Raw genomic sequence first — 57,671 nt, 5'->3', positions numbered from 1 at the left:
CACTACAACCGCATTGCGGTAGTGGATGGACAGGGCGATGCAACCTGGCAGGAGCACCTCTGGTCACCTATTGCCAAGTCCCAAGGCTATCTGCAAAAAACCAATGCCTCCAGTGAAGGCCTGGTTAAGGCCGGTGACAGCTTTTGGGTGGCTATGGAGCGCGAACCTCGTGGCCTGCTAAAGCTCAGCCCCAATGGAGAGGTTAAGGTGTTTGCCTTACCTAAGGTGGCTGGCCTGGATTTTGCCGGTCGCTCCGAGGATTTGACCGGTTTGGACTACTACGATGGCGCTCTGTTTACTCTGGAGCGTAATGCGCATGCGGTATGTCGCCGGATCTTGCCAAGCCTGGAAGCGGAATGGTGCCTCGATTACCGTGCGCTTGAGGAATCCCCTGAGCGGGTTTATGAAGAGACCCGTTATGGGAAAGGGGAAGGGTTGGCTGTCAACGAGCGAGGGATTTTTGTCGTGCTCGACAATAATAATGTCGGCCGTTCCATGGCCCCTGATGATAGGCGTGCGCTCCTACTGCATTTGGCTTTCCCTGATGACTCTCAATAAGGGCTCAATAAACTAAAAAAGGGGATTAAAATGCTGTTGAGGGCACTAAGTACCCCCTTCCAGTCCGGTGCGCAGCAAATCCGCGTATATTTGATCTTGAGGCTGAACCTTAATCAATAAGGTCTACCCTGCGAACTCTCATACTATCAATACTCTCCAAAATACATTTCTCGGTGATTATCTTTCTATTTGCCGAGTTATTTTGCAGGCAACTCCCGCTCTTTGCTGCTCCCTGTGATTTAGATCCTTAAGGAATAGGGTCGATATAATATCTACAGTAATAATATGAGAAATCAAAGTATAAATAACCGACAAATTGTCGATGAGTGCCGGGGCAACTATGCTGAGTAATAGCTAGTCTTGGTACATCACCTATTCAAAATCGATAGGTGGATATTGGCTGTATTCTGAGAATACCATGCGTTTCCAGGATTTTTTTTCGAGAAGGCATCATCCAATCACTGGGAACATTTCAGGCATTTAAAATTACAATAGCCGGGTTGGCCTCTATGCTCAATGATCTCCACAGTAAGCTGGATTTGTCGTGACTAAGCGCTTTTTTTTAGGTGTCATATGGGTTCTGTTGTCACCCATGGGGCTGGCGACTGAAATCATTCCCGCCAAAAAAATTACCCACTATTGGGTGGATAATAGTGCCGGATTGAGTACTTCCGGTTTAAGCCTCTGTAATGATCTTCTGGTTACAGTTTCTGATAAATATTCAAGAGAAATTTACCAGATTAAATTGGAAGATGGGCGTGCAAAACTGGAGACTTTCTTAACTCTTTCAGGGTTGAAGGTGCCTAAGAAAGATAAACCTACAAATCTTTGGCATTTTATTTTGGAGTTAACCCGGCCGGCAGCTGCTATGGATTTTGAGGGGATCAGCTGTGTAGATAATACAATTTATATATTGAGTGAGCGTTATAACCGCATTGCTGAAGTAGATATGGAAGGCAGGGGGCACTGGCTGGAGAATATGTGGTCCTCTATGGCAAAGGCCCAGGGATACATGCAGGGGTACAACCTCTCCGGCGTAGGTTTAGTCAAAGTAAATGATGATTTTTGGGTGGCTATGGAGCGTGATCCACGTGGTTTGGTTAAGCTGGGCCCCAAAGGGAGTGTTCAAATATTTACACCGCCACCGGTTGCAGGCTTGGACTTTCGCGGGGAATCAGAAAACCTGGCGGGGTTGGATTATCATGATGGGGCCCTGTTTACCCTGGAGCCCAATGCCTATGCAGTGTGCCGAAGGGCCCTGCCAAGTTTGAAGGCCGAGTGGTGCCTGGACTACCGGGAGATTGAAGAGTCACCTGAACTAAAATATGAGGCTGCCCGAACTGGGGGTAAAGGCGATGGGCTGGCTGTTGGGGAAGATGGCATTTTTATAGTGTTTGATAATGATAACATCAGCCGCAGCGCGGACCCTCAGGATCGCCGTGCACTCTTTCTACAGCTGGGTTTTCCCGGTAGTGCTGAATAGTTATCAGGGAGCTGCGACCTTTCTTCCCTTGATCAGGTTTCGAATTAACTGTCAGATTTTGGGATAAAGTTTTAGAGGTGGGGTAGATCTGTATTGCTAAACAACTTTGCAGTAAATTGGATCTCACATGATAAAGCACTATTTCTATTTAATTGCCGGTGTATTGCTGTCACCTGCAGGTTTTACAACGGAAGTCACCCCTGCCAAAAAAATAACTCATTACTGGCTGGACGGCAGTGCCGGAGAGGGTACATCCGGATTGAGCTTTTGTGATGGTGAACTACTTACCGTTTCCGATAAAAATTCAGAAGAAATTTTTAAAATTAAGCTGGAAGGTAGGCGCGCTAAGCTGGAATCCTATTTAAAGCTATCGAGTCTGCTGGTCCCAAAGAAAGATAAGCCCCGAAATTTCTGGCACTTTATTCTGGATTTCACCCGGCCGCCCGGTGCAATGGACTTTGAGGGGATTACCTGCTCTGATAATCTCATTTATCTAGTGAGCGAACGCTATAACCGTATTGCTGAGATTGACAGGCAGGGCAATGCCCGGTGGTTGGATACCATGTGGTCGTCAGAGGCAAAAGCCCGAGGGTATATGCAGGGATTCAATCTCGCAAGTGAGGGGTTGGTAAAGGTCGGTGATGATTTTTGGGTGGCAATGGAGAGCGAGCCCCGCGGCTTGGTGAAGCTCAGCCCCAATGGCGATGTCCAGCTTTTTACCCTGCCGCCGGTTGCTGGTTTGAACTTTCGTGGGGAAGTCGAGGACCTGGGAGCTCTTGATTATTATAATGGAGCCCTGTTTACATTGGAGGGAAATGCTCATGCTGTGTGTCGAAGAACCTTGCCAAGTCTGAAAGCAGATTGGTGCTTGGATTATCGAATGCACGAGAGATCTTCTGAACTGCAATATGAAGCAACTCGCAAAGGTGCAAAGGGTGATGGGCTGGCTGTTGGTAAGGAGGGTATCTTTATAGTGTTCGATAACAGTGATGTCAGTCGTAGTGCAGCCCCCAAGGATCGGCGTGCACTCCTGTTGCAATTGGCATTCCCGGACATTGATTAATAGATGTTAGAGGGAAAGTAGTTGATGTTGTACTTGGCTATTTATTTGGGATCTGCCTTGAACCAAATAGTTAGGTTTGTAGTGGAAGGTATTCATTGCGATATAGGCTCAAGCAGCTCGACGGCTATTGCGATTAATTGGAATTAACGTGATTAAGTGTTTTTTCTTTGTGCCTGTTTTTATGCTCATGTTATCAAAAGCAATGAGTGCCGAAATTATTCCCGCCAAAATGCTGGCAAGCTACTGGGTAGATAACAGTGCAGGTGTAAGCCTCTCTGGATTAAGCTTTTGTGATCAACTTGTCACAATTTCTGCTAAAAACCCTAAAGAAATTTATACGCTTAAAGTTAATGGTGAGCGAGCTGAGCTAGTGCCTCATATCACCCTATTTGGGTTGAGGGCGCCAAAGGGAGAAAAGCCTACTAACATCTGGCACTTTATTCTGGATTTATTCCGGCCGGCATCTGCAATGCGCTTTCACGGGGTTTGTTGTAGAGCTGATGGCACATTTGTCGTGAGTGAACGCTATAACCGGGTTGCGGAAATAGGCAGGGATGGCAGGGCGAATTGGCAAGAACATGTGTGGTCACCAGCGATAAAACATCGAGGATATCTGCTCAGGTACAACAATGGCGGCGAGGGCCTTGTGCAGGTTGATGATAACTTGTGGGTGGCAATAGAGCGGGAGCCCAGGGGGCTGCTTAAACTGGAACCCAATGGAACGTTTCAGGTTCTCTCACTGCCGCCCGTCGATGGATTGGATTTCCGTGGTCGGCCGGAAAACCTGAGAGGCCTTGATTACTACGATGATGCCCTATTTACGCTGGAAAGCAATGCGCATGCGGTCTGTCGTAGGTCCCTACCCGGCTTGAGTGCGGAGTGGTGCCTGGTTTATCGTCATCATGAGGAATCGCCTGAGCATGCATATCAAGTGTCCCGTTTTGGTGGTAATGGTGCCGGGCTGGCTGTGAATGATCAGGGCATCTTTGTGGTTTTCAATAACAACAATATCAGTCGTGCCCAGGTTCCCCATGACCGCCGTGGGCTGATGTTGCATCTGGCCTTACCAGAGGGCTTTTGATAGGTGGTGGCTAAGAAGTTGCCGGCACTGCTGGAGGAAATACGTGCTTGTCGCCTATGTGAGGAGCACCTGCCCCTGGGGCCCAATCCGGTCCTTCACGCGTCGGAGTCCGCGCGTCTACTAATTGTCGGCCAAGCACCGGGTACTAAAGTCCATGCAACCAGTATCCCTTGGAATGATCCTTCTGGAGATCGGCTTCGCGACTGGCTGTCTGTTGAAAGGGAAACTTTCTACAATCAATCCCTGATCGCTATTATCCCTATGGGTTTCTGTTATCCAGGCCGTGGAAAGGGGGGTGACCTGCCGCCGCGCCCTGAATGTGCTGCCACCTGGCACAAAAGCCTGTTGGAGCAGCTTCCCAACTTGCAACTTACCCTGTTAGTGGGACAATACGCCCAGCGCCACTACCTGCCGCATTGGTATGGCAGTATTACAGAGAATGTGCGCCACTACCGTGATGCCCTGCCGGCCCGCTACTTCCCTCTGCCACACCCCAGCCCACGCAACACTTTATGGTTGCGCCGTAGGCCCTGGTTTGAGGAAGAGGTGGTGCCGGAACTGCGAAGACAAGTACAGAAAATACTCAAGGTTTAACGATGCCGGTTCCGGACAATATCAAGATTCATCCCTCCTGGTTCGATGTAATGGGGGGGGAGTTCAAAGAGCCCTATATGGCTCAATTGCGCCAGTTCCTGCGAGGAGAAAAAGAGGCAGGCAAGCGGATTTACCCACCTGGCGGACAGATTTTCAATGCTTTTAACTCCACGCCCTTTGATCAGGTAAAGGTGGTGATTCTGGGGCAGGATCCCTACCACGGCCCCGGCCAGGCCCATGGCTTGTGCTTTTCTGTGATGCCTGGCGTACGTATCCCACCTTCACTGCAGAATATCTATAAAGAGCTGTACTCAGATCTTGGTATTTCTCCTGCCCATCATGGCTGTCTTCAGCCTTGGGCGGAGCAGGGTGTATTATTGCTAAATGCCACTCTCACGGTTGAAGATAGCAAGGCCGGAGCTCATCAGGGGCGTGGTTGGGAGCAGTTCACCGACGCCGCTATTCACAAACTGGCAGAACAACGCGAAGGGCTGGTTTTTGTGCTGTGGGGTAGCTATGCGCAGAAAAAGGGGAGCTTTATTGATCGTAATAAGCACCTGGTACTGCGTGCGCCACACCCGTCCCCTCTTTCAGCTCATCGAGGTTTCTTTGGTACCCGGCCTTTTTCTCAGGCTAATCACTGGTTACAGCAGCGTGGTGAAAAGCCGATTGAGTGGGCATTGCCGGAGGCTAACCAGTTGCACAGGGTTGCTATAGAGGTTTAGGCGCCCGCTGATTGATAATTAATTTTAAATGAATGGACTGGTATTTTTTGACTAGTCCAATTAGATTTTTGGTTAATGCCCAGTAATTTTATTTATAGAAACCAAACTGAAGTGCCCTCTTGTACTTATGGGGCTTCCCTTTTGCTAAGTTCGGTATATTTTAGTTAGGATATTTTATCGCCTCTCCTCAAATGAAAACTATTATCAGTATTCTATTGGGGGGCTATATAGTGTATTGGATGTTGTTATTGGGTGTTTTTTAAGGTTGACTGCATTAGCGGGATGGAAAGTTCGTCGTGTATTTAATCGAATTAGCCCCCCAGATATATCTATCGCTCAACAATATCCAATAGTTTGCTCGGTCTTGTCTAAAGGTAGCTAATTTTTTCTATCTGGATCTATTTTGGTGCAACTCCCGTTGCAAAAATTACCTGCAGGATCCCTGTATATTTTTCGGCAAGCAAAAGTTCATTACCTTATACTGGGATTTTAGATTTTTAATTTATTAAACTCCAGGTTTGTCAAATTTTTTCGGGTGGGGAGTGTGCTGTGGAATTTCTATTTCTAGATACTGTTCTTGATTGGCTATCTATCCCTTTTATAGAGGCGGGTTTTACTACATTGTTCATCGGCACGGCAGCTTTCTGTAAGAAGAAGTTTGACGCAAAGCCTTATAGAGCTCTTTTGGATAGATTTCTTGGTGATTCCAGTTCAGACATTCATGTCGTTCTTCCATTGATTAAGCAAGAATCCCTTTTTTCAGAAATAACAAAGACACAAAGTCCTATCCCGGATAATGTATTGTTTATGCCTTATGATGAATCTCTTGCGACACAGATGTTGAAGGATAGAATAAGTGAAATATACCCTAAAAGAAGGGTGGTTTTTCATGACTCCCATAATTTTGTGCATGATCAAAAAACATTTATATGCATTGGTGGCCCGGCTATCAATGTAGTGAGTCGCGATTTATTGTTAACCAGAATGATCGATTCTAAATTTAAGATGGACTTTTTAGGACGCTTTGCTTGTGATGAAACAGATGGTCGGGTTTTCATGTCGAACACTTCTGGGGGTTCTATCACTGAAGATTATGGTTTTATATTTATAACAGAGAATCCCTATCAGAGAGACTGTTGTGTATGTCTGGTATTTGGGATCTGGTCTCATGGAACCAATTCAGCGATTCAAGCCCTCTGCAGTAAAGGTGCCCATCTTTCTGAGCTTGTAAATGAGTTAAAAACAAATAAGTCCATTTTTGCAGTTACAAAGTCTACTGTAAGGGGGATGGTGACGGGATTCCCTTCAATGGAGAGGGTGAGGGGTATAGATTCACCGATTTCAACAAGTCCAAGTTAGCTTTTTGGTTCTGCTAATATTTATTTGGATTGTTTTAGGCCAAATATGACATGTTCGTTTGAAGGGTAGAGGTTTTTCAGTTTAGATGGAAGTGTCTATCTCTATAAGTAAAGCCAAGGCCGGATTATTAAACCTAGCAGGGTGGCTTGGTGACCTTTTCAAAGGTTGCAATATTTTTTATTAAAAGGTAAAGCCGGTGCTTTATTTCTAGTCGTTGTAGACGTTTTCCCTGTGAGTGAGGTGAGCTCTTCATTGGCCACTTATGAATATTCATTTTCTGGATAATATTCGGCTTCCTGAAATTAGAAGCTAAAGCGCAACTTATGTGGTTGCTCGAGTTGAGAAACGATTCAATTGATGGTTGAATCGTGAATAAATCATGCTAATTGCTAATTGCTAATTGCTAATTGCTAATTGCTAATTGCTAATTGCTAATTGCTATTCTATTTGCTTGCACTTTTAGGTGTCTGGTTTATTTGTGGAATGGTTAGTAATAAGAGAGTTAAGTAGGGAGGGTAATAAATCTTATACGATTTTTTTGAGTGTTGATGGGGGCAGGTTGAAGTGAATGGAAAGGACGGCTATAAGCCGCCCTGGAAGTATTTGCGGTTACTCTAATTAGGCCAACGGATCATCATCTGCATCGTAGGGGAGCTCCTGAATGTCCAGGATGCGGCCGTCTTTCAAATGAAGTTGTTCACCAGCAGCGACTTTGGCAATGGTGAGTACCGCGAGCAGCTCAATGCCATCTTTGCTGTGGCAGGCCTCAACCAAGTTGCCAATGCTTTGCTTTCCATCCCCGAAGATTTCCAGGCCGCTGGCGGGGAGGTCGCCCCCTTCACATTTTGCGCGATATAAACGGCGTTTTGCGGCGCCGCGGAATTGCATTCGGGCGACTACTTCCTGGCCGGTATAGCAGCCTTTCTTAAAACTCACGCCGCCGAGCAAGTGCAAATTGGTCATCTGCGGGATAAATATTTCGGAGGTGGCGGCATCAACTTGGGGAATGCCTGCTTCTATCTGCTTTTTTTGCCAGATATCGTAGCCCGTAGCCTCGCATTCGCTGGAGAGCTTTTGCCAGAGTTGCTGTGTCTTGGAGACCGGAATTAATAGGGCCAGCTGGGATTCATTGACTATCTGGACGGTGCAGCGCTCGCCATCAAAATCAAAATTAATAACTTCGCCGGGGGAGGGCGCTTTGAAGCCCAGTAGCTGCGCGGCCTGTTGCGCTACCTGCGGGCCTTGTAAGCCGAGCCAATGGTGCTCTTCGCTAATATCTGTGAGCTTCGCCTTAAAAAATACTGCGTATTTGGCCAGTGCCTGCTGGGCAATCGGTGCCAGGTCGCGGGGGAGGCGGAATATAAATTCACTCTGGGATAGCTTCAGGGCACTGAACGTGCTGATCATGCGTCCCTTGGGGTTACAGTGGGAGCCCAGTGTGCTGTGCCCATCCGGCAGATTCACCAGATCGCAGGTGAGCTGGCCTTGCAAGAATTTCTGGCTGTCGGGACCTGTAATGGAAACGGCGCCTAGAGGGCCGAGATCAATCAGGTGAAGCCCCTGTGGGTCATCAGTACTGGTAAGGGGGAAGTGGGCTCTGCCGCCTTCCCAAATGGCGCCTTCGCTGCTGAGAAAATCCTGCCACTGTTGCTGATCCATAGTGCTGCCACCTCAGGTTGTCTTGGTGGCATTACTTGGGGGTTGTAACGCCCCTTTTCAAGTTTGCACGGGCAGCGGGTATACTGCGCTCTTTAACCTGGTTGGAAAAGAAGTATGGATCGCAACCGCCTGTTTTGGGCCAGTCGCCGCGGCATGTTGGAGCTGGACCTGGTACTGCTGCCATTTCTGGATAATGTCTACGAAACTCTGGAGCCTGAGGATCAGCAGCTTTATATCCGGCTGTTGGATGAGCAGGATCAGGATCTGTTTGCCTGGTTCCTGCGCCGCGAGGATCCGGCTGATCCGGACCTTCAGCGCATAGTGCAGATTATTCGTGACAATACCGGCCTGCAGGAGTAGCACCTCTATCCATTTTGAGCGCAGCGCCCGCCTGAGCTGTGTCGTTGCGCCGTCCCCTCTCCTGTTTCTCCTTTTGGTAATGGCTACGCTACAAGCCGCAATTCTTTTATGGCTTTGCAGGCTACCGTCCTGGTTATTCTGGTCTTTGCTGTTTCTTATTTTGGCGGTTGCGTATTGGGAAGTGCGGCGCCTGACGCTGATGGTGGGAACATTGTCCACTCGTGAGCGACGCTGGTTCTGGCGAGTGGTTGAAGGTGATGAGCGTGAGTTTGAGTTTTGTCGCGAGCTGGTATTGTGGCGTTGGCTATTGGTGATTAATGGGCGGGACTTACAGGGCCGGCGCCTGTATCTGGTACTGGCAAAGGACGCCCTTAATGCAAGTGATTGGCGCCGATTACAGGCGGCGCTGCGATTCTCCCGTTAGGTTGAACTGCAGCCCGAGCTATTTCTGTGTGATTAGATGAATTGCCGCTGGTTGGCGAAATTCTCTGGTACCAGCACGGTATCCATTGCCAGTTCCCGCAGGCCTGGATAGTCCAGGGAATAGTGCAGGCCCCGGCTCTCGCGGCGATCTAGGGCGGAGCGGATAATTAATTCGGAAACCAATGCCAGGTTGCGTAGCTCCACCAAATCGTTGCTGATGCGGTAGTTGGCATAGAACTCTCGAATCTCCCGTTGCAGCAACTTTACCCGGTGCTGGGCGCGCAACAGTCGTTTGCGTGTACGCACAATTCCCACGTAGTCCCACATAAAGCGACGCAGTTCGTCCCAGTTGTGGGAGATTACAACATCTTCATCAGAGTCTGTCACTCGTGAGGCATCCCAGTCAGGTGCTCGGCGCGGTGCCTGTACTGAATCCAGATGTTCCTCGATGTGTAGGGCGGCAGAGCGTGCGTATACCAGGCACTCGAGTAGTGAGTTGCTGGCCAGCCGGTTGGCGCCATGCAGGCCGGTGAAGGTGGTTTCGCCAATGGCGTACAGCTGATCCAGGTCGGTGCGACCGTGCTGGTCCACCATTATTCCACCGCAGGTGTAGTGGGCCGCGGGAACCACGGGGATCGGTTCGCGGGTAATATCAATACCGTACTTAAGGCAGTTGCTATATACCGTGGGAAAGTGCTCGCGCACAAAGTCAGGATCTTTGTGAGAGATATCCAGGTACAGGCAATCTGCGCCGAGGCGTTTCATTTCATGGTCAATTGCACGGGCGACGATATCCCTGGGCGCGAGCTCGCCGCGCTTATCGAAGCGTCCCATAAAGCGACTGCCGTCGGGCAGCTTCAGTTGTGCACCCTCTCCACGCAGGGCTTCTGTAATAAGGAAGGCTTTGGCTTTGGGGTGATACAGGCATGTGGGGTGGAATTGATTGAACTCCATATTCGCTACCCGGCAGCCGGCACGCCAGGCCATGGCGATACCATCACCGCTGGCACCGTCGGGGTTGCTGGTATACAGATAAGCCTTACTGGCCCCGCCGGTAGCGAGTATGACCGCCTTTGCCTGGAACAGCTCCACTTCATCGGTGTTCTTGTTCAGTACATAGGCGCCGGCGCAGCGGAAACGCCCTTTTTCAGGGGCGGGTTGGCGGATCAGGTCGATGGCCACGTGATGCTCGAAGCAATCGATATTAGGGTTGTTTAGTACCTTCACCAGTAGGGTGCTGTGCACGGCTTTGCCGGTAGCGTCGGCACTGTGAATGATACGCCGGTGGCTGTGCCCACCTTCCTTGGTCAGGTGGTAGTCGTCCCCTTCGCGGGTAAAGTCGACCCCCTGATTGATCAGCCAGTGAATGGCTGCGTTGCTCTCCTCCACCGTGAAGCGAGCAGACGTTGGGTGGCAGAGTCCGGCACCCGCGTCTAATGTGTCTGCAATATGCGACTCCACCGAATCCATCTCATCCAGCACCGCGGCGATCCCCCCTTGGGCGAACCAGGTGGAGCCGTCCTGCAACCGCTGCTTGGAGAGCAGGGCCACGCGATACTTGGCTGCAAGGTGCATGGCCAGAGTGAGGCCTGCGGCACCGCTGCCAATTACGAGAATGTCGTAGTTTGCCTGGGCATTCATAGATTTCATTTATCTTTTAGGGTCGCGTAGTATAGCGCCTCCTGATTATTCGTCGATTTGACGTGGAACTTATGTCCTATTGTCAGTGTCATCAACAGAGTAAAAGAAACGCCTGCGCAGGCAGTCTCTTAATAAGTAGAAGTGGCGCCCGCAGAGTGGCTGGATATGGGAGTTGGGGATGACAGCGCATCAGGCGTCAACGAGTGACCGTGAGCTGGTAGAGCGGGTTCAAAAGGGAGATAAGCGCGCCTTTGATCTTTTAGTACTCAAGTATCAGCACAAAATTGTTGCTGTAGTCAGTAGGTTCATCAAGGACCACAGTGAGGTACAGGATGTAACTCAGGAGGCCTTTATCAAGGCCTACAGGGCACTGGCCAATTTCCGCGGTGACAGTGCCTTCTACACATGGATGTACCGTATCGCGATTAATACCGCTAAGAACCATTTGGTTTCCCGCAGCCGTCGCCCCCCGTCCTCCGATGTGGATCTGGAGGATGCCGAGTTCTACTCGGGTGCTGATTTATTGCGGGACAACGAGACACCTGAGAACCAGCTGTTTCGCGACCAGCTGGAGACCGCGGTGCATCGCGCTATTCGCGCACTGCCAGAGGATCTGCGTTCAGCAGTTACGCTGAGGGAGCTGGAGGGACTGAGCTACGAAGAGATCGCCGAGGTGATGGGGTGTCCGGTAGGAACCGTGCGCTCTAGGATATTTCGCGCACGGGAGGCGATAGACCGGACAGTCCAGGCTGTGATGGCCGGCGAGCCGGAAACACTGGGTGACAGAAGCTAATTTTGCGGGAAATTTTCCCTCTTGGGGAAACCAACCGCCGAGAGCTCGGTCATAACTCATACCAACTATGGTGCGTGTGGGCACCGAATAAACGATTGCACAAGAGGGTTAACCCCTATGTCCCACGGGAATCATCAGGAACGTCTCAACGAGTCGCTCTCGGCGCTTATGGATGGCGAAGTCAGCGAGTTGGAGCTGCAACGGATTTTGAAGTCCTCTGCAGCTTCTGAAGAGTTGGGTGAGCGCTGGTCACGCTACCAACTGGCTGCGAGCGTTATGCGACGCGAGCAAATCGCCCCTGTAGATAGCGGTCTGTCCGCGAGTATCTCGGCGGCGATCGATCTCGAAGAGCCCCTGTCTAAAGGGGAGAACCACGCTACTGTATCAGCCAGCGGGCTGGTTAACAGTCGCTGGTGGCGCCCGCTTTCGCGCGGTGCTGTGGCGGCCACAGTAGCCTTCGCAGCAATCCTCGGGGTACAACAGATTGCTGATACCCAGCAGAACCCTGTGCAGGGTATTGACCAAGTAGCCGAAATCGAGCGCCCGGCACAGCCGGTAGTGCAGTCGGCACCACAGCCATCCGGTTTTTATGTGCCGGCTCCCTCGACTCGCTCGGTGAGCACGGCCACTCCGCGCTTTGTACCGGAGCAGCGCGGTGGCGTCGTTGGCCAGGCGGTTATTCAGCAGGCGCCTACGCCTGAGTTGATGCGCCATTTGAACCGAGTGATGATTCAACACTCCGAACAGGCCGCGCATGTGGGTAGCCAGGGTATGGTGCCCTTTGCCCGCGCGACTTACGGCGAACAGGTTGGAATGTAGTGTGACGAGAGTCGTATTCAGGGGGAGTCTTATCAGTAGTTCAATCCGCAAGGTCGGCAGTCTGTTTTTGGCTTCCTCTCTGTTGGTACCGCTGTCATTTGCACAGGAGGCTACCAGCGTCGATCCGAATGTTCCCGGCACCGTAAATCTGGATATGGCTAGCTCTCAAGCTGCAAGTTCGGCGCTGGAAGACCCTGGCATGGCACCTGCTGCGGCAGCTGACTCGGCGATTTCTGGGGCTGCGGTGGTCGATCCGGTTGCGCCAGTAATGGCAGAAACGGCTGTTATGGAACCCTCGGCGGCTGTCCCCAGTACGCTAATGGGGTCCAGTGCACTAAGTGCTAGGACCGGCAGCAATGAGGTTGAGCAATGGCTGAATAAACTCGCCAAGGCTGTCAGCGAGCTGGAGTACAGTGGCTTGGTCACTTTCGAGCATGCCGGCATGCTGGAGACCCTGCAAGTGGTACATGCTGTGCGAGATGGTGAGCAGGTTGAGCGGGTCCGCTACCTGAGCGGCGAGCCGCGTGAATTGATCAGTCACGGTAGTGGCGGCAACTGTGAGTTTGGCACTTCCCCCAGTGCCAGAACTACGTTGTGGAATGCGGTGGGACAGCAGCAGGTGCAGCGTGCCTACCAGTTTATCCTGCGGGGTGAGGAGCGGATTGCGGACCGGGATGCGGTGGTAATCGAAGCCAGGCCCCGCGATCGCTACCGCCTGGGTCTTGTGGTCAGTCTAGACCGGGAAACAGGCCTGCCGCTTAAAACCATGCTGGTGAGTACCCAGGGGCGTGTGCTGGAGCGCTACCAGTTTGTCCAGCTGGATTTGTCTCCCGTTGATGATTCCTCTTTACAGGCCGTTTCGAATAACGCCAGACGTATCGACAATCGCAGTACTTGCGAAGCATCCCAGAGCCGCTGGCAGGTGCGCTGGCTGCCGGATGGATTCAAGGTGGTTTCAGTGAAGCCCCTGTCTGACGGCGATATGATGGTCTTTAGTGATGGTCTCGGTGTCTTCACCGTGTTTGTGCAGCGTCTCGGCCCCGAGCTGGAAGACTTCAAAGGCCGAGCTATTCGCGGTGCCACCGTCGCATATATGGATCGCATGGAAGTAAAAGGCGTAGCCTATACAGTCACAGTGGTAGGCGAAATCCCCGACGCCACGGCGCGCAGAGTGGCTAGCTCCATCATCGAAAAAGGCTGATTTGCTTGCTGGAAGAGCGCGGTCGAATTGTGGCCATAGAAACCGACGCTGTGTGGGTGGAAACCACCCAGCGCAGTGCCTGTAATGGCTGTGAGGCTAAATCCGGTTGTGGCACAGGCCTGCTCGGCGACTTCTTTTCCTCCTCCACGCGGGTGCGGGCGGTTTTAAATGGTCTCCCCGCTGATAAAATCTCCCTGAATGACATAGCAGTTATTGGAATTGCCGAAAATGCCCTGACCAGCAGTACCCTGCTTGTTTATATGGTCCCATTGATCTCCCTGGTACTGGTGGCGCTGTTGGGCGACCACCTGTTCGCTGAAATTGGTGCTGTTACAGGCGCGTTACTCGGCTTGCTGACAGGTGCCCTGGGGGTGCGCTGGTACAGCCGTCGCCAATCCACCAACCCCACTTACACTCCTGTGGTGCTGCGTATTGAGCCCGGCAGCGATCACTCCTAACCTAAACTGATATCTCCAAAACCCGATTGGAGATTACCCATGTTGGCCCGCTGCTATGCCGAGCGTTGGCCCCTGCGCACAGCTTTCGTTATTTCCCGAGGCGCTCGCACCGAGGCCGAAGTGGTTGTGGTAGAGGTAAAATGGGACGGTATTGTTGGCATCGGCGAATGCACCCCCTACGCCCGCTATGGCGAGAGCCCCGATTCGGTGATACACCAGCTGGAGCCACTGTTGTCTGAGCTGGCCGCAGGGCTGGACAAGGTCGAGTTGCAGTCGCGCCTGCCTGCGGGCGCCGCGCGCAACGCCCTGGATTGTGCGCTGGCGGACTGGGAAAGGAAGTACCGCGGGGAAGGCTTTGCTGGTCCTGATTCACTACCCACCGTGCAAACCCTGGTGATAGAGAGTCCTGAGGCAATGGCGGGCGCGGCGAGCGTAGCCATTGCCCGCGGTGTGGAAGTGTTAAAATTGAAGCTGGATGATCAGCTTGTAAATGAGAGGGTGACTGCGGTACGTGCTGCCGCTCCCGAAGCCCAGCTGGTGATTGATGCCAATGAAGCATGGAGCAGTGATGGCCTGATTGAGCGCTGTGAGCAGTTGGCCGATTTGGGTGTGGCTATGCTGGAGCAGCCACTGCCTGCGAGTGATGATGAATTCCTGGAAGCGTTTCCCCACCCATTACCAATCTGTGCAGATGAGAGCTGCCATACCCGCGCAGATTTACTGCGTCTGAAAGGCCGCTATGAGATGGTCAATATCAAGCTTGATAAGACCGGTGGCATTACCGAAGCGTGCGCACTGGCTGAAGAGGCCGCTGCTGAAGGATTTGAGCTGATGCTGGGCTGTATGCTTTGTACTTCGCGGGCAATTCGTGCGGCCTGGCCTTTGGGGCCCAGAGCGCGCTATCTGGATTTGGATGGTCCCACCTGGCTGGCAAGGGATGCTGAGCCTCCTTTACGCTTTGGTGCCGGTCGGGTTTATTGGTCGTAAGTGAGAAGGTCGACCAGTATAGAAAAATAGTCCTCACTGGCAGCATCTGCGGAGATCGGTGGAAATTCCACCGTAATGCAGGGGAGTTCCCGCTCGGCACACCAGGTACCAAATGAGCCTGGGGTCTGGTAGCCGATGTCCTTGACCAGCTGTAACTGCAACTCTTTAGCCAGCCAGGTGCCGAGATCTGTAGACTCCGGGTCTTCGACGCAGCCGAGCGGCTCATGGATGGATACAGTCCATGCGGGTTTGAGCTCGGCAATCAATCGGCACAGCGCGGCGATCTCACATTCTGAAGCTGGGCCCTCTCCGGTGCTGAGCCTGACATCGCGGGCCTCAGCGGCGCTGTTCCAGCGGTATACATTACCGCTGTCATCCCAGTTTTTTGTCGCAAAATTGCGGTTGAGGTCTACGCCACAGGCATTGCAGCGGGTACCCAGTTGGCAGCCGTCGGGGTTAACTGCCAGTATCACATGGTGCTTGAGCTGTCCTGACGCCAGTGCGCGCAGGGCACAGGATAGGGCGACTACAGCGGCGACTTCATCACCGTGAGTGCCGGCCATAATCAGCCCATGCTTGTCGCCGGACTGTGCGGGAAAATAAAATAGCGGGGCGCCGAGTGCGCTGTATCCATACAGTTCTCGGGGCAGGTGAAATTGACCGCGCTCGGGTCGCGGGCGCAATATGGACATCGCTAGCCCTTTACACAGATTTACATACGGCGGCAGAACTTTCGTGGCTGTAGTGCCACTAAATCGTTACAAAATGTCCCCAAAGGGGCCGGTAAGCCAAGGCAAGCCCTGGAAGGGACTCAAATTCCAATGGTTTCATATTAGAAGGGATCACTAGGGGTAACAAACCTATGGTTAAACGTTGTACACAATATTTATTGGTGCTTTGTCTCTTGGTTTCTGGCGCTGCCAGTGCTCGCGGACTACCTGAACTTACCGAACTCATTGAGGACAACTCGCCAGCGGTGGTGAAAATCAACACCGTGGATCGTAATCGGGTGGCGCGTGGTAATAGCTCGCCACAGTTCCAGCAGGAAATACCCGACATTTTCCGCCACCTGCTTGAGCCGCGCAGTCGCCAGCAGCGCCCGGTTGCCAGCATGGGTTCTGGCTTTATCATCTCCGAAGATGGCTATATCGTGACCAATAACCACGTGGTTGATGGTGCCGATAAAGTGACCGTGACCCTGACTGATCGCCGCGAATACGAGGCGGAAGTCATCGGTAAAGATGCACGTTCAGACCTGGCCCTGCTCAAGATTGATGCCGATGACCTGTCTGCAGTGCGCTGGGGAGATTCAGAGGAGCTGCAGGTAGGGGAGTGGGTGGTTGCGATTGGCTCGCCATTTGGCCTCGATTACTCCGCCAGTGCTGGTATCGTGAGCGCCATGGGCCGCAGCATTCCCAATGAGAGCCGCGAGAATTACGTGCCTTTTATCCAGACTGATGTAGCTATTAACCCCGGTAACTCCGGCGGTCCGCTGTTTAATCTCGAGGGCGAAGTCGTTGGTATCAATTCGCAGATTTATACTCGCAGCGGCGGCTCCATTGGCCTGTCCTTCGCCATTCCGGCAAGCCTGGCCCAAGATGTTGTGGCGCAGTTGAAAGAGAAGGGGCGTGTTGATCGAGGCTGGCTCGGTGTGGGTATTCGCAATGTGGATCGCGACATGGCTCAAGCGATGGGGCTCCGCAAGCCCTCTGGTGCCCTGGTCGAGCAGGTGAGTCCCGGCACTCCGGCTGCAGAAGCAGGTATTAAGGCCGGTGATGTGATTACCAGCTTTGATGGCCGTAAGATTGGTGTTCACGGTGATCTGCCCCATGTGGTTGGCCAGATCCGCCCCGGTACCGAGGTGCCTGTTGAGCTGATGCGTAAGGGCAAATCCGAAAGGTTGAAAGTTATTGTCGGTGCCCTGCCAGGCTCTGATGGCGAGCGCACCCAGGCCGTTAATCATCCGGCTACCAGTATCGGTGGTCGCCTTGGAGTCGTGGTAGAAGAGATTCCCGATGGTCTGAAGCAGCGCTGGAATGTGGAGACTGGCGTCCTTGTTAAGCAGGTGATCCCAGGCAAGCCCGGTGCCAAGGCCGGTCTGCGTAGCGGCGATATCATCGCCCAGCTGGGATTCGAGGAAGTGGGGGACATAAAAGATTACAAAACTGTGGTCAAAGGCCTCCCTGAAGACGAGTTACTGCCAATCCGTTTCTTCCGTGCGGGCCAGTCAACTTTCCGTACAATTAAGATCGAAAGCTAATCACAAAAGGCGAATGGTGGCCCAATGGGTCACCTGCCTCTCTCCTCTGTGCATGAGTTCTGTTAGACTTGCGCCACACAGTTGGCACGATTGCCGGCTAATCGATTGATTTTTCAAGGGTTTTTATTCCGCAGTGGCCACAGATCTCTCTCATATCCGCAATTTCTCCATTATTGCCCATATCGACCACGGGAAATCTACCCTGGCTGACCGCTTTATCCAGGACTGTGGAGGCCTCTCCAGTCGGGAGATGGCTGAACAGGTTCTGGACAGTATGGAGCTGGAGCGCGAGCGTGGAATTACTATCAAGGCGCAGAGCGTAACACTCGATTACAAGGCGCGTAATGGTAAGACCTATCAGTTGAACTTTATTGATACACCGGGGCATGTGGACTTCTCCTATGAAGTATCACGCTCTTTGGCAGCCTGTGAGGGAGCGCTCCTGGTTGTAGATGCGGCTCAGGGGGTAGAAGCCCAGTCGGTCGCCAATTGCTACACAGCGATCGAGCAGGGGCTCGAAGTAATCCCGGTCCTCAACAAGATGGACCTGCCCCAGGCGGATCCGGACAAAGTGGCGGAGGAAATCGAGGATATTATCGGTATTGATGCCGCCGACGCGACCCGCTGCAGTGCCAAGTCTGGCCTGGGTGTGGAGGATGTCCTTGAGGATCTGATACGCCTGGTGCCGCCACCAGAGGGTGATGTCGATGCGCCGCTGCAGGCACTGATCATCGACTCCTGGTTCGACAGCTATCTGGGAGTGGTGTCCTTGGTACGCGTGGTGCAGGGCACCTTGAAAACCAAGGACAAGATTGTCACCAAGTCTATTGGTCGCGCCCACGTGGTGGACAGTGTTGGAATCTTCACCCCTAAGCGTCACGAAACTGGCGTACTGCGCGCCGGTGAAGTGGGCTTTGTAGTGGCTGGTATCAAGGATATCCACGGTGCGCCAGTGGGCGACACCCTGACCCATGCCAAGGGAGCCGATGAAATCGAAATGTTGCCCGGCTTCCAGAAGGTTAAACCGCAGGTTTACGCAGGGTTGTTTCCGGTTAGCTCCGACGACTATGAAGCCTTCCGCGATGCGTTGGAAAAGCTGTCCCTGAATGATGCCTCCCTGTTCTATGAGCCGGAGACTTCTGACGCCCTTGGCTTTGGTTTCCGCTGCGGCTTCCTCGGCATGTTGCACATGGAGATTATCCAGGAGCGCCTGGAGCGGGAATACGACCTTGACCTGATCACCACCGCACCCACCGTAGTGTATGAGGTTGAGCAGACCGATGGCGAGGTGGTGATGGTGGATAACCCCTCGCGCCTGCCGGATGTGGGCAATATTGAGGAAATGCGTGAGCCCATCGCAGAAGTAAATATCCTGGTGCCGCAGGAATACCTCGGCAACGTGATTACTCTCTGTGTGGACAAGCGGGGAATCCAGAAGGATATGCAGTACGTGGGTTCACAGGTGTCCCTGCGCTATGAGCTGCCGATGAGTGAAGTGGTGATGGACTTCTTCGACCGCCTCAAATCTGTGAGTCGCGGTTTTGCTTCGCTGGACTACAGTTTTGTGCGCTTCGAGGCGGCAAAGCTGGTGCGCCTGGATATTCTGATTAATGGCGACCGTGTCGATGCTCTGGCACTGATTGTTCACCGTGAAAACGCCCAGCAGAAGGGGCGTGCCATGGCCGAGAAAATGAAAGAGCTGATCCCCCGCCAGATGTTTGATGTGGCGATCCAGGCAGCGATTGGTGGGCAAGTGGTATCGCGGACCACGGTGAAAGCCCTGCGCAAGAATGTGACCGCAAAATGTTATGGTGGCGATATTACCCGTAAGAAGAAACTGCTGGAAAAGCAGAAAGCGGGTAAGCGCCGTATGAAACAGCTCGGCCGTGTGGAAGTGCCCCAGGAGGCTTTCCTGGCAGTGCTGAAAGTGGATCAATAACGGCTCTGCCCGCTATCGAGATCAAGGATAATAGAGACTTGTAATGGATATTAATTTACCTCTGATTCTGCTCTGGTTGGTTGTGATCAGCGGCGGAATCTGGCTGGTTGACAGCTTGTTTTTCGCCCGTCGTCGCAAGAAAGGGGTGGGGGAGCAGCAGGAAGATCCAGTTGTTGTGGAATACGCCAAGTCGTTTTTCCCGATCCTGGCCATCGTGTTTGTATTGCGCTCCTTTATTGTTGAGCCTTTCCAGATTCCATCAGCCTCGATGGTGCCCACTCTGCAGATCGGCGACTTTATCCTGGTGAACAAATACGAGTACGGCCTTCGATTGCCTGTTTCTCGCACCAAGGTGGTGAATATCGGTGAGCCGCAGCGCGGCGATGTAATGGTATTTTTCCCACCGCACATGAACGATACCTATTTTATTAAGCGGGTGATCGGCCTGCCCGGTGACAAAATTGAGCTGAAAAATAATGTGCTCTACGTGAATGGGGAGCTGGCACCGCAGGAGTTGATACAGGCGCTTCCACCGGTTAATCCGCAGGTTGAGATTATGTGGGAGAACCTCTACGGCCAACGTCACCTGATGGCAAAGAATGTCCCCCCCGGGGAATATGGTAACTTCAGCGGTACTGTGCCGGAAGGGCACTACTTTATGATGGGGGACAACCGCGATAACAGTCTCGACAGCCGCGCCTGGGGGTTTGTGCCCGAGCGCGATGTGGTGGGCAAGGCGTTTGCCATCTGGATGCATTGGGACAAATTGCTCAGTTTGCCCAGCTTTAAACGTGTAGGCTCCATCCAATAATGAGAACTGGCCGACACTGCGTTGGCATTAAGGATTGAGGGCATAATTATGGGTAGTGCTATCCAAGTTTCATTGGGACGCCAGCGCGGTATGAGTTACTGGGGCTGGTTACTGGTTATTGCTGTACTGGGTTTTGCCCTGACCTGCGTTTCCAAAATGGCGCCGGCATATGTAGACGCGCGTTATATCAACGAAGCATTAAAAACTCTGGGTGAAAACCCGGAGCTGGAAAATATGACGGTGGGCCAAATCAAGAAAGAGATGGGCCGCTTCTTCCTGATCAACAACGTGCGCGGTGCGCCTACCGAGGCGTTGCAAGTCGTTCGCGGCGCAAAGAGTACGGTGGTCAGTATCAATTATGAATTGCGACAACCGTTGGTTTACAACGTCGATGTTGTAATGAAATTTAACAAGCAGCTCGATACGGCCAAGCCGGAGCTTTGCTGTGATCCGCTGGTAGATCTGGAGCAATTCCGCAAACGTGACTGATCTTTTACTGGAACGCCTGTGTAAGCGTCTCGGCTACAAGTTTGAACAGGGTGAGTTGTTGGAGCTTGCGCTGACGCATCGCTCCCACGGCAGCCGTAACAATGAGCGCCTGGAATTCCTCGGCGACTCGATCCTCGGTTTCACCATTGGGGCTGCGCTTTACGAGCAATTTCCCGAGGGGCGGGAAGGGCAGTTAAGTCGCCTGCGTGCACAATTAGTCAGTGGTGAGACCCTGGCAAAACTGGCTCGTGAACTGGATATTGGCGATTGCCTGCGCCTTGGTGAAGGTGAGATGAAGAGCGGTGGTTTTCGCCGCGCCTCTATTCTGGCCGATGCAGTAGAGGCTCTGATCGGTGCCATCTATCTGGATGCTGGCCTTGAAGCAGCGCGTTCCAGGGTATTGGAATGGTTCGCCTCGCGGTTGCAGGGGCTATCACTGGAGACAATGAAGGATCCTAAGACTCGCTTGCAGGAATGGCTGCAGGGTCGCAAGAAGCCGCTGCCGGAGTACTCCGTAGTGGATGTCTCCGGTATGGAACACGCCCAACATTTTATTGTTGAATGCCGGGTCAGTGGCCTGGCACAGCCGGTGCGTGGAGAGGCCAACAGCCGTCGCGCCGCGGAGAAGATTGCCGCAGTAGAAGCCTACAGGCAGCTTACCGGCGACCAGGACTAACCTTACAATGTGTGAAGGCGAACTCCGCCTGCCTTGAATTGATGGCCTCCAGCATCGGGAGGCCGAGCTGGTTCCGGGTTTCCCGGGCACCTCCAAACCTTTCGGAGAACTTTTTTGAGCGAACAACCCTCTCGCTGCGGCTATGTCGCGATTGTCGGTCGCCCCAATGTGGGTAAGTCTACACTGCTGAACCATTTACTGGGGCAGAAGCTGGCGATCACCTCCCGCAAGCCGCAGACCACCCGCCACAATATGCTCGGTATAAAGACCGAGGGCCCGAACCAGATTATTTTTGTCGACACGCCTGGACTGCATTCAGATCAGGAGAAGGCTATCAACCGTTATATGAACCGGGCTGCATCCAGTGCGGTGCGCGATGTGGATGTGGTTGTGTTTGTCGTGGAGCGCACCCGCTGGAGCGAGGGCGACCAAGTGGTAGCGGATAAACTGCGAGGTCTTAAATGTCCGCTGATTATTGCGGTTAATAAAGTGGATCAGCTGGAGGATAAAGGGGACCTTTTACCGCAGCTGCAGGCTCTGGCGGAGCAAAACCCCAAAGCGGAAATCGTGCCTATATCGGCGCTGCGCAACGTCAATCTGGATACGTTGGAAGAGGTGATTCTCAAGCACCTGCCTGAGGGACAGCACTTTTTTCCGGAAGATCAGGTCACTGATCGCAGCTCACGTTTTCTTGCTGCGGAGATTGTGCGTGAGAAAATTATGCGCCAGCTGGGCGCCGAAGTGCCGTATCAAGTGACTGTCGAAGTTGAAGAGTTCACCCAGGAGGGGAAAATCCTGCATATCAGTGCGGCGATCCTGGTGGAGCGCTCCGGGCAGAAGCGCATGATCATCGGTAACAAGGGCGAACGGATCAAGCAGATTGGCAGTCAGGCCCGCGAGGATATGGAACGCCTATTCGACAGCAAGATCATGTTGAACCTGTGGGTTAAGGTAAAATCCGGTTGGTCCGATGATGAGCGGGCCCTACGCAGTCTCGGTTACCGGGACGAGTAATCCGTCTTTGTTCGGCTGCTGATGCCATGAAGACATCACCTCCGGCACAGCCGGCATATATCCTACACTCCCGTCCCTATCGCGACTCCAGCTTGATTTTGGAGCTGCTCACCCCGGAGTTCGGTAGAATCGCCTGCGTCGCCCGCGGCGCACGCCGGGGTAAACAGCGGCGCCAGCAGGCACTGCAACCCTTTTCACCACTGCTAGTCTCCCTGCTCGGTAGTGGAGCATTGAAAACTCTGGGGCCTGTAGAAAATGCCGGCGCACCGCTCTGGCTAAAAGGGCGGAGTGTGTACGGGGGGCTTTATGTCAATGAGCTGCTGGTAAGGCTTTTGCCGGAAGGAGAGGCCCACTACGAGCTATTTGCCGCTTATCAGCGGTTGCTGCAGGTAATGGCAACGCTGGGCGATGCGAGTAATGCTGGGCTGGAGGGGCCGCTACGCAGCTTTGAGTTGCAGTTGCTAACTGAGCTGGGCAGTTGTCCGTCACTGGATCAATGTGCCTACAGCCAGGGGGCAGTGAGTGAGGATGGAGGTTACCGGCTCGAATTGGAGCGGGGCTTTGTACCGGTGCACCGGGAGCCCGGCGGTGCCTTGCGCGCCGGTGAATATCGCGGTGCTGAACTGCTTGGCATAGCGCGGGCGCAGAGGGATGGGGATTGGCCTGAAGAATTACTGGCCCCGGCGAAGCGCTTGACCCGCTCGTTACTATTCACACTGCTCGGGGAAAAGCCGCTGCAGAGCCGCGAATTATTCAAACAGGTTTATGGGAAATGATCGTCAGTATCGGCACGGATATTTGTAATTATCAACGTATACAAGCTGCCTGGCTGCGCCATGGCGAACGATTTGTTGAGCGTATCCTGAGCGATGGAGAGCGCTGCGATTTTGCCGACCTGGCCGAAGCAAACCGTGCCGCCTATTTGTGCAAGCGCTTTGCTGCCAAGGAAGCGGTAGGCAAAGCACTGGGTACGGGTATCGGTGAGGGAATTTCCTGGCAGGATATTGAGGTGCGCAGGCGCAAGGCTGCGGCCCCCCAGGTTTTACTCAGTGGCGCGGCGCAGCTACGCGCGAGCTCCCTGGGAGTTGAAGTAATTCACCTTTCCCTCTCCGATGAAAAGGACGCAGCTGTGGCATTTGTTATTTTTGAGGCCCGTTAGGCCACCTCAAGCCCAAATAGTGTGTCCAGGTCCTGCTCCGATGCCCACTCCCGCAGGGCGCGAATCTCTCTCAATACTGCATCGAGCTTACGCCGGTCAATCTCGGCCGGCGCCTTATCTTGCTGAGTGCGCAGTTCTTCCTGTAAGACACAGGTCGCTTCTCGCAACCGTGATACGCCGCAATAGCAGCAGCCACCATGCATGCGATGGGTCAACTCAAACATGCTTTTGAGATCACCGATACTTTGCAGTCGCTCCAGTTCGCGCTCGTCTGGAGAGAGCCCGTCCACGAGCATCTGCAACATGTCCCTGGCCAGCTTGGCATCGCCGTTGGCGAGGGTCAGGCTCTCGCCAATATCTACTAGACGCATTCGGTCAAAGTTCAGTTTTTCCACCACCTGGGGTGTTATGAGTTTGAGCCAGCGCTTGATCATGTGGGATAGCTGAGCTTCGCTTACAGGCTTGCTCAGGTAGTCGTCCAGTCCTGCGGACAGCAGCCTCGCTTTCTCCTCGGCTCCAGCGTGAGCAGTAAGAGCAATAATGGGGGTGCGTTTGCCGGCTTCCCGCTCGCGGATGCAGCGGGTGACCTCGATGCCGTCCATGCCGGGCATCTGGATATCCATAAAGACGAGGTCAAAAGTGCTCTGCTGCCAGTGCTGCAGGGCCTCTTCGCCGCTGGCGGCGATTACCACTTCAACACCCTGTGCGCGCAGAAGCTCACCCACAAGGCGTCGGTTGGCGGCGTGATCATCGACAGCCAGTACACGCGGCGGTGCAGGCCAGGGTAGGGCGGGCACGGCTCCGCTGTTGGAGCGTTGCTGGCTTTGTTGTGGTACAGATCTTTTAAGTGCGCGCAATAAGTTCTCACGGGTTACCGGTTTACCAAGGAAGGTGAGGGTACGCGTGCGCAGTTGCTCGTAGCAGCGACGGAGTTCTGCCGGAGCACCGAGAACAATTACCCTGCACTGGTAAGCATCAACCAGGGACTGAACCTTGATACTGAAGCTATCAAAGTCCCCCTTGGCGATAGCGGTATCAATAATTACTGCATCTGGCACTGCGTCATGTCGCCACATTTGCTCGATAGCGGGCTGCAGGGTATCTGTATCGGTGAGTTCCACCGGTTCCACCTGCCATTGCTTAAGTAACTGCGCCACCTGGGTGCGGGTAAGTTCATTTGGGTCGGCAATCAGGATGCGACAGTTGGGGAACATTACCCGTGGTGGTATCCCTCGGTTGCGCTCAGGCACCAGGGTCAACTGTACCCAGCAGGTACTGCCGTCATTAACGGTTTCTTCCATACCGGTACTGCCGCGCATACGCTCAACCAGGCTGCGGGCAATAGACATGCCGAGACCGTTGGCGCTGATCTGCTGGGTATGCTGTGGTGTTTTGGTATTGAGAATCTGTTGTAGTTCACGGCGGCCGGCATCGTCGATACGGTTACCGAGATCGGTAACACTGATACGCAGCACCAGTTCAGAGTCCTTGTTACTCTGCACCGTGAGGCGTACCGGTATATTGCCATTTTCTGAGCTGCGTACCGCATTGCCCAGAAGGTTTGTGAGTATTTGCTTGGTGCGCAATGGATCGCCCACTAATGTTGCGGGCAGTTGAGGGTCGATCATGGGTACCAGCTCGAGGTGATGCTCATAAGCATAGGGTGCGAGAATTTGCAGGGTTTCCTCGAGCAGCTGACCCAGATCCATCGGAATATGGTCGAGCACCAGATTGCCGGATTCGATACGGGAGAAATCCAGGATATCATTAATCGTGGTGAGCAGGTTTTCTGATGAGCGCAGGATGGTTTGAAGATAATCCTGCTGTAACTCGTCGATCTCGGTTTTTAACAACAGATTGGTAAAGCCGATAATACCGTTCAGTGGTGTTCGGATTTCATGGCTGGTGTTTGCCAGGAAGGTGGACTTGATACGGCTCGCCTCTTGGGCCCTCTTTCGAGCCAGGTCCAGCTCGATATTTTGCTCCTCCATACTATCCAGGGACTGCCGCATATCATCCATGGTCTGCATCAGGTTCGCTTTATAATCGCGTTGGTAACCGGAAAGTCCCTCGGCCATTTCATTGATTTGCTTGGCCAGTTGTGCCAGTTCGCGGTTTTCGATCTCGTGAGTGCGGCGATCGAATTCGCCGCGGCCTATGGCCTTTAAAACCTGCCCCATTCGCACCAGGCTGTGAGCAAAGCGCTCAGACAAAATAACTGACCAGGCCAGTGCTGCCAGAGTACAGATAATCAGGCCCACAAGTCCGACAAGAAGTACCTGGTAGGTGCCAACCAGGAAATAGGGACGATGCAGCTCTATGCTGATCCAGCAGGTAGTGATATCACCTTTCAATGGCTGCAAAACCTGTAGGCTCTCATCGTCCTCAAAGATAAATGGCTCGCGCGTTTGCAGTTGCTCATTGGTAATGGGAGTGCGGGGCCGAGGGCCCACGCTGGCCAGTAACCCCAGGCCGGTTGCCAGGTCCAGAGGACGTTTTTCACTTGCCTCAGTGGAGTAGATATGAACTGAGCGCACCATATCTTTTTCCAGCATCAGGGCCAGCAGACTTTTGCGTAGCCACTCCATACGCAGTTCGGTCGGATGCCCCCCGCTCATCTCGATCAACTCAGCCAGCTGCTCAGCACTGGCCCGTCCGTGGCTGAGCAGGAGTTGACGGCGGTCGTGCATCTGCTGCAGGGTAAACACCAGAGCCAGGGTCATGGCCAGGATTAGTGCCGGGGCAACAGTAAAGCGAAACATAGTCGAGCGCAGTGAACGTAATTCCCCTGGAGAGGGCAGGGATGGAGTCGTGTTGTTCTGGGCCATGGCGACTGGGGGCCTTATGCGATTATTTTTTCCCCATTTTACCTGTATGAATACGGCGGCGCACTCCCATAGCCGGGATTGAAGGAATTGTTTTTGTTCGGAAATACTTTATAGCGGAAGTACGTAATAACCCGACTATATAGTCCACCTACAGTCTCGGTATTTAGTGTTGTGACGTCGTTCGGGTACACTGTCTGGCCGCAATATCTGTCTGGAACTCAACCGATTATGGATTACCCTACGATTGCTGACTGTGTAGGCAGCACTCCACTGATTAAATTGCAGCGCTTACCCGGTGATACCAGTAATACAATTTTGCTCAAGTTGGAAGGGAATAATCCGGCTGGTTCTGTCAAAGACCGCCCGGCACTCTCGATGATTGACCGGGCCGAGGCCAAAGGGCAGATCAAGCCCGGTGATACACTAATCGAAGCAACCAGTGGTAATACTGGTATTGCCTTGGCTATGGCGGCGGCCATCAAGGGCTACCGTATGATCCTGATTATGCCCGATAGCGCCACAGCCGAGCGCAAGGCCTCCATGACGGCTTATGGAGCAGAACTGATACTGGTCAGCGCAGAAGAGGGGATGGAGGGTGCCCGTGATCTGGCTCTTAAAATGCAGGGCGAAGGTAAGGGTCTGGTGCTTAACCAGTTTGCAAATACGGATAATCCCCTTGCTCATTACGAAGGCACTGGCCCTGAAATCTGGCGACAAACCGGAGGGCAGATAACCCACTTTGTTTCTTCCATGGGAACAACAGGCACTATTATGGGCTGCGGGCGTTTTTTGAAGGAGCAAAACCCGGAAATCCAGATTGTCGGTTTGCAGCCTACTGATGGTTCCAGCATTCCAGGAATTCGTCGTTGGCCACAAGCTTATCTGCCGAAGATATTTGTTCCTGAGGAAGTTGATTTAGTAATTGATATGGACCAGAGCGAAGCCGAAGAGATGACCAGAAGGTTGGCCCGCGAAGAGGGGATATTTTGTGGAGTTTCCTCAGGTGGCGCTGTAGCCGGCGCTCTGCGGCTTTCGACCCAGGTACAAAATGCCACTATTGTTGCGATTATCTGTGATCGCGGTGATCGTTATTTATCCTCAGGGCTCTTCAATCAGTAATATGTTTTCGGGCTGGAATTATCTTTTGCCAGCCCTGGTTACTTCAGGTTAATTTTGTTGTTTTTACATGTTTTCTTTTTACTGACAAAGCAGAGCTTACTTTACTTTATTCCACTTTACTCTCTTAACGATCCTTCCATTTTTTCTAGCTTCAGTATTTATATGTCCAAAAGCTTCACACTCTTTATGAGTCAATGTTTATTGTTTTAGCTTATTTTAATTTGGTTTAGGTGTTGCCGAGATTTTGGAAGTCTATGAATAATTTTGTGAGTCGCTCTGAAAGCCCCGCCGCGTGAGCCTTTAAGGCCATACCTGCTGTATTGTAGCTTTTGCAAGGGGCTAATTTCATTTGCGGCGAGCTGCGCCCAACATCTGTAGCCTTCAAGTCTTGCAGAGACATTACGGAATTGTTCACAGGCTCCTTAGCAGTTGGTGTTGTGGGTAAGGCGGCTTAGGGAATTTCCTCTCAACCGACTCTGGGTTTTTGGAGGCAAGCAAAGTAAACAAGCAAAGCAGATTTTTATTGGAAACCATTGGCCAGGCAGAACTTTTCGGTTCTCGCTCTGCATTTTCCAGCAGTATGCCGCTGCTTAAAGTTCTGGCTGTGACTGTTTGGCCGATAGATGGAATCCAGCTGCAGCCCTCCCAGTACTCAGTCTGCTAATTTGTTGTGAAAAATCGCTGAATTTCGCGCAGCTTATTGAAAAATATCAAGAAAATCGTGGACTTTGGTGTGTTCAAACCTATGATAGAAGCGCCCCTGTAAAGGGGTTAGAGCATTATTTACCTGGTACAACAGTATTGTGGGTTGGTAGTGCCAGTAAGTTTACTAATTCCTGTTTCGGCCCGGTAAGACATGGTTCAAGTCAGAAAACATCATTCCTTCGGAGGTGAGAGCGAGCTCGATCTGGAGTCTTGGCTTCGCCATGTACAGAAACTGGCTGGACTGGACGGTGCTGCAATCGTAACTCTGCGCCGCGCCGCTGAAGTGAGTGCTGAAGCGGAGCAACGGGCTATCGAGGCAGAAAATATCTGGGCAGAAGGCGCCAGTAGTTTTGCCTCGGGCCTGGAAATGGCGGAGATCCTGGCTGATCTGCAAATCGATTCTGAAGCGTTGGTAGCCGCAGTACTCTACCGGGCTGTGCGCGAAAAGCGCCTGCCAATTAAAAACGTCGAGGAAGAATTTGGTCCGGTAGTTGCCAAACTGATTCGCGGCGTGCTGCGTATGGCAGCGATTCGCAGTCGCAGTGCGGATACCGGTGAAGAGCGCAGGAGTGGTGCTGTTGAAGAACATTCAGAAAATATCCGCCGCATGTTGGTGGCACTGGTTGACGACGTTCGGGTTGCCCTGATAAAGCTTGCAGAGCGTACCTGCGCAATTCGTGCAGCAAAGAATGCTGAGCCGGCCAAGCGTACGCGAGTGGCGCGCGAGGTAGCCGATATCTATGCACCATTGGCGCACCGCCTGGGTATTGGTCATATTAAGTGGGAGCTGGAAGACCTCTCTTTTCGCTACTTGGAGCCAGACGACTATAAACAGATAGCCAGACTGTTGGATGAAAAGCGGCTGGCACGTCAGAAATATATTGATGAAGTATTGGAGCTTCTGCGCTCGGAGTTGGCTAGAGCGGATATTGAGGGGGATGTCTACGGCCGCGCCAAGCACATCTACAGTATCTGGCGCAAGATGCGCCGTAAGAATATCGGTTTTTCCCAAGTTTACGATATCCGCGCTGTACGTATCCTGGTGCCAACGGTGCGGGATTGTTATGCGGTATTGGGGATAGTACATAACCTGTGGCGCAACATTCCCAACGAGTTTGATGACTATATTGCCTCTCCGAAGGAGAATGGCTACCGCTCCCTGCACACAGCAGTTATTGGCCCAGAACGCAAAGTACTAGAGGTGCAGATCCGTACTTTTGCTATGCATGAAGAGGCGGAATACGGGGTTTGTGCGCATTGGCGTTACAAGGGCACCGACCTTAAAAGTGAGAGTAAAGACAGCTACGAGCAGAAAATTTCTTGGCTCCGCCAAGTACTTGACTGGCATGAAGAGGTGGGAGGCAATCCTCTGCAGGATGACCTCCAGGCCGGCGAAGGGGATTCGCGCATTTATGTGTTCACCCCGGACGGCCATGTAGTGGACCTGCCCCGAGGGGCCACACCGTTGGACTTTGCCTACAAAATCCACACCGAAATCGGCCATCGTTGCCGTGGTGCCAAGGTGGACGGGCGCATTGTGCCTCTGAACCATGAACTGCAAACTGCCAATCAGGTGGAGATTCTCACCAGCAAACGCGAGGCTCCAAGCCGTGATTGGCTGTCTTCAGGTATGGGCTATATCACGACCTCACGAGCCCGCGCCAAAATTATTCACTGGTTCAAACAGCAGGCACGGGACCAGAATATTGCCGACGGTCGCAGTATTCTGGATGGTGAATTCAAGCAGTTGGCACTGAGTGATTTTGATTTTGAACGGCTGGCGGCCAAACTGAACATGCACTCGCTGGATGACCTTTATGCGGCGGTGGGTGCAGGGGATATAGGTGTCGGCCAGGTATTGAATACCGCCCAGCGCATGGTCAAAGTTGACGATGCTGAGCGAGTGCCCTCCCTAACGGCTTCGGTTGCGCGTGGTGAGGGCAAGGCGGATGTCTATATCAATGGTGTGGGCAACTTGCTCACCCATATTGCCGGTTGCTGTAACCCGGTGCCGGGTGACGAGATAATGGGATATATCACTCTCGGGCGTGGAGTCTCGATTCACCGCAAAGACTGCGCCAACATGTTGCGTATGCAGACGGAGGAATCCGAGCGGGTACTTCAGGTTAACTGGGCGGAAAAGCCGCGTGAACTTTATGCGGTGGAGATCATTATCGAGGCCTATGACCGCCTGGGATTGTTGCGTGATGTTACCGCTATGTTGGACAGCCAGAGAGTCAATATCACAGCTATGCAGACCAATTCCAATAAACACAAGCACACAGTGGAAATGGTGCTCACCGCCGAAATTCATAATTTTGAAGAATTGAGCCACGTACTGCATCGCATTAATCGCCTGCCCAATGTGGCTTCTGCGAAGCGGCGTATGTTGCGCTGATAAAGGGGGACAAGTGCGAGACAAATATACGGTGGAGGATCTACTTCACCTGATGGCCCAGCTTCGCGATCCTGATGGTGGCTGCCCCTGGGACCTGAAGCAGACCTTTGCCAGTATAGTGCCCTCTACCATCGAAGAGGCCTATGAAGTTGCCGAGGCGATTGAGTCTGAGGATTTCGAGCACCTGCATGAGGAACTCGGGGATCTTTTATTCCAAGTGGTTTTTTACTCACAGCTTGGGCGTGAGCATGAACACTTCGATTTTTCTCGTATCGTGGACACTTTGGTACGCAAACTAGTACGTCGTCACCCACATGTATTTCCCAGTGGGGATCTCTATGGAGAGAACGACTCCCGTTCTGTGAATGAGACACAGGTAAAACAGAATTGGGAGGCGATTAAGGCCGAAGAGCGCAGTGCAAAAGGTGAGGCTGGAACCCTGGACGGGGTTGCTGCGGGTCTGCCAGCGTTAACGCGTGCGGCCAAATTGCAAAAGCGTGCTTCCCAAGTGGGCTTTGACTGGCCGGATATCAGTGGTGCGCTGGATAAGATTGAGGAAGAAATTGCTGAGCTGCGAGAAGCGGTTGCCAGCGGGGACCGCGATCAGGCACAGGAGGAACTCGGCGATTTACTGTTCTCTTGTGTTAATGCTGCCCGTCACTTAAAAGCGGACCCAGAGACCTCTCTGCGTCACTGTAATCGCAAGTTTGAACGGCGCTTCGGCGCTGTTGAAGCCGCTCTGCTGGCTGAGGGGCGCCGACCTACAGATGCCAGCCTGGAGGAACTCGACCAGCTTTGGGATAAGTCCAAGGCCGGCGAACGGCCGGATTCGGCAGAGTAATCTGCTTCCCCATGGCTGTTTTTGGAAGCTGGAAGCTACTACTGGAAGCTACTAGTAGCTACAAAATAGTATCTTACGAAAATTGGGCAGTATCGGCCGCAATCTTGCCCAATTTGGGGTGTGCGTGTAAGGTAGCGCTCTTTTGGCGCGGCGGCTCTATTGGTGCGTCGACAGTTTTGGAGGCTAACTGAACATGCGAATTATTCTCTTGGGGGCGCCGGGAGCCGGCAAAGGCACTCAGGCACAATTCATAACAGAGAAGTTCGGCATTCCGCAGATCTCCACCGGCGATATGCTTCGTGCAGCGGTGAAGGCGGGTACACCCCTCGGCCTGCAGGCGAAGGATATTATGGAGGCCGGCAAACTGGTTTCCGATGACCTGATTATCGCTCTAGTGAAGGAGCGCATCGCCCAGGCCGACTGTGAGAATGGATTCCTGTTTGATGGTTTTCCTCGCACTATTCCCCAGGCGCAGGCACTGCTGGATGCGGATGTTCATATTGATCACGTACTTGAAATCGCAGTTGACGATGAAGAGATTGTCAAGCGTCTATCTGGTCGTCGTGTGCATGAGGGGTCGGGTCGTGTTTACCACACAGTGTACAACCCGCCCAAGAGTGAGGGGCTGGATGATGTGACTGGTGAGGCACTGATACAGCGTAGCGATGATACTGAAGAGACCGTACGCAAGCGCCTGGCAGTTTACCATGAGCAGACCGCGCCTTTAGTTGGTTTTTACCGCGAACTGGAAACACGCTCTCCTGAAGCCGCCCCCAAGTACTCCAAGGTAGTGGGTGTGGGTAGCATGGATGATATTCGCGGGAAGGTGTTTGAAGCACTGAGTTGATCGCTTCGGTGACAGTTTCTCTATAAAGCCCCCTTCTGGGGGCTTTTTTGTATCTTCCGGAAAGGTCCTTTACTGGCTTTTGGGGAAGCCTTCCTCTTGTAGTTATTGGTTCAAGCGTTAAGATTGCCGGCAGTTTTTCTTGGCAAATTTGTATTTCAGACGGGTCCATGCATGTCCACCGCGATAATCTTGATGAATTTGGGCACCCCTGCGCAGCCGACTGCGCCAGCGGTAAGACGGTTTTTGAAAGAATTTCTTTCCGATCCCCGTGTAGTGGAAATACCTCGCCCACTGTGGCTCGCAATATTAAACGGTTTCATATTGCCGTTTCGTCCCAAGCGAATTGCGCCTGCCTATGAAGAAATCTGGAATTGCAGTGCAGATGAAGCTCCGGTTGAAGGTTCGCCACTTCTCTACTATACGCGTCGTCAAGCAGAGTTATTGCAGGAATACCTGTGTAACAATGGCCATGACATAGTGGTTGAATACGCGATGACCTATGGCGAGCCACGCCTGGGTAAGATCATTGATCGTTTACGTAAAAAAGGCTGTGAAGCCTTTGTTGTTTTGCCGTTGTATCCACAGTATTCGGCCACAACCACTGCTGCAATTTATGATCAAGTGGCGCAAATTTTTCGCAAAAGTCGCGATATTCCGGATATTTCGCTCATTCGGGATTATTACCACAACCCTCTTTACATAAAATCACTGGCCAATTCAGTCAGGGAGCACTGGCAGGCACAGGGGCAAGCAGAAAAACTGCTGCTGTCTTTTCACGGTATTCCAAAGGCAAATGTTGATAAAGGAGACCCCTATTTTCGGCATTGCACTGAAACTGCCCGACTTCTGGCAGAAGAATTACAAATTGAGCGAGAGCAGTGGCAAGTTACTTTCCAGTCTCGATTTGGTAAAGCGGAATGGTTACAACCCTATACGGACAAAACGCTTATTGAGTGGGGTAAGGGGGGAGTGAAGAGTGTTGATGTTATTTGTCCGGCTTTTTCGGCAGATTGCTTAGAGACATTGGAAGAAATTTCGGTAGAGAATCGCGCTAATTTTATCGATGCCGGAGGCAGTGACTTTCGTTATATTCCCGCCCTGAATTTGCGTGAAGACCATATTAAAGCGCTCGCTGCAATTGTTGAAGATAAGTTGCCTGGGCCAAAATAATTTCCATCAGGGGGCTGAAATAGGCCTTTGTGATGAATTTGATAAGAAAAAGATACTTTTTTCCTGGAAAATTTCTCATTTTTCGCTTTTTTACTTGCAATGCCGGGTATTTTTATTAACTTTGATAAAGTTGTATCGAAATAGGCGGTGCGGCGCTCTGCATAAGTAATAAAAACAGCCCATTGCGGTTTTTATTCGATAGCAAACAGGCAATGCTGCCGGCACACTTTTGGATGTACTTCTTCTTTTTTGTGAGGAGACAAGGGATGGCAAGAGTAGTAAAAAAGAGTACGCGTGCTAAGAAGGCAACTGGTTCGACTGCAGCGTCGGCAGTAGTCGTGAAAACGCAGAAAGCAGTAGATGCGGCGAGCAAGTCACTGGATGCTCAGCTTGATCGTGTTGCGAAAGCAAAAGCGCGTGCCCAAAAAAGCAATACGGCAGCGGCTAAGACTTCATTGGCAAATGCCAATAGTAAGGCGAAGGAATTGCGCGCCAAGCTGGCAATGGTCAAGATGGATCTGGCCAAAGCCAAGGCAATGGACGCGGTCCGCCTCGCTGAGGCAGTAGCTAAGGAAAAGGTATCCACTCTGGCGGACAGCCTGTCTAGGAAGGCAGATAAGGACCTGGCAGCTGCGCTGAAAGCATTTGAAGCGCGCTGGCTGAAGGCTCGGGAAAAGGCTCATGCCAAGAAGATCAAGGCTGCTGAGAAGAAGGCCGAGGCTAAGATAAAGGCCGCGGCTAAGAAAGCTGCAGCCAAAGCCAAGGCGCTGGAAAAGAAAGTAGCTGCCAAGTTGAAGGCCGAAGCTCAAAAAGCCAAGAAAGCGGTTGTGAAGAAGGCTTCTTCTGCGAAAAAAGCTGGTTCTGCGAAAAAAGCGGGTCGCCCCAAGAAGGCTACTGCAGCCAAACCAGCTAAGCGTGTCGGGCGCCCAAAAAAGGCTACAACCGCAGCTAAGCCGGCTAAGAGAGTCGGACGCCCTAAAAAGGCTACAGCAGCTGCAGCGGCTAAGAAGGCGCCTGCCCGTCGTGGTCGCCCGCCCAAGGCCGGAGCTACCCGCCGCGGTCGTCCACCCAAGAAAGCGGCGTAGTGTAGGTTTGCTTAAGCCCACCCCCTGTGGTGGGCTTAACAGACTTTTCGCCAACCCCGGCATGGTCCGGGGTTTTCTATGTTAGGTAGCGTAGTTTTGCCGCTGTGCTAATTTACATGACTCCCTCCTGCTACCGTGCCACAATCCACTCTTTTCAGTTACCCGGTTTGAGATTGTTGTGAAAATTCTTGCCCTGGATACTACTTCTGGCGCCTGTTCTGTAGCGCTCTACAATGGTGGCCAGATTTCCGAGCATTTTGTGCAGGCGGAGCGCGATCATACCCGTCGATTGCTGCCGATGGTGGATGAAGTACTAGCAGAAGCGGGATTAGCCTTGTCGGAGCTGGATGCTTTTGCAGTCAGTCGTGGCCCTGGTTCATTTACAGGGTTGCGTATCGCAATTAGTAGCGTGCAGGGGTTGGCCTTTTCTGCTGATAAACCTGTGGTGCCGGTGTCCAGCCTGGCTGCTTTGGCTTTAGGGGCGCGGCGAGCTCACCCGGAATGGAGTGAGGCCCCCATAGTACCAATGCTGGATGCCCGTATGCAGCAGGTTTACTGGGGTGTTTACTCCTCTGATGGGCCTAACCAGAGTCTGCTACCCGAAGCAGTGCAGAACCCTGAGCAGGCACTGCTGTCATTGAAGGAATCTGGAATATCAGCAACTGTATATGGCGCTGGCCCGGGTTGGCACTACGAAGCCCTGAATGGGGCTCAAGTGGACGGTCTTGACCTAAATATCCTGATTCATGCACGGGATATTGCCCAGCTGGCTGTACCGCTGTATCAGGCTGGTGCGGTAGTGACTGCAGAAGAGCTGGAGCCGGCGTATCTCCGCAACGAGATTACCTGGCAGAAACGACAAAGAATTAGATCAAAGAAGTAACTCATGGAAACGTTTCAAATTGTTGTGTTGGCCCTGATTCAGGGGTTGACTGAGTTTTTACCTATTTCCAGTTCAGCACACTTGATTTTGCCTGCAGAGGTACTGGGTTGGCAGGACCAAGGGCTTGCATTTGACGTTGCGGTGCACTTTGGTTCATTAATTGCGGTTGTTTCATATTTTCGTAAAGATATCTGGGTGCTGATCCGTGATGGGCTCGGGGGGTTTACTGAGGGGCGCTTTACAGATGAAGGCAGGCTTGCTTGGCTGATCGTGCTGGCGACTATACCTGTTGGCTTGGTAGGGCTGATATTCAAGGACTTTATTGAAGCTAACCTCCGTTCAGCGGCTGTTATTGCCACTACTACGATTGGTTTCGGCATTCTTCTCTGGTGGGCAGATGTGCGAGGAGTGCGTACCCAGACACTAGCCCAGCTTAACTGGAAGAAAGCATTACTGATTGGTATGGCTCAAGTATTGGCCCTGGTCCCCGGTACTTCCCGCTCTGGTATTACTATGACTGCGGGATTGATGCTCGGAATGAAACGTGAAGCTGCCGCACGCTTTTCCTTTTTGATGTCGATCCCTGCTATTGCGCTACCAGCAATGCTATTGACCTACGATTTGCTAGCGCTGGAGACTGTGCCTTGGGGTGATATTTTATTGGGTACTGTACTTTCATTTATCAGTGCTTATTTATGCATTCATTTTTTCCTGCAGTTTATTAGCCGCATCGGTATGGCGCCATTTGCCATTTATCGTCTGATACTCGGTGCGGTCCTTATTTGGATGATATGGGGGTAACGAATATGGCAACTGTAGCGTTTATAGGTCTGGGGGTGATGGGCTATCCCATGGCCGGCTATCTGGCAAAGGCTGGCCACCTGGTGAGGGTTTACAATCGTACCGCCAGCCGGGCAGAGCAGTGGCTGAAGGAATATAAAGGCGAAAGCTTCCTGACACCGGCTGAAGCGGCTAAAGGAGCAGAGGTAGTATTCACATGCGTAGGTAACGATAGCGATTTACGTGAGGTGATAAATGGAGAGCGGGGCGCTTTTGCATCCATGGAAAAAGGCAGCCTGTTAGTGGATCACACCACAGCTTCAGCTGATGTTGCCCGGGAATTGGCAGCAATTGGTGCTGAAAAGGGTGTTGGCTTTCTGGATGCGCCAGTATCTGGCGGCCAGGCCGGTGCTGAAAATGGCGTGCTGACCGTTATGGTGGGCGGTGAGGAGGCAGATTTTCAGCGTATACAGCCACTGATAGATACTTTTGCCCGAGCGGTAACCTTATTGGGGCCGGTTGGCAGTGGCCAGCTGTGCAAGATGGTTAATCAGATATGTATTGCCGGAGTTGTTCAAGGACTCGCTGAGGGTCTGCACTTTGCTAAGGCGTCGGGACTGAATGCAGAGCAAGTTGTGGATGTAATTTCCAAAGGCGCTGCGCAGAGCTGGCAGATGGAAAACCGCTCCGAGACCATGTTGGCAGGGGAGTATGAACATGGGTTTGCTGTAGACTGGATGCGCAAAGATCTGGCTATTGTCCTGCAGGAAGCGCAGCGTAACGGCGCTCTGTTACCAGTGACTGCATTAGTGGACCAGTTCTATAGTGAGGTTCAGGCTATCGGCGGCTCCCGCTGGGATACCTCCAGCCTTTTTGCTCGTCTGATGAATGTGCGCTCCTTCGACTGATATTCTAATCCTAAAAAGCCTTCAGGGCTGGGGCTGGTTATATGTATTTCCAGCTCTGTAATTCAAACCTGTGTTGTTTTAGTTTCTCATGAAAGTTCTCTTGCTCTCAGCCTATGATGCGGACAGCCACAAACGCTGGCGCAAGGGGCTGGTTGCCGCTTTTTCCGACTGGCAGTGGACAGTTCTTACCCTCCCCCCTCGCTATTTCAGCTGGCGTATTCGCGGTAATAGCCTTACCTGGGCCAGGGGTGAAGCTGGGCAATCCCTGAAGCAGGAATGGGACCTGATTATTGCCACTTCGATGACCGACCTCAGCGCCCTGCGTGGACTGGTGCCGGAGTTAGTGGGGGTGCCAACGGTGGTTTACTTCCACGAAAATCAATTTGCCTATCCAGTAAGCTCAGATGCCTTTCAGTCCATTGAGCCACAACTGCTTAATATCTATACCGCGCTGGCCGGGGATCTTTTGTTATTTAACTCGGAATATAACCGCCGGACTTTGATAGATGGAGCAGGCAAGTTATTAAAACGCTTTCCCGATTGCGTGCCGCCAGGGATTTGTGAGGAACTCGAGCAGAAATCACAAGTATTGCCAGTTCCTCTTGAAGATTCTCTGTTTAAAAAGAATAAAGCCATGGCTGACTTTTCCTGGAATCATCGCTGGGAGTACGGATACCAGGGAGAAGTACCAAAAGAGGTCCTGATAATAAGCTGGGCTGCCCGCTGGGAGTACGATAAGGGCGCTGATCGACTACTTAAAATCCTCCAGGGCCTAAAAAAGAACAAGATTAATTTCCTTCTGAATATGATGGGCCAATCCTTCCGCAATAGCCCTAAAGAGTTCGAGCAGATCAAACGGGAGTTCGCTCAAAACCTTCTGGTCGTGGGTTATGTGGATGACACAGAAACTTATTGGCAGACTCTCCAAAACAGCCATGTTTTCATATCAACGGCATATCATGAATTTCAAGGGTTAGCGGTAATGGAAGCGGTAGTGGCAGGGTGTACCCCCTTGGTGCCGGATGAGCAGTGTTACCCGGAGTTTTACCCTGAGAGCCTGAGATATTCTGGAGTCGATGATGCAGTAGAGAAACTAAAATCTAGTCTTGCAATGCATAATAAGCATGAAGCTTCAGAAAAACTGAATTTTTTAAGGTTGTCATGGGGGAAATTAAGATCAAAATATAAGACAATTTTAAATGAGTGAGTTCCATTTGCAAGGTGGTGCCTGTTTTTAATTTCTGTGTAATAGAATAGCTTGGTTTCAAGTAATAACTGCAACCCCTTTATGCTGCAAGCAGATCTTCTTGCAGCCCTATAAATAATTCATTCGGTGATCTTTCACCCCGACTCGCTCTTGGTCTACTATTCAGGCGATCCATTACAAATTGAACCTGCTCGTCTGTTACTTTATTAAAGTCGGTACCCTTTGGGAAATACTGTCGAATGAGGCCGTTAGTATTTTCATTGATCCCTCTCTCCCAGGATGAATATGGATGAGCAAAGTAAATTTCAGCGTCTAAGCCTTCTGCAATCGTTTCATGACCAGAGAATTCAAGACCATTGATCCTACCCACCAACGACGGACACTCTCTTAAGCGATAAACTACGCAGCAGAGGTGCCCTATGACAAGATCAAGTAAACCAACCAAAACCACTCGTAAACAATACTCAGATGAGTATAGAAAAGATGCTCTGGCACTGGCGCTCAAGGTCGGGGTAAGCGTTGCCGCTAAACAGCTTGGGTTGCATCCTTCCCAGATTTACGGATGGCGAAGTAAGGCTCAGTTACATCAGAGCCGAGGGGATGCCGAGAGAGAGCTGGCGACAGAAAATGCTCGACTTAAGCGGCAGCTGGCTGAGCAGGCAGAGGAGCTGGCGATCTTAAAAAAGGCCGCAGCGTACTTTGCAAAGAGCCTGAAATGAGGTACGCCTTCATGCAAAAGCACAGGCATGAATTCAGCATCAAAGCGATGGCCAAGGTATTGGGCGTATCTCGCAGTGGCTTTTATAACTGGGTGTCAAGATCGGCTGACCAATCCAAGTACCAGCAGTACCGAATGCAGCTCGATAGCTTGGTACAGCAGCGCTTTATAGCCAGCAAAGAACGTAGCGGCGCCCCTCGTCTGACGAAGGAGTTGGCCAGTGAGGGGAGTAAATATAACCAGAAAACAATTGCTGCCAGCATGCATCGACAGGGCCTACGGGCTAAAGCAGGCAGGAGATATAAAGCCACAACCTACTCAAAACATGGTCTGCCAGTAGCTCCAAATTTGCTCGAGCAGAACTTTAATGCTGAAGCGCCGAATCAGAAATGGGCTGGGGATATTACCTACCTACGAACGGAAGAAGGTTGGTTATATCTGGCTGTAGTGATAGACCTATATAGTCGGCTGGTTATTGGTTGGGCGATGTCAGAAACGATGACGGCTACATTGGTCTGTGACGCCCTTCAAATGGCTTTATGGCGACGTAAGAAACCTACGAATGTTATCGTGCATACAGACAGGGGAAGCCAGTATTGCTCTAAAGATTATCAATCTTTAATTACAGCGTATGATCTGCGGTGCAGCATGAGCGCCAAAGGTAATTGCTATGATAACGCTTGTGCAGAAACATTCTTCCACTCACTTAAAGTAGAAGCAATCCATGGTAACCGCTTTCCTACAAGGCGCCTCATGAGAGAAACCGTATTTGAGTATATAGAGATAGACTACAATCGAAATCGCCTACACAGCGCCAATGGCTATCTCAGCCCTGAGGCGTTTGAGGAACAACTAGTCGCTTAGTAGTGTGTCCGTTGTTGATGGGTAGGATCACATTGTCGAAGGTAATTGTTTTGATTTTATCTTTGATGCTCACCATATGACTAACCGCTGCTTCAGCCAACAAGTCTGATCGTTTACCTGTCAATCTAACAATAACCGTGTATAACGTCTTGCGTTCAACCATAGTCAGCAAAGCTCCGCCACGTCCCTTGCCTATAATGGTATCACCTTCCCAGTCACCTATCCGATTCATCCGATCAACAACTGCTGGCCGATCATCTATGCTCACTCTGTTTTTGATCTTTCCGCGTCGATCATACTTCCCGTAGCGCTTGCGATAAGGCTTTGATGCAACCCTAAGATGCTTGTATAAGTCTCCACCATTTGTCTGATCTAAATAAATAAGTTGATAGATCGTCTCATGATGTAACGATACACCCGTATGTCTCCTTAAATAGCTTGCAGTCTGCTGAGGACTTAATTCTTTCCGAGTTAGGGTATCTATTTGTTGCCACACGCTATCAGTCACTTTCTGTGCCTTATACGCTTGCTGGCGTCTTAGCTCCGCAAGGGTGTGTGCTTGTCCTGGCCGATATCCTCGTAAGCCTGTATTACGTCGCAGCTCTCGGCTGATCGTCGAGGGATGCCTCTCTAACAATTTTGCTATTGCTTTCTGAGAGTGTCCGGCTTTTCTTAAGCTGTAAATCTGGTATCGTTCGTTCTCGCTCAGTTGGTAGTAGCTCATCAGTGCCTTTCTCTTGGTCGGGAGAGGTGCCGACTCTACCAGCTGAGCTCTCCCTTACCAATTGCACTTATTATCCGAAACCAAGTCGAAAAAGGAATAGATGGTCTAAAACTTTATACAGAATTTTTGGTGAATATATATTCGAAATTCTCACCTTTACTGTGAAGATAAATGTTTTTAAGGGGGTGCCCGAATTGCAAGTTTTGAAGTTTTCATTACGAAATACCTGCCTTCATAAATAATAATGCCAAGAAATGAAGGGTGGGCTTATAGGGGATAATCCTATTTAATCACCGGCTAGCTCGGGTGGCTGTTAGGATAGCTAATTTAAGTGGTTTAGCCATAGTGCAAAGGTGGGAGGGGCTTATTTCGACTCTTGGTACTTTTGAGCTCGCTATTAAATTAGATCTGGGATGGGGCGAGATCATTTTAAGGATATTCTCGCCTCAAGATTAAGAGTTCCAGTTTTATGTTAGCGCTTTAGCCTATCCATACTCTTGTATAAACACGCTTTTGCTCGAGAGTGTCAACAAACTCATCCCGATCGTGAAGAATCCGGGTGTTGTCGATAAATATCATGTCTCCTGAGTTCATATAGAAGCTGATAACGTTTTCTTCATTGTTTAGCTCCCCGTCGAGCATGTCTAAAGCCTGTAATACCTCCTTGGTTAATGGTTGATCGACCCGTTCGTGACCTTTTTCAATCCAGTAGCGCATATAACGGATTGATAACTTACCCTTTTCATAGCTGAAAATGGGGAAGTGATTGTTAAGGATACTCTGGAGGTTCTTGTCGCTGCCTGGGGTGACAAGATCGCGTATATAGTTATCATAGAGTAGAGCGAGCTTGCCAGGTTCTCTTTCTCTCAGGGCCTCGTGGACCTGTGCTGCGGAGACCACTTTGGATTTTCCACCTTTTATCGCAGGGGTGATACAGCACAAGCCGAGAATATTGGGCTGGATCGTACGTTGCGAGCTGTCTGTATGTACCCCGGTAGCAGCATTAGTTTGTGATACCGGAATTGCTTCATCTTTATAGCTTCTACCTGTATCCAGGATACCGTACAACCTGCCATAGGTATCAATAGTTTGCCCCATTGCCAAGCTGATATTTAAGAACAAAATATTGAGTGTATCTTGATCGAAGCCATCAATCCCCTGAATCCAGGTTATGCCGCTTCCGTGTGCAATTTCTTGCTTGATCTGTTGGGAAAGTTGATCAAACTGTGGGGTTGGTACTGAGTCGGCTCTCAAGGATTCAACAGGATAATCCTGATTGGAAGCCCAATCTTGAAGAGCTTTTACCTCCTCTTGCCAGCCGGAAGGCCAAGCAAACTTCCAGTTGGATTTTGAGGCTATATCTGCAGTCTTCCACGCTTGAGCGCACACTTCTTCTCTGGGAGCCAGTTCAATCATTTACTTGTACCTTAAATAAAACATGCAGAGGGTAACCTTTCATAGGACCAAAGAATTCAGGGTCCAATGCCAGGTGTTCGTCTGTTACCGCAAGCTCATTCACCTGCGGCAAAAGATTAAACCCGGCTGCTTTGAGTGCTTCGAAGTAATGTGAAAAGGTTTTGTGTACACAACGCACAGATACTGGAATTCCATCTCTGCGCCAGATTTTTCCTTCGAAAGTTTGATTGATGCCATCGAAATAGCTTTTTTCTCCATGCTCAAAGTAAAACGGTGGTGTTTCTTCACGCATAAATGGTAGACAAGGATGGGGCACGGTAAAAACAAAGGTCCCGGTGGAGGCTAACAGTGATCTAACCTTTGTCATTACCTGAGTCATCTCTTCGATCGTGAGATAATTGAAAAGAAATACAGCAATGGCCTTGTCGAAGCTCTTTTGTGGGAATTGGTCAAAAGTCACAGCATTAGCAGCCGTATAACTGGCAGTGGATAGTTCGAGCTCTGCTGCCATTGCCTGTGCTTGACCGATCATCTCCGCAGAAGAATCGATGCCAAATATCGAACGAGCACCATTTTCCAGAATCATGCGTGAGACGTAACCCTCGCCACATCCAAAGTCCAGAATGTCTTGCCCAGCAATATCTCCCAACTCCTCAAGAACTCGAGGTCTTGCAGTAAAGTCACTTAAAAGGACCTTCTCAGATCGCAACCAGTTGCCTGCTTGGGCGTTATAGATTGTTTCAGTTGATAAGGGCTGGTTCATCCTGAGCCACTCCAGATGCTTGTCGAGTATAATTATTTAGATTTTCGAGAGGCTTTTGCGGACCCCTAATTGCACGTTCCAACATGCCATCCCAGAAGGCCGCCCTTAAATTCAAGGCTTTAAGTACTCCGTGACGAAGACGTTTGCGGCCCTCCTCTGTATTGGCAAAATCCAATGCGATTTGGTTTAAGCTTTCTGCATGGTCATCATCAATAAGTGTGTGAACAGAGAAGAAGCAATAATTCTTCGGCTGAAACTCTGGTAAGCTTTTTAAGCCTTTTTCAATGAAAGGATAAATAGAGCTGACGACATGCTCTGTACCTAATCCTAAAGCGCCGATAGCTTCTTCAGTAGAGCCATAAAGCAATACTCCGGAGAGCATGTCATACCATATAGCAGCATCATCGGAGATTCCTATTTCTGGTGTTCCGCGTACCGCCCTTTCTCTGAAGGTCTCAAACAGCTGTGCATGGGGGATGTTCCGGACCCAGCTTGCACTGATCCCATGAGTCTCCAGCTCTATAAGCTCTTTTTCTTCATAGTGTCCAGACTCTTCTGCGAGATTTTCCAGAAGAATGTTCCGGTGCTTCGGGGTAGTCAATCTGGAAATCACAGCAGTGAGTAAGTTTACAAAACGGGATGAATAAACCCCGTACTGTTGAGCAAAATCCGCGACCGCATAGCGAAAGTTTGGAAGGGATGCACTGCTGAATTGTTTGAGATATGGGTGGTTGATAGCCCTGTGCTTTAGCGCTTCTTCAGAGAGTTGCTCTAGCCAGGCTCTTTTATGATTATTCATCTGAAGCCTTAAATTCCATCTGTTGAGCCGAAAGTTGGCAACCTTAACAAGTAATTATTTCAGTTTGCTAACGAACATCCTGTGTGAATAGCGTTTAATGGTTGCTCGACCAGTAAACGGATTTTGAGTATACGGATTAAAATTTTTTCTAGCAATATCATGATTATTATTCGCGGATACCGGTTTTTTGTTGCCTCTGTTTTCTTGATAAAATTTAATTAGTTTTTGGCTGTGGGGTGTGTGGCTATACCTACTTGTAGGTATTTATTTTCTGATATATTGAAATTAATGGGCTTTCGCTTCTTGTGTTTCCCCTTTTCCATTTATTTGTAATTGTGTTTAATTCAAGAAAATTTAATTTTCTTTTTGTCGGCTTCTATGTTTTGTTTGTGTGTATGGCTTGGAGTTGAAGGATTTATTTGGTATTGAGTTTTTTTGTGCTCTTATTATTGTAAGCTGGATCGAAGTATAAATTGATATAAATCAATTCAAGGGTTGTTTATTTGTGGTTGGAGCTTGGAGCTTAAGTTGAGTCCCAGTATGAGTGAAAAAAAGCATAAGTTTGATTGCTGTTGGAAGGATGTTTTGGTTTGGAAAGTTAGGAGAGCTTTTTTGATTTAAGGTTTTCTTTACTATTTGTATAGTTGGTACCAATTGGGCTTTCTTGGCAGCATCATGATTTTATGTCGATAAATAGGTGGTGTGATTTCAGGGTAGAGGCTGCTAACGAGGCAGTAATTGGAAAGAAAAATTCTCTTGTAACTAAATGGCCTTTGAGGATTGAGTTGCTGGCTAGGGTGGGCCTAGAGATTGTATGTAAGAAAGCAATCGGCATACTTAGCTACCGCAAATGTTCACCTATGTAGATGTAATTGGTACTTTATATATGGAACGCTCGGTCATCTGACCAGGGGCCGAGTAAAGGATACCTGCATTCTCTATCAATTAAGTTGACTTAGAAGGAAATAGATACTAACCAATAGCTCATTAAGCCCCGAATGCTATTGTCTATTCTTCTTGGAGAAATGACTGTTTGTACCGCTAGTCTCGCTTTTGAGCAATCTCATTGCACTACCAGCCCAGGCGAACTCAAAGGAACTGCAAGCTTTGCCTCGGTTTTTAGAGGTGGATCGTGGCAGCAACTCTTATTGACTCAGTAGTTTTCTGTGATCTTTTCAGCACGCAGGCAATGCGAGATATTTTTTCAGATAAACAGAGAGTTCAGTACTACCTGGATGTCGAGGCGGCTCTGGCAAAAGTTCAAGCGCGATTGGGGATCATCCCCGAGGAGGCGGCGAAAGAGATTTGCAGCCACTGCAATGCCGATGAGATTGATTTCGTACGCTTAAAGGCCCAGACAGAGTTGATTGGTTATCCCGTTTTTGGGGTTGTACAACAGCTGGTAGCATTGTGTGATAAAGGGCTGGGACAATGGTGCCACTGGGGAACTACAACCCAGGATATTACTGATACAGCTACCGTTTTACAGATTCGTGCGGCATTGGAATTGATAAAAACTGATGTGGGAGCAATCTCAATTGCATTAGCTAAATTGGCGAAAGAGTATCGGGATACACCGATGGTGGCGAGAAGTAATTTGCAACAGGCTGTACCAATAACTTTTGGTTATAAAGCGGCTGTATGGCTGGCTGGTTTCCATCGACATCAGCAGCGCTTAGAAGAAATTAAAAAGCGTGCACTGGTTGGGGAGTTTGGTGGTGCAGCGGGAAATCTGGCCTCGTTAGGGAGCCAGGGACTGGCGGTACAGGCGGGGATTATGGAGGAGCTTAGGCTTGGAAAGCCATGTATTGCCTGGCATACCATGCGAGATAGAATCACTGAGGTAGCCTGCCTGCTGGGGTTGATCACTGGCACGCTGGGAAAAATCGCTCTCGATATTAAATTAATGGCGCAGACAGAAGTTGGCGAGGTTTCAGAACCATTTACGTCCGGGCGAGGAGCTTCCAGTACGATGCCACAAAAACATAACCCTGTTTCTTCAGTTTATATCAGTGGCATTGTGCCGATTATCAGGCAGCAGGTGGCAGCTCTGCTCAATGCTATGGAGGAGGATCATGAGCGAGCTACGGGTACCTGGGAAATTGAGTGGGTGGTACTTCCTGAAATATTTTGCCTGTCGGCTGCAGCCTTGGCACAAGCGCGCTTTACTTTAAGTGGACTTAATGTGCACCCGGAAAATATGATGCGAAATCTAAAACTGACTGGAGGCCAGGTTTCCTCTGAGGCAGTTATGATGGGATTGGGGCCTAAGATTGGACGCGAGAAAGCCCATGACCTAGTATATCAGATCTGTTGTGATGCGGTGGAAAGCGGGCAGTCATTTGCAGAGTTATTGAAACAAAGCCCGGAAATATCTGCAAATCTCAGTTCCAGTGAGGTGGATGAATTATTGGATCCCAAGAACTACTTAGGCTTGTGTGGTGAGATGGTTGATCAAACCCTGGCTGGGAAGGAGCGGTAAAGATGTTTATTTGAATAGTAAATCTCTTCAGGCTGGGGTTTCTTGAGTTATGAAAAATTTAATTCGCTCTGAAGCTATACAGAGATTATGTCTTAAGTATTTATCGGCTTTGGAGCAAGGTGATTTGGAGGCTTTGAAGGCTGTTTTTACAGAAGGTGCGAGGGTTTATTCTCCGATTTTTGGGGAGTGCCAGGTTGATGATTTTTATTCCTATGTCACTAAGGCAACAGAAGAGCGTCACTTAGAGTTAAAAAATATTATGCAGGGAGTGATGAATCCAAATCAGGTTGCTATTTATATGACTTATACGCGTACTATAAAAGGCAAAGAGCCAGCTACTATTAATACGGTTGATATTTTTGACCTTGCTACTGACCTAAGTGGATTTTCTTCCGTAGCTATCATTTATGATACTGCTCCAGTTAAGAGTGATTTTAATTGAGAAATTCTTATGGGTTAGATCTTACTGTGTAAAGGCATGGCACAAATTTATGTGCCATGCCGACATCCTGTCTTTTTATAAAACTAACTCTTCATTTAATCGTAGTATAACTAGTGAATGACGCTTTCTAGTGCTTTCACTAAGCCAGAAGCTGGAGTGCTGTCTGGTATTGGGCAGTTGAAGCTCTCAGAATGCCCATAGCTATAGCCATAAAGCAGGTTGCAGGCCATGACCTTGTGACCTGCTGTAGTAGGATGTACCGAGTCACCGGTAGGGATTATTTTGCCCTGATCTGCCAGGAAAATATTAAAAGAGGTTCTGGCATTTTCTACCGCATTTTTAATCTGGGTATTGTAGTAATCGGTGCAGTAGTTTTGGGGGTCTTGCCCGTCAATATTCCTTCGGCGAGGAATCATCGAGATTACAAAGGCAATATTTTTATCGGCTATGCCTAATGAAGAAAGGTGGCTATATATTTTACCTACCAAAGTAGATTTATCGGTACTATTTGCTGGTGACAATATGTTGGCAACAACCTGCTCCAGTCGACTGGCTGAGGTGCCTCCTATCTCAGGTATGGCACTACAGTTAGTGGCGCCATTCATATTTAAGAATGTAATATCGTTGGTTCCCAGTTGGATAGGTATCACAACGGCATCAGTGCCGGAGAGGCTTTGACTCAGCTGGCAGGCTTGGTTACCTAACCATCCGGCACTGTTACTGTCTTCCCGGCAGATTTCGGTAGCTACCGAATTGAAGTTAGCAATGGATTGAGCACAGCTGGCAAAATTATAGCCAGATGGAACTTGATGACCTGTAGGGTTTAGGAAGCAGAGCATATCGCTTGTGGTGGCTCCTGGGATTCCCGAGTGCCAGTAATTCCTGCTTTGTTGTGCCAGGTCCTCTGGGCCAGTTGGACCATTTACAGTTCCGATAGTGTGTATGGGCTTGCCACTATAGAGAATTTGGAGGGAGCCATTGCTCTCACTTGTGGTAACCGGGAAACTGGATTTGCCATTGGAGGCATCGAGGAGGTGTTGCCAAATTTGGGAGCGGAAGCCGTTGGAGTTGAAGGGGAGGGTAGTCATGCCATAGGTGATCGAGTCCCCAATGAGCCAGAGTTTTATACTGTTGGCATTGCCTTTATTGGGATTGGACGGCTCAGTGGGCTGGGGCTCTGGTTCTGTAGGTTCAGGGGCACTTGGCGGAGAGGGTTCTGTTACGCTATTGGACTGGCAGCTAGTGGTCAGGTTTGGCTGGATATTTTCACCCGTGTACTCACCATTAAAACCAAATGCCCGAGCCTCGCCTGGAGGAATAGTGTCCTGGCCGCTGGCAGTTACTGTACCGCTATTTTCACTTATCAGAGCATTCCAGTGATGGGCCACCTTTTGGTTACCTGGCCATTGCCACTCAACCCGCCATTTTTCAATGGGGGTATTTCCAGTGTTGCGGATAACCACATTAGCCATAAAGCCATTGCCCCAGTCATTTTGTACAGTGTATTCCACAGTACACCGGCCAGAGGATGACAGTGGGGGAGTAGGTTCCGGGCTTGGTGCAGGTGTTGTGTCTGGTGCTGGAATTGGCTGTGTTGTTGGGGATTCAGTGGACTCAAACCATTTAAGTGCGTAGGCACGGAACTCTCGCTCTGTAGGTAGGGTACCCTGCTTTGCCTGAAAATCGCTCAGGTATTGTTTGGCGTCCCGATAGAACTTTTGGTGTGTTTGGTAAATCTGTTTTTTGTTCCCATCGTTGTTGATCAGCCAGTAGCCGACAAACTCATTAGCCCAGCTATCATACTCGTTACCATACATCTGCCAATACAAGATAAAAGGAGTCCCCCACTCCAATGAAGTTTTAATCACATTGCGCGAGAGCATATCCTGTGCTTCTCCAGAGCGGGTGCCCCAGTCTTTGAACCAGGATTCACCATATCCGTACTCGCCAATAAATACTCGTTTTTCAAATGGCAAGCCTGCCTTTGTGGGAAGCTTTGAATTAATGAAATCTAAAGCTTTCGTTAACTCAGTATGTAAGGTGGCGAAGTCTGAGTGTCTTTCCTTGGTAGTCAGGTCATAAGCTGAGTAAGACACCAGATCCACATTAGTGTGGGGCAGTACGGCATTAGTAATACGCTCCTTCCCCTGCATTGCCGATTCAACCCTATTGACTTCAACATAGTGATACAGGTTGACATCGGAGTGAGCTATATTGGCTTTAGCATCATCTATGGCCTTCTGACGAATATTGAGCCAGTCGATTAATCCCTGGATTCGTATGGGGTCGATTTTTTCCTGGTTGTCATCACGGGTTCCGTCTGCCTTTTGCACCAGGTTCCAATCCCCTTCCCAGTGGCCAATCATAAAGGTTTTACCAGATCCGTTATATTGCGTTAGCAGGTATTCAGCCAGGGCATAAATTTTATCGTATTGCCAGGTTAGTTCATCTTTGGACATGCCCTTGTTGTCCATCCAGGAGCCTGAATCTTCCACCCAAAACATATAGTGGGAAAAATCCATTTCCAGGACCTCACGATAAGCGGGCACTTCTTCAAGCATGCGTTTGAATTGGTAGTCCAGCCCTTTGCCTCGTAGTTCATCATACAGGCCCGTGGAGAGAGCAATCTTAAGAAAATTCGAGCCCATTGCATGAATGGCCTTGGCAGACTCCACAAGGGAGCCTTCTCCAGTAAAACTGTACTTGGGACTGATTGTCTGGGTACCGAGAATGTAGTTGTAGCGCTCAATTGGGGATAGCGGAGTGCTTGTTGGTGGTTCAGTAGGTGTTGGGGGCGTAGGTGCTTGCTTATTACAGCTGGCATTTATCTTGGATGGGATCTGCTCTCCTCCAGAGTAGGAGATATTAAACCCAAAGGACCGCGCCTCGCCTGTTGGTATGGTGGCAAAATCGCCAGTTCCCTCCGCGGTAACGATATTGCCGCTTTGACTAATCTTGGCATTCCAGGAGTGATCGATCACTTGGTCTGCGGGCCACTGCCAGTCGACTGACCAGCCATTGATGGGCTCATTGCCAGTATTTCGAACCACTACAGCGGCCATGTAACCAGTATTCCATTGGCTCTGAACAACCAGGTTCACGTCGCAGTTTGTAGCTGCGAGCGCCTGACCAAATAGCCCTAATAAAAGTAAAGGAATCATGCTTGCTTTGAAGAGTCGGATATGCATCAAGAAATCACTAATTATTAATATTTGTACCAATAGCTAAGGCTCCTCTCTGGCGATAAAGTTTCGTCTAAAGGAGTTAAGCTGACTAAATGACTACTCATCCACAGGTTCTGTTGACTCGTGAGTGCTTCAAAATTTATCGGGGGCTAGAGGAATCTCGAGTAATTCTGTTTACGCTTCAAATTGGTGCGCGCTTTTTTGTTGGAATCGTCAGAAATTCATCAAAGCTAAACTAAAAACGCTTTGGTCATCTCGAATGATCCTTTCAAAGTAAGTGGAAATTACATCGACCTCGGACTATGAATGATATCTATATTTAATAAATCCTAATGGCAGATCTGGTATTGCGAAGTACCCTGGCTTTGGGTGGATTGGGAGTTATTGCAAACCTGTGGATAGCGTTCATGAAGTATCATGGAACCCGCATGCCAAAGTAATAACTTACTAAAAAGTTGCGAATCAAGGAAGAATATTGCCATACCTGTCTAAGCTTTATTACTGTATAGGTTTGTCGCTATCAGGAAGAAATAATAGAAATAATAAAAGTACAGTCACGTAGTTGTACTTCGTAAAGCCGGCTGTAGAGCCAGTTTCTTTTACTGCGTTATCAGAATAATTTTTGCAAGTATGGTCAGTCGTCTTTCCATGGCTAATGCTATGTGTAGGCGTCGCTACCGTAAAATTTTTGGAGAAAATATGAATAAAATAATAATCAAGATTTGTGTGGTGCTCTTGGGGCTAGTAGGCGCTTCCCCTTTTGCGTTCGGTGCGGACTGGTTGCTGGGTACTGGTAAATACGATATTACGGGCCCAGCCGCCGATGTTGGTATGGTTGGCTATGGTGAGACAGGGCAAACAACAAAGGGTATTCACACCCGTTTGTGGTCCCGCGCGTTTATTATCGGGAATCAACAGAATAGTCGGCGTCTAGTATTTGTATCTGCGGATCTGCAGGGCATTCCCCAGGGCGTTAAACAGGGTGTAATCGCCAAACTTAAAAGTAAGTATGGTAACAATAGATTCAGTGATGAGAATGTCATGCTCACAGCAACTCACACGCATGTGGGACCTGGTGGTTACGATCACTATGTAATGTTAAATATGAGCGCATTGGGTTACGCGGGAGATAATTACAGTGCGATTGTGGAAGGTATTTACCAGTCTATTGTCTCAGCGAATAACAGCCTGAAGGAGGGCGATATTTATCTGGATCAGGGGACCCTGCTCAATACCAGTGTTAATCGCAACCCAGAACCTTACGCACAAAATTCCGATATTAGTAATTACCAATACGATACTAATAAAACCATGAGTCAGCTCAAATTGGTGGGATCGGATAATGAGGTAATGGGGATTATCAATTGGTTTGCTGTGCACAATGTTTCCCTCGGAACCGAACAACGCCAGTTGAGTAGCGACCATAAAGGTGCGGCCAGTTATCTATTTGAAACCTGGGCTGCTGGCCAACCCAATACCTCAGATGGTTTCGTAGCGGCTTTTGCCAACAGCAACCTGGGTGATGCCTCTCCAAATGTGTGTGGCCCCAGAGATGGCTGCGGTACTAGTGAATATGCGAGTTTAGAGCTGGCTGCAGAAAAGCAGTTTTCCAAAGCGCAGTCACTATATGAGTCAGCAGCTAACAAGTTGATGGGAGAACTGGACTATCTCCATCAAATCATCTATTTCCCAGGCTACACAGTGGCGGGACAGTACTCTGGAGTAGGACAGCAGGATATATGTGAAGGCGCGGTTGGCTGGTCCTTTACAGCGGGTTCTACCTGGGATGGCCCCAGTGGAATTGACGGTATCTTCGAAGGTATGTCTGTAGATAATGAGGGTACGGAGTGGGATCGCAGCGAAAGCCTGTTTGAATCTGTAATTGATGGATTCCCGATATTTGGATTGATGAACGCCTTTTCTGCGGCGGCTGTTTTCAACGAGACTCAGGATGATCCCTGCCAATATCCCAAGCCAACCTTTGTAGAGCGTAAAGTGGTGGGGCAAGAGCTGTACACACCCTATTTACCATTTCAGATGTTTCGGATCGGTTCCCTTGCCCTGGTTGCAGCGCCCAGTGAGATGACTACTATGGCGGGGCGCCGTTTGGAAGAGCAGGTGCTCTCAGCTATGCAGGGTAATGGAATCTCTACGGTGGTGATTGCCGGTCTGGCGAATGCCTATAGTGGTTACGTAACTACACACGAAGAATTCGATATGCAGCACTATGAGGGTGGCCATACTATCTTTGGCCCCAACACCCTTGCAGCTTATCAGCAAATTTACACGGAGATGGCCTATGCCATGAACAATAATCTGGAAGTCGATGCAGGCCCAGCACCTGCAGATTTATCTAATGACCAGGTGATTCACGTTATTGGGGTGGTTTATGATGATAAGCGCCTTTGGGAATCTTTTGGGCAAGTCTGGAATGATGCCGGTAACAGCTACTCTGCTGGAGACATGGTGAGCGCCTCTTTTCGCTCTGGACATCCTCGCAATAATTTCAGGACTGGCGGCACGTTTATTGAGATTCAGCGAAAAGTGAATGGTAGCTGGGAAACCTATCTTACGGATAATGATTTGGACACCCGTTTTATCTGGACCAGGGATACCGCTATAGATTGCCTGGCTTGTTCCTTTGCTGAAGGGCAGTGGACAATTGGTGAAAGTACACCAGCTGGTACATATCGTATTAAGCATTACGGAAACTGGAAGAGTGGGTGGACTGGGAAAATTTCCGGCTACAGCGGTACGTCAAGCAGCTTTACTGTAAATAATTAATCAGTTATTAGTTTGATAAAGTGGCATGGCCAGGGAAAAAATTTCTACAAATGTTTCATGCCACTTTTATTTACATTCCTCGCCAATTGCACTTAGTATCTGAAATAAAGGATTCATTGAATCTAGAAAAGTGGAAAAATATTACCTTTCTGGTCATCAGACTCCACGTATCTTTTACATCGCCATAAGGTCATTTTTGAATTGCATTGTGAAGGCTCTTCGTTACGGCGGTAGCATATTTGATACGGCCGCTCAATTTTCCAACCCCTTCTTACATTCTTGTAGGTCTCGAAGTTTGTGAATGATGGGTTCTTTCCACCAGTGACCTGTACTTCACAAATGCTGTCCCAGTCCTCCAGTCTGACTCCAACAGTAGACGCCAGCGAATAAGTTGCTATACAACTTAACAAGAAGAGTGGGAAAGCTGCTTTTACAATCATCTACCCTGCCTGGCTCACCGCCACAAAGTTTTAAAAATTTAGGAGATTATAGTGTTGCACGCTTTCATTGGCGAATTGTTATTGGGCACATATATTTGGCTGATAAGAACCAGGACATACAGTCATATTGTGTCGGGAGTATTGCAAGAACTGATCTGGATTCGATAGCTTTTTCTACTACTCTGGACCGGATCCGATATCGATTTCTGGATGCTCCCTCAGGATTCTCCCTGTTTCTTTTTGAAGCATTTCCAGTTTTTGTGTTGCTTCGGCGAGCTGTTTTTGGCTGACACCAAATTTCTTTCCCTGAGCGATTTGTTGCTCTATTTCTGTGATTTTGTGCTTTGCGGCTACAACAAAAGAGGCATATACGGTCTTTTTCTGGCGGGCCTCAAACTCCCGATAAAGATCGCGGGATGCCAGTTCCTCAAGTGTCGGTTTAATTCGTGGATTAACAGTGGGTGCTAGTGGTGGCGTACGTGGATCACCAGTTTTCATACTTTTCATTAGAGATTGCACAGCTGCGTTATTTGGCTTAGAGGGTAATGACAAGTTAGGACCAGCTCCATTTTCTGAATCTTGAGTGACTACGGAAATCGCCTTAAGGTTGTTACTTGGAGTTGAGGCAGATTTTTGGTTGCGCTTAACTGTGTCGACTCTTTCGTCAAAAGCTGAACTATGATTGTCTGAAGTTACTGTAACAGCGATCAATCCAGTAAGAGCAAAGGCTATGGCAATTAACAAAATTCGCAAGACAGCACCCTCTGGTTTAGCTGTATGGACGTATTTTTGTAAGCTTGTGACATTAGCGTATTGAATTTTTCTTGGAGCTTCTGTTGGGCAATAGCATTAGTGGCTCTATAGTGCACGGACTCACTCTCGATTGGCTGATAGCTAATTTCCCGCTGGTCTACCCAGAGTATTTCCCAGTGCACATCCCCGACTTTTGGGGGGCTGCGAAATGGTTTTGATACTGTATTTTCAGGGAGGCTAAATGCCATGGCGAGTGTCCAGTGATCGCGGTGGTTTTCTCGATCAATCCACCCTAGGCTGCCGTTGGAGTTCCGGCCTGTTGTATTAGAGTATTTCTGAATTGCTTTATGAAAGGGCAGGCCGGCTTTGATTTCCTTGTAGACAATATCAGCCTTTTCTTGTGATTCCAGACGGATATGATAGGCGTGAACCTTTTCAATGCGCTTGAAGTCCTCTTTGTGCTTTTTATAGTACTGATGAACTTCTTTCTTAGTTACAGATTTTGCGAGAGCTTGGAGGTGTGGGTTTTCATCGTGAATATCATGAATCAATCCCATATTTTGTAATAGAAGTTCACGCTGTAGGGCATACTCTATACACCGTTTGACGGTTGCGCGGGATACCTGGTCCAAGGATGAACCGGTTTCAAACCAATCTAACACATAGGCGCTAGTGAGCTGTTGCTTTATGGCCTCGCGGATGAATTCCAAATTCAAGTTGTGCATCTGTACCTTAAGCTGCATATTCTGGCGACGATATAAGTCCCATAAAGTCAATACTTGTTCAGCTTGTGTATCTCGGAATTTATAGCGAGCAATCACTAGCTGCTCTGCTGACTTCCGTTGTTCAGTTGTCATGGAGCTATAGAGCTTTTGCTGTAACTGAAGAACTGGTTTTAGTGCATTGATATTGAATGTCAGAGGAGCCGTTAGAAAATCCAGGCTGCTGTTTACGTTTGCAGACTGCATGGCCTTTTCAAGCGGGGTTTGGTAAGCGCTGCGAATCAATTTGAAGAGCTGTTGCTCAACCTGCGTATGGTAGTCGTAGCCTACAGTATTGTGGTTATCTATTACAGACTTTGTGGTGTTCATCGTGGCTAGCAGATGGCTTTCTAGAAGCCCTTTCAGCACTGATCTCCTGTTGACCTCTTTATCATGTCGACGTGCTGCTTTTATAAATACGTCTAATGCTGCTAGTGAGATATCTTCGCCATTAACTCTTGCTGCAATACGATCTGGTAGCGTTGCAGGTGAGTCCGCGAAAGCTAAAATGGTCACCATCATTACGGTGGCCAATACCCAGGGAACTCTCATCAGAATATCCTTAGACCACCAGCTGGGATTGCCGGTGGTGAGTGCTTAATTCTTATTGTTATTCACTGACTTGTTGAGCAGCGTGATTGAGGATATGAACCACCATTGCAATGGCATGAGGTACGACAGTTTTGGCCACTTGCAACCTGTCGTTATGATCGGTACTGGATAAAACAATGCCACCATTGGCATAGGCGAGGGCGCCGCCTTGAGTCAATAGGGGGCGAATATCATCGCTGCTTTGCCCTATAGCAGTAAAGTTAGACATGGCCTGAGCAACCAGTGCTTCGTCATTGAGGTTTTCGCTATCGTAGTAATCTGCAACCCAGCCCTCCCAACCGCTGTGGTTGAGTCCTGAGGTGGTCCACACATGGTGTGGCTGAAGCAGGTCTGTGGTATGCATTACAAAGCCGAGAGTTTGTGCGGTTGGTTGGGCAAGAAATTGGCTGTACCAGTACTGGCCGAGGTTGTCGATAGGTTGAAAGGGGATCTCCTCAAAGTCGTCATACATAGATTTAGAAGAATGGCTACCCTGGCGATAGTTAGCTTCAGTGATACCATAGGTATTGTATTCTGAGTCATCGGCTGACCACCAACCGGTCATCCCTCCGTTGCCGTCATCCAGGTAGTCGCCAACCAGCCAAGTGGCTGCCATATTATCGATGCTGTCCCACACGGTGAGCAGGTCATAGTTGTAGCCACCGAAGTCGTTCCCGTGAACATCTGAGCCGCGAGTGTGATTTTGGAAATGCCAATAGCTGGTGTAACCAACCAGTGAGGCACCAGCATTGAATACTGGTGCATAGACACAATCACCTGTGATTGCCCCGCACAGGTAAGTATCCTTGAAATCATCCACATCATAGGCGCCCTGGCCTAGCACTTCAGCAAATTCATCTACGCTGTATCCAGCGGCGTTCACCCAAGCTTTTAGTTTGTTGTACTCAGTTGCCTCTGGATTGTTGCGCATATACGAAACCGCATCAATTGCGATGCGCTTGTGGGTTATTTGCTGGAAAGCCTGCGCAGATGATGCAGTTAAGGCAGCGAAAATTAGGCCTGTGGTAAGCGTTTTCTTCACGACATATCCTAAACGATTTTTTTGTCTTTAATGGAATGCCTGCGGAAACCCACAAGCAGATTCGTGTAAGTATGCTGGTGTGAAATGACAGTATTAATGCGTTTATATGACGATAGCCAATTTGCCTCAGGCGATCAGTTAATCTGTGCGGCGAGCCTCATTTAAGCAGCATGAAAGAAAAGTTTCATTTTTATGAATTTTTACCCCGTTAGTCCCTTTGATAGAATTTCTATTTCTATTTCTATTTCTATTTCTATTTCTATTTCTATTGGAACTGACAGGGTTTGAGGTGTTGGTTTGGCAAAGGCTAAACTTTCAATTTATTTATTGCAAGGAAGAGAAAATCATCTTGAATTTCTAATTGTCAAACAGCTGCCTGCTGTTATTTTGTTAAAGCTTATGATGTGTTGGGTAAATCTCATACACACTGAGAATGCGATAATCTCCTGTGGTTCTATCGTGTTTCTGAGCGTAGATTTTCCAGTTAGTGCCTGTACGTATGCCAATCACTGAAACGGTGCGGTTTGCGCCATTGTAAAAACCTCGTTGATTGCTGGTGCCGTAAACAAAAGCGGTTCCATAAGTGGCTGCGAGGTTATTGCGAAGGGTATCGCCATTGACTGCTGCGGGCTGTACATGAGCAACGTCCAGGGCCGTACTTCCGACAACTGGGCGGATTACAAAAGAACAGGCGGATAGTTGACCGGTTACCATCATCGACGGACCAGTTGCACTGGGTAGTCGGTAAAAACCCAGATTAGCTGCACCTACATCCATATGTATGGAGTGGGTAAAAAACAGGTGTGGGTTTGTGGCCAGATAAAATGCATTGCCGCGGATTTGAAATGACTCAGTTGTATGCATGTTATGTGTGCCCAGTACAGTTCCTGGACGATAGGAGTTTCCTCCATTGCCAATGCAATATTGGGTTACCGCAGAGGCTCCTGGATCACCATAAATTCTAATGGGAAAGGTTTTTAGAAAATTTGATGTATTTGTCTGTAGTTGATTGAGTGCATTTGCCGGCAGAATAGCCATGTTAACTTTCCTTTTATAGTTCTAAAAAATGAAAACGCTGCTTTTATAGTTGTTGTCGCTTAATTGTGGGTGAAAAAATGAGATTAAGCTCCAAAATATAGATTTTTCCGAGCTGTCGATTTATTTGATTGCCAGATTAACATGTGTTTATTGAAATTCTCCGCAGATATTGGTGCCAATTTATTTTCTTGTCTCCGTTTTATACTTATACCATTCGTTAATGGGAGAAGGGTTGAGTTTACAATAATAGCTATAAAGAGAATGCAGGTAGGACTCCACTGAATCACTTTGGGTGTCTTTGACTCGGTGCTTTACAGCTTTTGGTAATCAGACCTGTCAATGAAACTGATAGTTCTGATTATCTGGTCCGGCGGTTCGATGATATATAGTTGCACGTAATATTGGCGTCAACCAAGGCGCTTGCCAGTCAATCGTATAGATAGTGAGGTGAGATGGACTATCAATCTTCAAAGAGCCCTGTATTGCAGTTATGGAAGAAGTTCGGAGGCTCTGCATTTGGGCGCTGGACTGTCTCCAAAGTAGTGG

The 57,671-nt window shown here is 49.8% G+C and carries 49 protein-coding genes and 1 pseudogene (1 of these 50 running past the window's edge); 36 read left to right on the top strand and 14 right to left on the bottom strand.

Annotated elements, in window-relative coordinates; translation table 11 throughout:
- The 7 genes from GL2_RS00255 to GL2_RS00225 all read left to right on the top strand — a co-directional run.
- Nucleotides 1–558 carry the 3' portion of an esterase-like activity of phytase family protein gene (locus GL2_RS00255; RefSeq protein ID WP_143728750.1) on the top strand. The gene continues 378 nt to the left of window position 1, outside the view, so the window shows 558 of its 936 coding nt (coding positions 379–936); the start codon falls outside the window, past its left edge; it ends in the stop codon at nucleotides 556–558.
- A gap of 544 nt (nucleotides 559–1,102) precedes the next feature.
- Entirely contained in the window at nucleotides 1,103–2,041 is a 939-nt protein-coding gene (locus GL2_RS00250) for an SdiA-regulated domain-containing protein (RefSeq protein WP_232053714.1), read from the top strand.
- A 127-nt stretch (nucleotides 2,042–2,168) separates the two neighbouring features.
- Nucleotides 2,169–3,104, top strand: a complete 936-nt coding sequence (locus GL2_RS00245) for an esterase-like activity of phytase family protein (RefSeq protein ID WP_143728749.1) — start codon at nucleotides 2,169–2,171, stop codon at nucleotides 3,102–3,104.
- A gap of 202 nt (nucleotides 3,105–3,306) precedes the next feature.
- Entirely contained in the window at nucleotides 3,307–4,185 is an 879-nt protein-coding gene (locus tag GL2_RS00240; protein ID WP_232053713.1) for an esterase-like activity of phytase family protein, read from the top strand.
- A gap of 3 nt (nucleotides 4,186–4,188) precedes the next feature.
- Nucleotides 4,189–4,779 (top strand): uracil-DNA glycosylase family protein, encoded by a 591-nt coding sequence (locus GL2_RS00235; protein WP_370452086.1) that lies wholly within the window; start codon nucleotides 4,189–4,191, stop codon nucleotides 4,777–4,779.
- Between the two features lie 2 nt (nucleotides 4,780–4,781).
- On the top strand, nucleotides 4,782–5,504 hold the full coding sequence (ung, locus tag GL2_RS00230; RefSeq protein WP_143728748.1) for a uracil-DNA glycosylase: 723 nt from the start codon (nucleotides 4,782–4,784) through the stop codon (nucleotides 5,502–5,504).
- 549 nt (nucleotides 5,505–6,053) lie between these two features.
- Complete coding sequence (locus GL2_RS00225) at nucleotides 6,054–6,863, top strand: hypothetical protein (protein ID WP_143728747.1); 810 nt, start codon at nucleotides 6,054–6,056, stop codon at nucleotides 6,861–6,863.
- A gap of 618 nt (nucleotides 6,864–7,481) precedes the next feature.
- On the opposite strand, the gene GL2_RS00220 is transcribed toward GL2_RS00225, so the two are convergent.
- Nucleotides 7,482–8,522, bottom strand: a complete 1,041-nt coding sequence (locus GL2_RS00220; RefSeq protein ID WP_143728746.1) for a folate-binding protein YgfZ — start codon at nucleotides 8,520–8,522, stop codon at nucleotides 7,482–7,484.
- Nucleotides 8,523–8,636: 114 nt separating this feature from the next.
- Here GL2_RS00220 and GL2_RS00215 point away from each other — a divergent pair, with 114 nt between their 5' ends.
- Both GL2_RS00215 and GL2_RS00210 read left to right on the top strand, forming a co-directional pair.
- Nucleotides 8,637–8,882 carry a succinate dehydrogenase assembly factor 2 gene (locus tag GL2_RS00215; RefSeq protein ID WP_143728745.1) on the top strand — a complete coding sequence of 82 codons (246 nt, stop codon included), beginning with the start codon at nucleotides 8,637–8,639 and terminating at the stop codon, nucleotides 8,880–8,882.
- A 79-nt stretch (nucleotides 8,883–8,961) separates the two neighbouring features.
- Nucleotides 8,962–9,306: a protein YgfX gene (locus GL2_RS00210; protein ID WP_370452161.1), complete on the top strand. Its 345-nt coding sequence runs from the start codon at nucleotides 8,962–8,964 to the stop codon at nucleotides 9,304–9,306.
- A 32-nt stretch (nucleotides 9,307–9,338) separates the two neighbouring features.
- Here the strand turns inward: GL2_RS00210 and nadB are convergent, their stop codons facing one another.
- Nucleotides 9,339–10,946 carry an L-aspartate oxidase gene (gene nadB, locus GL2_RS00205; RefSeq protein WP_370452160.1) on the bottom strand — a complete coding sequence of 536 codons (1,608 nt, stop codon included), beginning with the start codon at nucleotides 10,944–10,946 and terminating at the stop codon, nucleotides 9,339–9,341.
- A 178-nt stretch (nucleotides 10,947–11,124) separates the two neighbouring features.
- On the opposite strand from nadB, the gene rpoE reads away from it, so the two are divergent.
- The 5 genes from rpoE to ycjG all read left to right on the top strand — a co-directional run bounded on the left by rpoE (nucleotide 11,125) and on the right by ycjG (nucleotide 15,204).
- Nucleotides 11,125–11,739: an RNA polymerase sigma factor RpoE gene (rpoE, locus tag GL2_RS00200; RefSeq protein WP_143728742.1), complete on the top strand. Its 615-nt coding sequence runs from the start codon at nucleotides 11,125–11,127 to the stop codon at nucleotides 11,737–11,739.
- 117 nt (nucleotides 11,740–11,856) lie between these two features.
- Entirely contained in the window at nucleotides 11,857–12,558 is a 702-nt protein-coding gene (locus GL2_RS00195; protein WP_143728741.1) for a sigma-E factor negative regulatory protein, read from the top strand.
- 1 nt (nucleotide 12,559) lies between these two features.
- Nucleotides 12,560–13,759: a MucB/RseB C-terminal domain-containing protein gene (locus tag GL2_RS00190; protein WP_172621008.1), complete on the top strand. Its 1,200-nt coding sequence runs from the start codon at nucleotides 12,560–12,562 to the stop codon at nucleotides 13,757–13,759.
- 5 nt (nucleotides 13,760–13,764) lie between these two features.
- Nucleotides 13,765–14,217 (top strand): SoxR reducing system RseC family protein, encoded by a 453-nt coding sequence (locus tag GL2_RS00185; RefSeq protein ID WP_172621007.1) that lies wholly within the window; start codon nucleotides 13,765–13,767, stop codon nucleotides 14,215–14,217.
- A 39-nt stretch (nucleotides 14,218–14,256) separates the two neighbouring features.
- Nucleotides 14,257–15,204: an L-Ala-D/L-Glu epimerase gene (gene ycjG, locus GL2_RS00180; RefSeq protein WP_143728739.1), complete on the top strand. Its 948-nt coding sequence runs from the start codon at nucleotides 14,257–14,259 to the stop codon at nucleotides 15,202–15,204.
- Here the strand turns inward: ycjG and mpaA are convergent.
- On the bottom strand, nucleotides 15,192–15,896 hold the full coding sequence (mpaA, locus tag GL2_RS00175; RefSeq protein ID WP_143728738.1) for a murein tripeptide amidase MpaA: 705 nt from the start codon (nucleotides 15,894–15,896) through the stop codon (nucleotides 15,192–15,194). The genes ycjG and mpaA overlap by 13 nt on opposite strands.
- Before the next feature lie 170 nt (nucleotides 15,897–16,066).
- On the opposite strand from mpaA, the gene GL2_RS00170 reads away from it, so the two are divergent.
- The 8 genes from GL2_RS00170 (at nucleotide 16,067) to acpS (ending at nucleotide 23,552) form a co-directional block, all read left to right on the top strand.
- Complete coding sequence (locus tag GL2_RS00170; RefSeq protein ID WP_143728737.1) at nucleotides 16,067–17,464, top strand: DegQ family serine endoprotease; 1,398 nt, start codon at nucleotides 16,067–16,069, stop codon at nucleotides 17,462–17,464.
- A 133-nt stretch (nucleotides 17,465–17,597) separates the two neighbouring features.
- Nucleotides 17,598–19,403 carry a translation elongation factor 4 gene (gene lepA, locus GL2_RS00165; protein WP_143728736.1) on the top strand — a complete coding sequence of 602 codons (1,806 nt, stop codon included), beginning with the start codon at nucleotides 17,598–17,600 and terminating at the stop codon, nucleotides 19,401–19,403.
- A gap of 43 nt (nucleotides 19,404–19,446) precedes the next feature.
- A complete protein-coding gene (lepB, locus tag GL2_RS00160) occupies nucleotides 19,447–20,214 on the top strand; it encodes a signal peptidase I (RefSeq protein ID WP_143728735.1) in 768 nt (255 codons plus the stop codon).
- Between the two features lie 48 nt (nucleotides 20,215–20,262).
- Nucleotides 20,263–20,703, top strand: coding sequence for a DUF4845 domain-containing protein (locus GL2_RS00155; protein WP_143728734.1), 441 nt, complete (start codon nucleotides 20,263–20,265; stop codon nucleotides 20,701–20,703).
- Entirely contained in the window at nucleotides 20,696–21,379 is a 684-nt protein-coding gene (rnc, locus tag GL2_RS00150; RefSeq protein ID WP_143728733.1) for a ribonuclease III, read from the top strand. The genes GL2_RS00155 and rnc overlap by 8 nt, the downstream gene beginning before the upstream one ends.
- Nucleotides 21,380–21,493: 114 nt before the next feature.
- Nucleotides 21,494–22,393 carry a GTPase Era gene (era, locus tag GL2_RS00145; RefSeq protein ID WP_143728732.1) on the top strand — a complete coding sequence of 300 codons (900 nt, stop codon included), beginning with the start codon at nucleotides 21,494–21,496 and terminating at the stop codon, nucleotides 22,391–22,393.
- A 26-nt stretch (nucleotides 22,394–22,419) separates the two neighbouring features.
- The gene (gene recO, locus GL2_RS00140; protein ID WP_143728731.1) at nucleotides 22,420–23,169 is read left to right on the top strand and encodes a DNA repair protein RecO; all 750 of its coding nucleotides are present in this window, start codon (nucleotides 22,420–22,422) and stop codon (nucleotides 23,167–23,169) included.
- A complete protein-coding gene (gene acpS / locus GL2_RS00135; RefSeq protein ID WP_143728730.1) occupies nucleotides 23,166–23,552 on the top strand; it encodes a holo-ACP synthase in 387 nt (128 codons plus the stop codon). Before recO ends, acpS begins: the two co-directional genes overlap by 4 nt.
- Here acpS and GL2_RS00130 read toward each other — a convergent pair.
- Nucleotides 23,549–26,380, bottom strand: coding sequence for a response regulator (locus GL2_RS00130; protein WP_143728729.1), 2,832 nt, complete (start codon nucleotides 26,378–26,380; stop codon nucleotides 23,549–23,551). The two genes, acpS and GL2_RS00130, sit on opposite strands and share 4 nt — an antisense overlap.
- Nucleotides 26,381–26,608: 228 nt before the next feature.
- Here GL2_RS00130 and cysM point away from each other — a divergent pair, with 228 nt between their 5' ends.
- From cysM to GL2_RS00080, 10 genes are all read left to right on the top strand, one after another.
- Nucleotides 26,609–27,499: a cysteine synthase CysM gene (gene cysM / locus GL2_RS00125; protein WP_143728728.1), complete on the top strand. Its 891-nt coding sequence runs from the start codon at nucleotides 26,609–26,611 to the stop codon at nucleotides 27,497–27,499.
- An 856-nt stretch (nucleotides 27,500–28,355) separates the two neighbouring features.
- Entirely contained in the window at nucleotides 28,356–30,602 is a 2,247-nt protein-coding gene (gene relA / locus GL2_RS00120; protein WP_143728727.1) for a GTP diphosphokinase, read from the top strand.
- Between the two features lie 13 nt (nucleotides 30,603–30,615).
- Nucleotides 30,616–31,443, top strand: a complete 828-nt coding sequence (gene mazG / locus GL2_RS00115) for a nucleoside triphosphate pyrophosphohydrolase (protein WP_197736495.1) — start codon at nucleotides 30,616–30,618, stop codon at nucleotides 31,441–31,443.
- Nucleotides 31,444–31,636: 193 nt separating this feature from the next.
- A complete protein-coding gene (gene adk, locus GL2_RS00110) occupies nucleotides 31,637–32,290 on the top strand; it encodes an adenylate kinase (protein ID WP_143728725.1) in 654 nt (217 codons plus the stop codon).
- A gap of 171 nt (nucleotides 32,291–32,461) precedes the next feature.
- The gene (gene hemH / locus GL2_RS00105) at nucleotides 32,462–33,460 is read left to right on the top strand and encodes a ferrochelatase (protein WP_143728724.1); all 999 of its coding nucleotides are present in this window, start codon (nucleotides 32,462–32,464) and stop codon (nucleotides 33,458–33,460) included.
- A 266-nt stretch (nucleotides 33,461–33,726) separates the two neighbouring features.
- Nucleotides 33,727–34,545: a hypothetical protein gene (locus GL2_RS00100; protein ID WP_143728723.1), complete on the top strand. Its 819-nt coding sequence runs from the start codon at nucleotides 33,727–33,729 to the stop codon at nucleotides 34,543–34,545.
- Between the two features lie 178 nt (nucleotides 34,546–34,723).
- Nucleotides 34,724–35,428 (top strand): tRNA (adenosine(37)-N6)-threonylcarbamoyltransferase complex dimerization subunit type 1 TsaB, encoded by a 705-nt coding sequence (gene tsaB / locus GL2_RS00095; protein ID WP_143728722.1) that lies wholly within the window; start codon nucleotides 34,724–34,726, stop codon nucleotides 35,426–35,428.
- 3 nt (nucleotides 35,429–35,431) lie between these two features.
- Nucleotides 35,432–36,229, top strand: a complete 798-nt coding sequence (locus tag GL2_RS00090; protein WP_143728721.1) for an undecaprenyl-diphosphate phosphatase — start codon at nucleotides 35,432–35,434, stop codon at nucleotides 36,227–36,229.
- Between the two features lie 5 nt (nucleotides 36,230–36,234).
- Nucleotides 36,235–37,116, top strand: a complete 882-nt coding sequence (locus GL2_RS00085) for an NAD(P)-dependent oxidoreductase (protein WP_143728720.1) — start codon at nucleotides 36,235–36,237, stop codon at nucleotides 37,114–37,116.
- A gap of 88 nt (nucleotides 37,117–37,204) precedes the next feature.
- Complete coding sequence (locus GL2_RS00080; RefSeq protein ID WP_172621006.1) at nucleotides 37,205–38,323, top strand: DUF3524 domain-containing protein; 1,119 nt, start codon at nucleotides 37,205–37,207, stop codon at nucleotides 38,321–38,323.
- Between the two features lie 79 nt (nucleotides 38,324–38,402).
- Here GL2_RS00080 and GL2_RS00075 read toward each other — a convergent pair whose 3' ends face one another.
- Complete coding sequence (locus GL2_RS00075) at nucleotides 38,403–38,693, bottom strand: IS30 family transposase (RefSeq protein WP_172621005.1); 291 nt, start codon at nucleotides 38,691–38,693, stop codon at nucleotides 38,403–38,405.
- Between the two features lie 49 nt (nucleotides 38,694–38,742).
- On the opposite strand from GL2_RS00075, the gene GL2_RS00070 reads away from it, so the two are divergent.
- Nucleotides 38,743–39,905 (top strand): IS3 family transposase gene (locus GL2_RS00070; RefSeq protein WP_143728718.1). Its coding sequence is split into 2 segments (ribosomal slippage): nucleotides 38,743–39,001 and nucleotides 39,001–39,905, totalling 1,164 coding nucleotides; the frame shifts between segments, so codons are not numbered across the junction.
- 31 nt (nucleotides 39,906–39,936) lie between these two features.
- Here the strand turns inward: GL2_RS00070 and GL2_RS00065 are convergent.
- The 4 genes and pseudogenes from GL2_RS00065 to GL2_RS00050 all read right to left on the bottom strand — a co-directional run.
- Nucleotides 39,937–40,629 (bottom strand): annotated as a pseudogene (locus GL2_RS00065) (IS30 family transposase); the annotation flags it as partial.
- A gap of 480 nt (nucleotides 40,630–41,109) precedes the next feature.
- Nucleotides 41,110–42,045, bottom strand: a complete 936-nt coding sequence (locus tag GL2_RS00060) for a TauD/TfdA family dioxygenase (protein WP_143728716.1) — start codon at nucleotides 42,043–42,045, stop codon at nucleotides 41,110–41,112.
- The gene (locus tag GL2_RS00055) at nucleotides 42,038–42,808 is read right to left on the bottom strand and encodes a class I SAM-dependent methyltransferase (protein ID WP_143728715.1); all 771 of its coding nucleotides are present in this window, start codon (nucleotides 42,806–42,808) and stop codon (nucleotides 42,038–42,040) included. The genes GL2_RS00060 and GL2_RS00055 overlap by 8 nt, the downstream gene beginning before the upstream one ends.
- Nucleotides 42,786–43,607, bottom strand: a complete 822-nt coding sequence (locus GL2_RS00050; RefSeq protein WP_143728714.1) for a TenA family transcriptional regulator — start codon at nucleotides 43,605–43,607, stop codon at nucleotides 42,786–42,788. The genes GL2_RS00055 and GL2_RS00050 overlap by 23 nt, the downstream gene beginning before the upstream one ends.
- Nucleotides 43,608–44,796: 1,189 nt before the next feature.
- On the opposite strand from GL2_RS00050, the gene GL2_RS00045 reads away from it, so the two are divergent.
- Nucleotides 44,797–46,089, top strand: coding sequence for an adenylosuccinate lyase family protein (locus GL2_RS00045; protein WP_232053711.1), 1,293 nt, complete (start codon nucleotides 44,797–44,799; stop codon nucleotides 46,087–46,089).
- Between the two features lie 49 nt (nucleotides 46,090–46,138).
- The gene (locus GL2_RS00040; RefSeq protein WP_143728712.1) at nucleotides 46,139–46,531 is read left to right on the top strand and encodes a nuclear transport factor 2 family protein; all 393 of its coding nucleotides are present in this window, start codon (nucleotides 46,139–46,141) and stop codon (nucleotides 46,529–46,531) included.
- A gap of 110 nt (nucleotides 46,532–46,641) precedes the next feature.
- On the opposite strand, the gene GL2_RS00035 is transcribed toward GL2_RS00040, so the two are convergent.
- Nucleotides 46,642–49,692, bottom strand: coding sequence for a cellulose binding domain-containing protein (locus GL2_RS00035; RefSeq protein ID WP_172621004.1), 3,051 nt, complete (start codon nucleotides 49,690–49,692; stop codon nucleotides 46,642–46,644).
- A 723-nt stretch (nucleotides 49,693–50,415) separates the two neighbouring features.
- Here GL2_RS00035 and GL2_RS00030 point away from each other — a divergent pair.
- Nucleotides 50,416–52,500 carry a neutral/alkaline non-lysosomal ceramidase N-terminal domain-containing protein gene (locus tag GL2_RS00030; protein ID WP_143728710.1) on the top strand — a complete coding sequence of 695 codons (2,085 nt, stop codon included), beginning with the start codon at nucleotides 50,416–50,418 and terminating at the stop codon, nucleotides 52,498–52,500.
- A 617-nt stretch (nucleotides 52,501–53,117) separates the two neighbouring features.
- On the opposite strand, the gene GL2_RS00025 is transcribed toward GL2_RS00030, so the two are convergent.
- The 4 genes from GL2_RS00025 to GL2_RS00010 form a co-directional block, all read right to left on the bottom strand.
- Nucleotides 53,118–53,693: a hypothetical protein gene (locus tag GL2_RS00025; protein WP_143728709.1), complete on the bottom strand. Its 576-nt coding sequence runs from the start codon at nucleotides 53,691–53,693 to the stop codon at nucleotides 53,118–53,120.
- Nucleotides 53,678–55,006 (bottom strand): peptidylprolyl isomerase, encoded by a 1,329-nt coding sequence (locus GL2_RS00020; protein ID WP_143728708.1) that lies wholly within the window; start codon nucleotides 55,004–55,006, stop codon nucleotides 53,678–53,680. The genes GL2_RS00025 and GL2_RS00020 overlap by 16 nt, the downstream gene beginning before the upstream one ends.
- A gap of 58 nt (nucleotides 55,007–55,064) precedes the next feature.
- A complete protein-coding gene (locus tag GL2_RS00015; protein WP_143728707.1) occupies nucleotides 55,065–56,087 on the bottom strand; it encodes a phospholipase in 1,023 nt (340 codons plus the stop codon).
- Nucleotides 56,088–56,477: 390 nt separating this feature from the next.
- The gene (locus GL2_RS00010; protein ID WP_143728706.1) at nucleotides 56,478–57,125 is read right to left on the bottom strand and encodes a hypothetical protein; all 648 of its coding nucleotides are present in this window, start codon (nucleotides 57,123–57,125) and stop codon (nucleotides 56,478–56,480) included.
- Between the last annotated feature and the right edge of the window lie 546 nt (nucleotides 57,126–57,671).

Source organism: Microbulbifer sp. GL-2, from assembly GCF_007183175.1.
GTDB lineage: Bacteria > Pseudomonadota > Gammaproteobacteria > Pseudomonadales > Cellvibrionaceae > Microbulbifer.
The sequence above is the reverse complement of the archived record's forward strand: the minus strand, read 5'-3'. Positions and strand labels throughout refer to the sequence as shown.

Excerpts from the sequence above, each read along its gene's own strand:
- GL2_RS00055 (WP_143728715.1), bottom strand. The coding sequence starts at position 42,808 with ATGAACCAGCCCTTATCAACTGAAACAATCTATAACGCCCAAGCAGGC.
- GL2_RS00020 (WP_143728708.1), bottom strand. The coding sequence starts at position 55,006 with ATGAGAGTTCCCTGGGTATTGGCCACCGTAATGATGGTGACCATTTTA.
- GL2_RS00100 (WP_143728723.1), top strand. The coding sequence starts at position 33,727 with ATGGCAAGAGTAGTAAAAAAGAGTACGCGTGCTAAGAAGGCAACTGGT.
- GL2_RS00215 (WP_143728745.1), top strand. The coding sequence starts at position 8,637 with ATGGATCGCAACCGCCTGTTTTGGGCCAGTCGCCGCGGCATGTTGGAG.
- GL2_RS00085 (WP_143728720.1), top strand. The coding sequence starts at position 36,235 with ATGGCAACTGTAGCGTTTATAGGTCTGGGGGTGATGGGCTATCCCATG.
- GL2_RS00030 (WP_143728710.1), top strand. The coding sequence starts at position 50,416 with ATGAATAAAATAATAATCAAGATTTGTGTGGTGCTCTTGGGGCTAGTA.
- GL2_RS00155 (WP_143728734.1), top strand. The coding sequence starts at position 20,263 with ATGGGTAGTGCTATCCAAGTTTCATTGGGACGCCAGCGCGGTATGAGT.
- GL2_RS00090 (WP_143728721.1), top strand. The coding sequence starts at position 35,432 with ATGGAAACGTTTCAAATTGTTGTGTTGGCCCTGATTCAGGGGTTGACT.
- GL2_RS00010 (WP_143728706.1), bottom strand. The coding sequence starts at position 57,125 with ATGGCTATTCTGCCGGCAAATGCACTCAATCAACTACAGACAAATACA.
- GL2_RS00080 (WP_172621006.1), top strand. The coding sequence starts at position 37,205 with ATGAAAGTTCTCTTGCTCTCAGCCTATGATGCGGACAGCCACAAACGC.
- GL2_RS00045 (WP_232053711.1), top strand. The coding sequence starts at position 44,797 with ATGCGAGATATTTTTTCAGATAAACAGAGAGTTCAGTACTACCTGGAT.
- ycjG (WP_143728739.1), top strand. The coding sequence starts at position 14,257 with ATGTTGGCCCGCTGCTATGCCGAGCGTTGGCCCCTGCGCACAGCTTTC.
- GL2_RS00060 (WP_143728716.1), bottom strand. The coding sequence starts at position 42,045 with ATGATTGAACTGGCTCCCAGAGAAGAAGTGTGCGCTCAAGCGTGGAAG.
- mpaA (WP_143728738.1), bottom strand. The coding sequence starts at position 15,896 with ATGTCCATATTGCGCCCGCGACCCGAGCGCGGTCAATTTCACCTGCCC.
- cysM (WP_143728728.1), top strand. The coding sequence starts at position 26,609 with ATGGATTACCCTACGATTGCTGACTGTGTAGGCAGCACTCCACTGATT.
- ung (WP_143728748.1), top strand. The coding sequence starts at position 4,782 with ATGCCGGTTCCGGACAATATCAAGATTCATCCCTCCTGGTTCGATGTA.
- rpoE (WP_143728742.1), top strand. The coding sequence starts at position 11,125 with ATGACAGCGCATCAGGCGTCAACGAGTGACCGTGAGCTGGTAGAGCGG.
- lepB (WP_143728735.1), top strand. The coding sequence starts at position 19,447 with ATGGATATTAATTTACCTCTGATTCTGCTCTGGTTGGTTGTGATCAGC.
- GL2_RS00035 (WP_172621004.1), bottom strand. The coding sequence starts at position 49,692 with ATGATTCCTTTACTTTTATTAGGGCTATTTGGTCAGGCGCTCGCAGCT.
- nadB (WP_370452160.1), bottom strand. The coding sequence starts at position 10,946 with ATGAATGCCCAGGCAAACTACGACATTCTCGTAATTGGCAGCGGTGCC.
- hemH (WP_143728724.1), top strand. The coding sequence starts at position 32,462 with ATGTCCACCGCGATAATCTTGATGAATTTGGGCACCCCTGCGCAGCCG.
- acpS (WP_143728730.1), top strand. The coding sequence starts at position 23,166 with ATGATCGTCAGTATCGGCACGGATATTTGTAATTATCAACGTATACAA.
- GL2_RS00170 (WP_143728737.1), top strand. The coding sequence starts at position 16,067 with ATGGTTAAACGTTGTACACAATATTTATTGGTGCTTTGTCTCTTGGTT.
- GL2_RS00040 (WP_143728712.1), top strand. The coding sequence starts at position 46,139 with ATGAAAAATTTAATTCGCTCTGAAGCTATACAGAGATTATGTCTTAAG.
- GL2_RS00050 (WP_143728714.1), bottom strand. The coding sequence starts at position 43,607 with ATGAATAATCATAAAAGAGCCTGGCTAGAGCAACTCTCTGAAGAAGCG.
- GL2_RS00195 (WP_143728741.1), top strand. The coding sequence starts at position 11,857 with ATGTCCCACGGGAATCATCAGGAACGTCTCAACGAGTCGCTCTCGGCG.
- GL2_RS00245 (WP_143728749.1), top strand. The coding sequence starts at position 2,169 with ATGATAAAGCACTATTTCTATTTAATTGCCGGTGTATTGCTGTCACCT.
- GL2_RS00240 (WP_232053713.1), top strand. The coding sequence starts at position 3,307 with ATGAGTGCCGAAATTATTCCCGCCAAAATGCTGGCAAGCTACTGGGTA.
- recO (WP_143728731.1), top strand. The coding sequence starts at position 22,420 with ATGAAGACATCACCTCCGGCACAGCCGGCATATATCCTACACTCCCGT.
- GL2_RS00220 (WP_143728746.1), bottom strand. The coding sequence starts at position 8,522 with ATGGATCAGCAACAGTGGCAGGATTTTCTCAGCAGCGAAGGCGCCATT.
- relA (WP_143728727.1), top strand. The coding sequence starts at position 28,356 with ATGGTTCAAGTCAGAAAACATCATTCCTTCGGAGGTGAGAGCGAGCTC.
- GL2_RS00130 (WP_143728729.1), bottom strand. The coding sequence starts at position 26,380 with ATGGCCCAGAACAACACGACTCCATCCCTGCCCTCTCCAGGGGAATTA.
- GL2_RS00210 (WP_370452161.1), top strand. The coding sequence starts at position 8,962 with ATGGCTACGCTACAAGCCGCAATTCTTTTATGGCTTTGCAGGCTACCG.
- adk (WP_143728725.1), top strand. The coding sequence starts at position 31,637 with ATGCGAATTATTCTCTTGGGGGCGCCGGGAGCCGGCAAAGGCACTCAG.